The 54,485-nt window shown below is 64.5% G+C and carries 64 protein-coding genes (1 of these 64 running past the window's edge); 44 read left to right on the forward strand and 20 right to left on the reverse strand.

Annotated elements, in window-relative coordinates:
* Together TX83_RS02620 and TX83_RS02625 are read right to left on the reverse strand one after the other, a co-directional pair.
* On the reverse strand, window positions 1–727 hold a 727-nt coding region (locus TX83_RS02620; RefSeq protein WP_186442499.1), incomplete at its 3' end, for a recombinase family protein.
* Window positions 720–1,199 carry a DUF2924 domain-containing protein gene (locus TX83_RS02625; RefSeq protein ID WP_075574954.1) on the reverse strand — a complete coding sequence of 160 codons (480 nt, stop codon included), beginning with the start codon at window positions 1,197–1,199 and terminating at the stop codon, window positions 720–722. The genes TX83_RS02620 and TX83_RS02625, both read right to left, overlap by 8 nt.
* 1,016 nt (window positions 1,200–2,215) lie before the next feature.
* On the opposite strand from TX83_RS02625, the gene TX83_RS23150 reads away from it, so the two are divergent.
* A complete protein-coding gene (locus TX83_RS23150; RefSeq protein WP_064746369.1) occupies window positions 2,216–2,761 on the forward strand; it encodes a YfbU family protein in 546 nt (181 codons plus the stop codon).
* 43 nt (window positions 2,762–2,804) lie between these two features.
* Here TX83_RS23150 and TX83_RS02640 read toward each other — a convergent pair whose 3' ends face one another.
* Together TX83_RS02640 and TX83_RS23155 are read right to left on the reverse strand one after the other, a co-directional pair.
* Window positions 2,805–3,233, reverse strand: a complete 429-nt coding sequence (locus TX83_RS02640) for a helix-turn-helix domain-containing protein (protein WP_064746370.1) — start codon at window positions 3,231–3,233, stop codon at window positions 2,805–2,807.
* A 76-nt stretch (window positions 3,234–3,309) separates the two neighbouring features.
* The gene (locus tag TX83_RS23155) at window positions 3,310–4,242 is read right to left on the reverse strand and encodes a hypothetical protein (protein WP_186442500.1); all 933 of its coding nucleotides are present in this window, start codon (window positions 4,240–4,242) and stop codon (window positions 3,310–3,312) included.
* A 560-nt stretch (window positions 4,243–4,802) separates the two neighbouring features.
* Here TX83_RS23155 and TX83_RS02650 point away from each other — a divergent pair.
* The 12 genes from TX83_RS02650 to TX83_RS02700 all read left to right on the forward strand — a co-directional run bounded on the left by TX83_RS02650 (window position 4,803) and on the right by TX83_RS02700 (window position 13,566).
* The gene (locus TX83_RS02650) at window positions 4,803–5,009 is read left to right on the forward strand and encodes a helix-turn-helix domain-containing protein (RefSeq protein WP_064746372.1); all 207 of its coding nucleotides are present in this window, start codon (window positions 4,803–4,805) and stop codon (window positions 5,007–5,009) included.
* Window positions 5,006–5,476, forward strand: a complete 471-nt coding sequence (locus tag TX83_RS02655; protein WP_064746373.1) for a hypothetical protein — start codon at window positions 5,006–5,008, stop codon at window positions 5,474–5,476. The genes TX83_RS02650 and TX83_RS02655 overlap by 4 nt, the downstream gene beginning before the upstream one ends.
* A gap of 79 nt (window positions 5,477–5,555) precedes the next feature.
* Window positions 5,556–6,383 carry an ATP-binding protein gene (locus TX83_RS02660; RefSeq protein WP_064746374.1) on the forward strand — a complete coding sequence of 276 codons (828 nt, stop codon included), beginning with the start codon at window positions 5,556–5,558 and terminating at the stop codon, window positions 6,381–6,383.
* A 15-nt stretch (window positions 6,384–6,398) separates the two neighbouring features.
* Complete coding sequence (locus TX83_RS02665; protein WP_064746375.1) at window positions 6,399–7,010, forward strand: hypothetical protein; 612 nt, start codon at window positions 6,399–6,401, stop codon at window positions 7,008–7,010.
* Between the two features lie 15 nt (window positions 7,011–7,025).
* Window positions 7,026–7,223 carry a hypothetical protein gene (locus tag TX83_RS22475; protein ID WP_141233312.1) on the forward strand — a complete coding sequence of 66 codons (198 nt, stop codon included), beginning with the start codon at window positions 7,026–7,028 and terminating at the stop codon, window positions 7,221–7,223.
* A gap of 188 nt (window positions 7,224–7,411) precedes the next feature.
* Window positions 7,412–7,651: a DUF6511 domain-containing protein gene (locus TX83_RS02670; RefSeq protein WP_141233313.1), complete on the forward strand. Its 240-nt coding sequence runs from the start codon at window positions 7,412–7,414 to the stop codon at window positions 7,649–7,651.
* Between the two features lie 6 nt (window positions 7,652–7,657).
* The gene (locus tag TX83_RS02675; protein ID WP_064746377.1) at window positions 7,658–8,407 is read left to right on the forward strand and encodes a PD-(D/E)XK nuclease family protein; all 750 of its coding nucleotides are present in this window, start codon (window positions 7,658–7,660) and stop codon (window positions 8,405–8,407) included.
* A gap of 11 nt (window positions 8,408–8,418) precedes the next feature.
* A complete protein-coding gene (locus TX83_RS02680; protein ID WP_064746378.1) occupies window positions 8,419–9,306 on the forward strand; it encodes a hypothetical protein in 888 nt (295 codons plus the stop codon).
* Window positions 9,303–10,151: a ParB/RepB/Spo0J family partition protein gene (locus TX83_RS02685; protein WP_064746379.1), complete on the forward strand. Its 849-nt coding sequence runs from the start codon at window positions 9,303–9,305 to the stop codon at window positions 10,149–10,151. Before TX83_RS02680 ends, TX83_RS02685 begins: the two co-directional genes overlap by 4 nt.
* Complete coding sequence (locus TX83_RS02690) at window positions 10,151–12,442, forward strand: phage/plasmid primase, P4 family (protein ID WP_261369985.1); 2,292 nt, start codon at window positions 10,151–10,153, stop codon at window positions 12,440–12,442. Before TX83_RS02685 ends, TX83_RS02690 begins: the two co-directional genes overlap by 1 nt.
* A 123-nt stretch (window positions 12,443–12,565) precedes the next feature.
* A complete protein-coding gene (locus TX83_RS02695; protein ID WP_261369986.1) occupies window positions 12,566–13,120 on the forward strand; it encodes a hypothetical protein in 555 nt (184 codons plus the stop codon).
* Window positions 13,117–13,566: a DUF6362 family protein gene (locus tag TX83_RS02700; protein ID WP_064746381.1), complete on the forward strand. Its 450-nt coding sequence runs from the start codon at window positions 13,117–13,119 to the stop codon at window positions 13,564–13,566. The genes TX83_RS02695 and TX83_RS02700 overlap by 4 nt, the downstream gene beginning before the upstream one ends.
* Before the next feature lie 359 nt (window positions 13,567–13,925).
* Here TX83_RS02700 and TX83_RS24140 read toward each other — a convergent pair whose 3' ends face one another.
* Together TX83_RS24140 and TX83_RS22480 are read right to left on the reverse strand one after the other, a co-directional pair.
* The gene (locus TX83_RS24140) at window positions 13,926–14,255 is read right to left on the reverse strand and encodes a transposase (protein WP_075574956.1); all 330 of its coding nucleotides are present in this window, start codon (window positions 14,253–14,255) and stop codon (window positions 13,926–13,928) included.
* A gap of 10 nt (window positions 14,256–14,265) precedes the next feature.
* Entirely contained in the window at window positions 14,266–14,514 is a 249-nt protein-coding gene (locus TX83_RS22480; RefSeq protein ID WP_141233314.1) for a hypothetical protein, read from the reverse strand.
* Between the two features lie 656 nt (window positions 14,515–15,170).
* Here TX83_RS22480 and TX83_RS02710 point away from each other — a divergent pair.
* On the forward strand, window positions 15,171–16,421 hold the full coding sequence (locus tag TX83_RS02710) for a site-specific DNA-methyltransferase (protein WP_064746382.1): 1,251 nt from the start codon (window positions 15,171–15,173) through the stop codon (window positions 16,419–16,421).
* Window positions 16,418–17,458 (forward strand): DNA cytosine methyltransferase, encoded by a 1,041-nt coding sequence (locus TX83_RS24145; RefSeq protein WP_075574957.1) that lies wholly within the window; start codon window positions 16,418–16,420, stop codon window positions 17,456–17,458. The genes TX83_RS02710 and TX83_RS24145 overlap by 4 nt, the downstream gene beginning before the upstream one ends.
* 31 nt (window positions 17,459–17,489) lie before the next feature.
* Here the strand turns inward: TX83_RS24145 and TX83_RS02720 are convergent, their stop codons facing one another.
* The 3 genes from TX83_RS02720 to TX83_RS02730 form a co-directional block, all read right to left on the reverse strand.
* Window positions 17,490–17,771 (reverse strand): hypothetical protein, encoded by a 282-nt coding sequence (locus TX83_RS02720; RefSeq protein ID WP_064746384.1) that lies wholly within the window; start codon window positions 17,769–17,771, stop codon window positions 17,490–17,492.
* A gap of 141 nt (window positions 17,772–17,912) precedes the next feature.
* Window positions 17,913–18,518, reverse strand: a complete 606-nt coding sequence (locus tag TX83_RS02725) for a DUF3489 domain-containing protein (protein ID WP_064746385.1) — start codon at window positions 18,516–18,518, stop codon at window positions 17,913–17,915.
* 177 nt (window positions 18,519–18,695) lie between these two features.
* Complete coding sequence (locus TX83_RS02730; RefSeq protein ID WP_064746386.1) at window positions 18,696–18,932, reverse strand: hypothetical protein; 237 nt, start codon at window positions 18,930–18,932, stop codon at window positions 18,696–18,698.
* 235 nt (window positions 18,933–19,167) lie between these two features.
* Here TX83_RS02730 and TX83_RS02735 point away from each other — a divergent pair, with 235 nt between their 5' ends.
* The 19 genes from TX83_RS02735 (at window position 19,168) to TX83_RS02820 (ending at window position 31,463) form a co-directional block, all read left to right on the forward strand.
* Window positions 19,168–19,425, forward strand: coding sequence for a hypothetical protein (locus TX83_RS02735; RefSeq protein ID WP_064746387.1), 258 nt, complete (start codon window positions 19,168–19,170; stop codon window positions 19,423–19,425).
* A gap of 141 nt (window positions 19,426–19,566) precedes the next feature.
* Complete coding sequence (locus TX83_RS02740) at window positions 19,567–19,857, forward strand: hypothetical protein (protein ID WP_064746388.1); 291 nt, start codon at window positions 19,567–19,569, stop codon at window positions 19,855–19,857.
* Window positions 19,858–20,040: 183 nt separating this feature from the next.
* Complete coding sequence (locus TX83_RS02745) at window positions 20,041–20,547, forward strand: hypothetical protein (protein ID WP_064746389.1); 507 nt, start codon at window positions 20,041–20,043, stop codon at window positions 20,545–20,547.
* Between the two features lie 131 nt (window positions 20,548–20,678).
* The gene (locus TX83_RS02750) at window positions 20,679–21,209 is read left to right on the forward strand and encodes a hypothetical protein (protein WP_064746390.1); all 531 of its coding nucleotides are present in this window, start codon (window positions 20,679–20,681) and stop codon (window positions 21,207–21,209) included.
* 119 nt (window positions 21,210–21,328) lie between these two features.
* Complete coding sequence (locus TX83_RS02755) at window positions 21,329–21,874, forward strand: hypothetical protein (RefSeq protein WP_064746391.1); 546 nt, start codon at window positions 21,329–21,331, stop codon at window positions 21,872–21,874.
* A gap of 3 nt (window positions 21,875–21,877) precedes the next feature.
* Window positions 21,878–23,815: a phage terminase large subunit family protein gene (locus TX83_RS02760; protein ID WP_064746392.1), complete on the forward strand. Its 1,938-nt coding sequence runs from the start codon at window positions 21,878–21,880 to the stop codon at window positions 23,813–23,815.
* Window positions 23,812–24,030 carry a phage head-tail joining protein gene (locus tag TX83_RS02765; RefSeq protein ID WP_064746393.1) on the forward strand — a complete coding sequence of 73 codons (219 nt, stop codon included), beginning with the start codon at window positions 23,812–23,814 and terminating at the stop codon, window positions 24,028–24,030. The genes TX83_RS02760 and TX83_RS02765 overlap by 4 nt, the downstream gene beginning before the upstream one ends.
* Before the next feature lie 2 nt (window positions 24,031–24,032).
* Window positions 24,033–25,526 (forward strand): phage portal protein, encoded by a 1,494-nt coding sequence (locus TX83_RS02770; protein ID WP_064746394.1) that lies wholly within the window; start codon window positions 24,033–24,035, stop codon window positions 25,524–25,526.
* A complete protein-coding gene (locus TX83_RS02775; protein WP_064746395.1) occupies window positions 25,523–26,686 on the forward strand; it encodes a S49 family peptidase in 1,164 nt (387 codons plus the stop codon). Before TX83_RS02770 ends, TX83_RS02775 begins: the two co-directional genes overlap by 4 nt.
* Window positions 26,683–27,078, forward strand: coding sequence for a head decoration protein (locus TX83_RS02780; RefSeq protein WP_261369988.1), 396 nt, complete (start codon window positions 26,683–26,685; stop codon window positions 27,076–27,078). Before TX83_RS02775 ends, TX83_RS02780 begins: the two co-directional genes overlap by 4 nt.
* A gap of 3 nt (window positions 27,079–27,081) precedes the next feature.
* Window positions 27,082–28,095, forward strand: coding sequence for a major capsid protein (locus TX83_RS02785; RefSeq protein ID WP_261369989.1), 1,014 nt, complete (start codon window positions 27,082–27,084; stop codon window positions 28,093–28,095).
* Window positions 28,092–28,382, forward strand: coding sequence for a head-tail joining protein (locus TX83_RS02790; protein WP_064746396.1), 291 nt, complete (start codon window positions 28,092–28,094; stop codon window positions 28,380–28,382). The genes TX83_RS02785 and TX83_RS02790 overlap by 4 nt, the downstream gene beginning before the upstream one ends.
* A gap of 1 nt (window position 28,383) precedes the next feature.
* Window positions 28,384–28,803 (forward strand): hypothetical protein, encoded by a 420-nt coding sequence (locus TX83_RS02795; RefSeq protein ID WP_064746397.1) that lies wholly within the window; start codon window positions 28,384–28,386, stop codon window positions 28,801–28,803.
* Complete coding sequence (locus TX83_RS02800; RefSeq protein ID WP_064746398.1) at window positions 28,803–29,360, forward strand: hypothetical protein; 558 nt, start codon at window positions 28,803–28,805, stop codon at window positions 29,358–29,360. The genes TX83_RS02795 and TX83_RS02800 overlap by 1 nt, the downstream gene beginning before the upstream one ends.
* Window positions 29,361–29,413: 53 nt before the next feature.
* Complete coding sequence (locus tag TX83_RS02805; protein WP_064746399.1) at window positions 29,414–30,172, forward strand: hypothetical protein; 759 nt, start codon at window positions 29,414–29,416, stop codon at window positions 30,170–30,172.
* Window positions 30,172–30,603 carry a DUF6631 family protein gene (locus TX83_RS02810; RefSeq protein WP_064746400.1) on the forward strand — a complete coding sequence of 144 codons (432 nt, stop codon included), beginning with the start codon at window positions 30,172–30,174 and terminating at the stop codon, window positions 30,601–30,603. The genes TX83_RS02805 and TX83_RS02810 overlap by 1 nt, the downstream gene beginning before the upstream one ends.
* A 56-nt stretch (window positions 30,604–30,659) precedes the next feature.
* On the forward strand, window positions 30,660–30,788 hold the full coding sequence (locus tag TX83_RS23750) for a hypothetical protein (RefSeq protein ID WP_261369990.1): 129 nt from the start codon (window positions 30,660–30,662) through the stop codon (window positions 30,786–30,788).
* Entirely contained in the window at window positions 30,785–31,006 is a 222-nt protein-coding gene (locus tag TX83_RS02815; RefSeq protein WP_064746401.1) for a hypothetical protein, read from the forward strand. The genes TX83_RS23750 and TX83_RS02815 overlap by 4 nt, the downstream gene beginning before the upstream one ends.
* Entirely contained in the window at window positions 30,987–31,463 is a 477-nt protein-coding gene (locus tag TX83_RS02820) for a glycoside hydrolase family 24 protein (protein WP_064746402.1), read from the forward strand. The genes TX83_RS02815 and TX83_RS02820 overlap by 20 nt, the downstream gene beginning before the upstream one ends.
* Here the strand turns inward: TX83_RS02820 and TX83_RS02825 are convergent.
* Window positions 31,436–31,672: a hypothetical protein gene (locus TX83_RS02825; RefSeq protein WP_064746403.1), complete on the reverse strand. Its 237-nt coding sequence runs from the start codon at window positions 31,670–31,672 to the stop codon at window positions 31,436–31,438. The genes TX83_RS02820 and TX83_RS02825 overlap by 28 nt on opposite strands.
* Between TX83_RS02825 and TX83_RS22485 the strand changes: the two genes are divergently transcribed.
* Window positions 31,662–31,916 (forward strand): hypothetical protein, encoded by a 255-nt coding sequence (locus TX83_RS22485; RefSeq protein WP_141233315.1) that lies wholly within the window; start codon window positions 31,662–31,664, stop codon window positions 31,914–31,916. The genes TX83_RS02825 and TX83_RS22485 overlap by 11 nt on opposite strands.
* Window positions 31,917–31,919: 3 nt before the next feature.
* On the forward strand, window positions 31,920–35,174 hold the full coding sequence (locus tag TX83_RS02830; RefSeq protein ID WP_064746404.1) for a tape measure protein: 3,255 nt from the start codon (window positions 31,920–31,922) through the stop codon (window positions 35,172–35,174).
* Window positions 35,175–35,400: 226 nt separating this feature from the next.
* Here TX83_RS02830 and TX83_RS22490 read toward each other — a convergent pair whose 3' ends face one another.
* Window positions 35,401–35,691, reverse strand: a complete 291-nt coding sequence (locus TX83_RS22490) for a hypothetical protein (protein WP_141233316.1) — start codon at window positions 35,689–35,691, stop codon at window positions 35,401–35,403.
* A 403-nt stretch (window positions 35,692–36,094) separates the two neighbouring features.
* On the opposite strand from TX83_RS22490, the gene TX83_RS02835 reads away from it, so the two are divergent.
* Genes TX83_RS02835 through TX83_RS02845 form a run of 3 tightly spaced genes read left to right on the forward strand, consistent with a single transcriptional unit; the run spans window position 36,095 to window position 40,032 of the window.
* The gene (locus TX83_RS02835) at window positions 36,095–37,351 is read left to right on the forward strand and encodes a hypothetical protein (RefSeq protein ID WP_141233317.1); all 1,257 of its coding nucleotides are present in this window, start codon (window positions 36,095–36,097) and stop codon (window positions 37,349–37,351) included.
* Window positions 37,351–38,286 carry a hypothetical protein gene (locus TX83_RS02840; RefSeq protein WP_064746406.1) on the forward strand — a complete coding sequence of 312 codons (936 nt, stop codon included), beginning with the start codon at window positions 37,351–37,353 and terminating at the stop codon, window positions 38,284–38,286. The genes TX83_RS02835 and TX83_RS02840 overlap by 1 nt, the downstream gene beginning before the upstream one ends.
* 12 nt (window positions 38,287–38,298) lie before the next feature.
* A complete protein-coding gene (locus tag TX83_RS02845) occupies window positions 38,299–40,032 on the forward strand; it encodes a hypothetical protein (protein ID WP_141233318.1) in 1,734 nt (577 codons plus the stop codon).
* Here TX83_RS02845 and TX83_RS22495 read toward each other — a convergent pair.
* Window positions 39,972–40,316 carry a hypothetical protein gene (locus tag TX83_RS22495; protein ID WP_141233319.1) on the reverse strand — a complete coding sequence of 115 codons (345 nt, stop codon included), beginning with the start codon at window positions 40,314–40,316 and terminating at the stop codon, window positions 39,972–39,974. The two genes, TX83_RS02845 and TX83_RS22495, sit on opposite strands and share 61 nt — an antisense overlap.
* A 47-nt stretch (window positions 40,317–40,363) precedes the next feature.
* Between TX83_RS22495 and TX83_RS02850 the strand changes: the two genes are divergently transcribed.
* Genes TX83_RS02850 through TX83_RS02870 form a run of 5 tightly spaced genes read left to right on the forward strand, consistent with a single transcriptional unit; the run spans window position 40,364 to window position 44,307 of the window.
* Window positions 40,364–41,179, forward strand: coding sequence for a phage BR0599 family protein (locus tag TX83_RS02850; RefSeq protein ID WP_064746408.1), 816 nt, complete (start codon window positions 40,364–40,366; stop codon window positions 41,177–41,179).
* A gap of 31 nt (window positions 41,180–41,210) precedes the next feature.
* The gene (locus TX83_RS02855; RefSeq protein WP_064746409.1) at window positions 41,211–41,447 is read left to right on the forward strand and encodes a hypothetical protein; all 237 of its coding nucleotides are present in this window, start codon (window positions 41,211–41,213) and stop codon (window positions 41,445–41,447) included.
* A gap of 8 nt (window positions 41,448–41,455) precedes the next feature.
* Window positions 41,456–41,659: a hypothetical protein gene (locus TX83_RS02860; RefSeq protein WP_261369992.1), complete on the forward strand. Its 204-nt coding sequence runs from the start codon at window positions 41,456–41,458 to the stop codon at window positions 41,657–41,659.
* Window positions 41,660–41,705: 46 nt separating this feature from the next.
* Window positions 41,706–43,865: a phage tail protein gene (locus tag TX83_RS02865; RefSeq protein WP_064746411.1), complete on the forward strand. Its 2,160-nt coding sequence runs from the start codon at window positions 41,706–41,708 to the stop codon at window positions 43,863–43,865.
* 1 nt (window position 43,866) lies between these two features.
* Entirely contained in the window at window positions 43,867–44,307 is a 441-nt protein-coding gene (locus TX83_RS02870; RefSeq protein ID WP_064746412.1) for a hypothetical protein, read from the forward strand.
* A 64-nt stretch (window positions 44,308–44,371) separates the two neighbouring features.
* On the opposite strand, the gene TX83_RS22500 is transcribed toward TX83_RS02870, so the two are convergent.
* The 8 genes from TX83_RS22500 to TX83_RS02905 form a co-directional block, all read right to left on the reverse strand.
* On the reverse strand, window positions 44,372–44,848 hold the full coding sequence (locus tag TX83_RS22500; RefSeq protein WP_141233320.1) for a hypothetical protein: 477 nt from the start codon (window positions 44,846–44,848) through the stop codon (window positions 44,372–44,374).
* On the reverse strand, window positions 44,845–49,494 hold the full coding sequence (locus TX83_RS02875) for an RHS repeat-associated core domain-containing protein (protein WP_079248006.1): 4,650 nt from the start codon (window positions 49,492–49,494) through the stop codon (window positions 44,845–44,847). The genes TX83_RS22500 and TX83_RS02875 overlap by 4 nt, the downstream gene beginning before the upstream one ends.
* A 547-nt stretch (window positions 49,495–50,041) precedes the next feature.
* On the reverse strand, window positions 50,042–50,575 hold the full coding sequence (locus TX83_RS02880; RefSeq protein WP_064746413.1) for a hypothetical protein: 534 nt from the start codon (window positions 50,573–50,575) through the stop codon (window positions 50,042–50,044).
* 177 nt (window positions 50,576–50,752) lie between these two features.
* Window positions 50,753–52,105: an XVIPCD domain-containing protein gene (locus TX83_RS02885; protein ID WP_064746414.1), complete on the reverse strand. Its 1,353-nt coding sequence runs from the start codon at window positions 52,103–52,105 to the stop codon at window positions 50,753–50,755.
* Window positions 52,102–52,644, reverse strand: coding sequence for a hypothetical protein (locus TX83_RS02890; protein WP_075574960.1), 543 nt, complete (start codon window positions 52,642–52,644; stop codon window positions 52,102–52,104). The genes TX83_RS02885 and TX83_RS02890 overlap by 4 nt, the downstream gene beginning before the upstream one ends.
* A 111-nt stretch (window positions 52,645–52,755) precedes the next feature.
* Window positions 52,756–53,244, reverse strand: coding sequence for a hypothetical protein (locus TX83_RS02895; RefSeq protein WP_141233321.1), 489 nt, complete (start codon window positions 53,242–53,244; stop codon window positions 52,756–52,758).
* A 19-nt stretch (window positions 53,245–53,263) separates the two neighbouring features.
* The gene (locus tag TX83_RS24150; RefSeq protein ID WP_079248007.1) at window positions 53,264–53,764 is read right to left on the reverse strand and encodes a DUF4189 domain-containing protein; all 501 of its coding nucleotides are present in this window, start codon (window positions 53,762–53,764) and stop codon (window positions 53,264–53,266) included.
* Window positions 53,765–53,786: 22 nt separating this feature from the next.
* Window positions 53,787–54,485, reverse strand: the 3' portion of a protein-coding gene (locus TX83_RS02905; RefSeq protein WP_064746417.1) for a type IV secretion system protein. Its footprint extends 405 nt past the window's final position; 699 of the gene's 1,104 nt are visible here — the last part of the coding sequence; its start codon lies beyond the right edge, outside the window — the gene reads right to left on this strand; its stop codon occupies window positions 53,787–53,789.

The following is a 54,485-nucleotide window of genomic DNA, read 5'->3' on the forward strand; positions in this document are numbered from 1 at the left end:
TCTTGTACAGCAACGACTTGTCGATGGGCTTCCCGACGATCTCTCGCCCGTTCCTAGTGGTCCAGAACTTCGAGGTCGCGCCGCGAGAACGCAGCTTGGCCACCAACTGCGCGGTGGGGACGCCCTCTGCGACTTGTTCGAAAATCCAGCGAACCAACGGCGCCTCCTTTGGGTCGGGTACAAGACGACGATTCCGTAGGTCATAGCCTAGTGGCGGGACGCCGTGCATCCACAGACCCTTCTTCTTGCTCGCGATCATCTTGTCGCGGGCGCGGTCCACATCGAGATCTCGGTCGAACTCAGCGAACGACATCATGATGTTCATCATGAGTTTTCCGATTGCATCTGCGGTGTTGAAATGCTGCGTGATGGATACGAATGCTACGTTGTTCTCCTGCATCACCTCCCAGTACAGGTGGACGAAGTCCCGGAGGCTTCTGGACAAGCGGTCCAGCTTGTAGACGAGGACGACATCAATCTTTCCTGAACGGATATCAGACAGAAGTCGCTGTAGCGCCGGTCTAAGCATTGTCGCCGCCGAGAAGCCAGCATCGTCGTAGTCATCGCTTGCCGGAATCCAGCCTTCGCATCGCCGACTGGCGATGTATGCATGCCCCGCATCGCGCTGGGCTTCAATAGAGTTGTATTCCCGCTCCAGTCCCTCCTGAGTCGACTTACGAGTGTAGACGGCGCACCGGAGCCGCTTTTGGTCCGTTCGCTCACTCATCGCCCTTCCCCTTTGCTTTCGCGGCGCGAAGCCCGAAGAACACCGGGCCAGACCAGGGCGTTCCAGTGATGTACTTCGCTATCGCAGACAGGCTGGTGAAGCATTGGCCGCGATAGTCGAAGCGACCGTCGGGCATGACCGTCACAACGTGGTCCTCGCCGCCGAAGTGCCGGACCATAACGGAGCCCGGCATCGGCTTACCGTTCCGCACGCGCGGGCCAATCGTTCCCTTCTCTACGAAGGCATCGATGCGCACGCGGTTGTCCTCTAGCTTGGCGGCATGGGTCCTGGCCCACTCCAGTTCCTGTAGGCGGTAAGCGATGCGGCGCTCTAGGAAGCGGCGCTGGTCGACGATCGGTTCCTGTTCGAACAGCTGGCGCCACTGCACTTTGAGTTCGGCCATGGTCATCTTCGGTAATGCCATGACGCGTGCGACGGTGTTCGAACTGATACGAGGAGCGTCTAGTTTCATCGGCGGGTTGGACGTGGTTGGTCGGGGTGCGTATGCACGCTTCCCGCGCGGGATAGTGCAACCCCCTTCTGGGTCCAACCAACAGGCGCTGAGCCAGTGCGGAAACGAACGAGAGCAAGCGCGAGCAGTTTCGCTACGGCCTGCCGGCGTTGATCTGGAGGCAGTGCGGCGGCATTGATGGGCGTCGTGTTCAAGCTCGGACCTCGTGGTGCAGTCCGGTGGCGAACTCGTACGCAACGATGTCGTCGGGTCGATACCGTACCGTTCCAGCGCTGAGCAGGACGAACGCTGGGCCGCGTCCCTGACTGCGCCATTTGCGAATGGTGCATTCGTTGATCTGCCAGCGCTCGGCCAGGGCGCGAGTACGCAGCAGGGAGATGGGGGCAGACGAGGAGGGGGCAGGGGCGGGCACGCATCGTTTCGATGGGGAACATGCGTGGAAGGCTAGGACGGCCGGACGCCAATCCGAGAAACGCGATTCCGCTAAACAGAGCTGGACTCAGCTAGCCCAAGCTAATCCAGACTTATCGCAGGTAGGCCGAGGCGCTGGGAGAAGCGGTCCCCGAGCTCGGCTTGTATCAAATGCCCCTGCCGATCCAACCATCGCGCGACCCAGCCCGCCGCCGCTGCGGACGTTCGGAACGGTCGGTCGATTTGCATGGTGCGCGCCTTGTGCCGGCGGATGGTTGCGGTACAGGTCGCACCGTTCTGGCCGATGGTCGCTAGCCAAACCTCTGGTGCGGCGTCAGGCACGGCGATGCAGCGGCGGCTGGCCCCCAGCCCGGCCACCTCCCAATGAAAACCGCTGGGTAGCTCGGCGAGAATCGCGGTCGTCCTGTCCATTGGGTGAACGCTACCCCTGTCCCGTCGCAAACGCCGAGACCCATTGGTCGGGAGAGCATGGGTTCTGCGTCGTACACTTTGGTGGGCCATGGCAACCGGAATCCAACTTTTGGCAGTGGATCGCCGGCAGTTCTGTGGCCGCAATGGATGTCACATCACCAACAGGGGCTGCAATGAAGTTGTCGAACGAGGAGAGGCTGATCGTGGCCATGCTGGCGAGCGTCCAGCGTAGGCTTGGCATCATGGAGGAGCACGATGAAGTTGATCCGGACTTCGTCATGGGAGCGATCTATGCGGAGCAGCAGTGGGCAATCGCCGCCCGCTATCCGGGACTGTTCTCCCCGGAAGCGCTGCCCCCGGTGGTTAGCACGGTCCAGGAGCACCTTTCCATGTGGACTGCATTGGAACGTTGCTACGCGGAGCTGCCCCCCGTCGAACAGGAGCGCGTCGCGGCCGCGGTCGGACCGAGCCGGACGCCGGTGCGATTTCCGGGCTACGACGCTCAGCACGAACGAGACTACTTGGCCGTGACGCGCTTTACGGTCGAGTACATGCAGATGCACATGGAGCTGGCCGACCGAGCCGACTACATCGCCGGCCAGCAGATGCTGCCGCGCTACGAGGCGATGATCGCGCGTTACCGACAAGAGAAGGCATCCGCGGACGCGGACTCCCTGGCCCCCGAGCAGTTGATTCGGGTGTTGCAGGCTGCCGAGTGACCAGGCCCCCGGCTGGCCGGGGGTGCCCGGCCAGCTTTGGCGTTCACTGCGCCGCTGTCGCCTCCAGTAGCTGTCGGGCGCGCCGCTTCCCGAGCTTCCGCAGCGACGCCAGCTTCACTACGAAGTTGTCGCTGGGCGTCTTGCCCGATTCCCAGAGGTAGATCGAGCCGACCGACGAACCGGCCAACCGACCGAGCTGAGCGGCGCTGAGGTCCAGACGAGTTCGCAGCTCGACCAGCGCATGGGCCGAGAACCAGTCGCGTGCTTCCTGGAGGGAGACCTGCGAGGGGCGGCGCGGCTTGCGCGCCCCCTGTCTGGCCGGGGAGGAGGAAAAAGTCCGACCGCGCTTTAGCTCGATCAACTCCTTCTTTTGTGCGGCGATCCGCTCAAGCAGAGGCGCGATCAGCAGCCGAGCTTCTTTCCGAGCGATACGAACCATGTCGTTCTTGAGCTTTGCTTCCTTGGCGATCATGTTGAGTCCTGGGGTTGGGGGAAGTGGGCATTGCGTTGGGCGAGATGAACGGTCCCGTGGCGGGGTACGGACCGCCTCAGTCCACATCGTCGCGAATCCAGACGAAACCGTCGGCGACGCCGATGAAGTCGCGAAACTCGCGGCGGGTGCAGATCTGCTGCAAGCTGCGGATGTCGCGGTCGTAGTTGGCATCGGTGACCGCATCGGACAGACGGTGGTGCGCCCGCCCACGCTCGTGCGCGCGGGTGATCGAGGCGACAAAAGCGCGTTGCTTTCCGCGCAGGCTTAGCTGGCGATGCCGGACCCTGAGCCAGGCATTATCCGGCCCCATTTCGAACCACAGCGGCTTCTCGCTACCAGCGCTCGAATGCGGCCGCGGGTTTCGCGACGACGGATCTGCACGGATCTGACGCTCGATCAACGCCTCGCGCTCCAGCCACAGGCCGTTGGTCTCGAGCTTGGCCACCCCAATGAGCGGCACGACGGACCAACCTGGCTTGCCAAGCGCGTCATGATGCATCCGCGACGTGGTCAGGATGATCAATCGCGACGCGAGGATCTTGCGCAGGGCATTGACCACCTCCGTGTAGTCGACCTGCCATCCGCAGCGCAATAGCACGACTGAGACGTCGCCGCGTGGCGTATCGATGCTCGCCAAGTTCCACAAGCGTTGTGCCAACAGCACGGTCGGCTTGGCTCGCTCGCCGGCCATTTGACGGCTCAGGGTCTCGGGCAACCATTCGCGTTGCAGCTGCACCGACTCGAAAGGTGGCCCTTGCGATTCGACTTGGCCACCGCACTCCATGCACGGCAGCAAGCGGTGCTCGCCGGCTTCGTAGACATGTCGGGCCTGCTGTCGTCCGCAGTCCCTGCACTGGACGCGGCGTGTTCGCCGAGGCGCGTGGAATGCGCCCAGCGCAGCGAGATCGGTCATGACGTCTGCGCCCTTCGCGGGCAGCAGGGCGTCGACCGGTTCGCTTTCGAACCAGCGCAAATAGAGATTGAGCACGCAAGATACTTCCTTGAGGTTTTTCTGGACGCAACCCGTCGATCAGGCCTTTTCCGGCCCGATGCAGTACGGCTCGTCGGAGTAGGTGCAGCTGCGGGTTACGGCGAAATCGAGCGATGTCGCCGCGATCCGATCTGGGCCGGATTCGGTAGGTGCGGTAGCTCGCATCGGCCTACAGAGGAGGCGACGCGGGTGGAGGCGCGGAATCGATCAGCGCAACGTTGGCGATGGCAGGAACGAGTAGTACGAGTGAGGTGCAACAGTCCTTTGTTCATGGGGAAGTCCGGGGGGATGACCACTTCGAGTGGTGGTATGTGACCTTGATCGCAGCCTATCGCGCACATGAACAGGCCGCAATACGACTCGTGCGACTCGGACGTCATGAGACGGTTCTGGATCGGTTCGATTCATGCTTCGTTACGCTTTCGCCGCTTCGCGGTGCGAATTTCGAGCTGATCTCTAGCAACTTATATCAAACACGGCTTCAACCTATAGCGGCTTTCGGAAGACCCTCGCGTCCTCGGCACACCGTGCCGTTGATCGAACCGAGGAGTGATGGAGTGAGCAGCAACAACCTTTCCCCTGAGCAGCTCGCCGCGCGCTGGGAAGTCACGCTCGATACCTTGCAGCGCTGGCGTCGCGAGAAGGTCGGCCCGCGCTTTTTCAAAGTCGAGCGCCGCATCCGATATCGCCTTGAGGACGTCGAGGCCTACGAGAGCGCGTCGCTGCGCTCATGCGGCATCGGCGCCGCGGGAGCCGCGGCATGACGCTGTTGGAGCGTTGCATCGGTCGCCCCGCATCGGAGCTGGCCGAGTACCCACCGGAGATGCTGCTGGATCTGAAACTGCAGGCCGCAAACGCAGTCGCCAGTGCGAAAGCACATTACGACGTCATCGATCGAGCGCTTGATCTTCGATACCACCGGATCGCGGAACAACAGCGAATGGCTGAGGGGAAAGACACCGGGACGGTGACGTTCCGCGACGGCGTCGTTCGCGTCAGCGTCGAGCTACCCAAGCGCGTCGAGTGGGATCAAGCGCAGTTGGGCCGAATCGTCGAACGCATCCGCGCAGCCGGTCAGGACCCTGGCGAGTTCGTGGAGATCAGTTATCGCATCAGCGAGGCCAAATACGGCGCATGGCCAGCGTCGATGCGCGCCTCATTCGATGCGGCACGCACGCTCAAAAGCGGCAAGCCCACGTTCCGTCTGTCGTTGACAGAAGGTACACCGTGATGTTCGTCTCAATTTTGAGTGGCGTAAGCCAGGCGCCGAGCCAGCCCATTGCAGGCGAGCACTTGCCGGGAGGGGACTGATGACTCTGCCGATTATCACCGCCACCCAGCGGTTGGCTGAGACGCGCGGCGTCAAAGGCGTGTTGGTAGGACGCTGGGGTCTGGGTAAGACCTACCAGCTGTGGTCGCTGGACCCGGCCACCACCCTGTTCGTGGACATCGAGGCCGGCGACCTGGCGGTCAAACACTGGCCCGGCGACAGCCTGCGCCCGCGCACCTGGGATGACTGCCGAGACCTGGCCGTGTTCCTGGGCGGCCCGAATCCGGCGCTGCGCGACGGCCAGCACTTCAGCCAATGGAACTACGAACAGGCCTGTCTGCGCTACGGCGATCCGCACGTCTTGGATCGCTACCGCACACTTTTCATCGACTCGATCACCGTCGCCGGTCGCCTGTGCTTCCAATGGTGCAAGGGTCAGCCGCAGGCGTTCTCGGACCGGAACAACAAGCCCGATCTGCGCGGGGCGTATGGCCTGCTCGGTCAGGAGATGGTGGCGTGGTTGACCCATCTCCAGCACGCGCGGGACAAGCACGTCTGGTTCGTCGGCATCCTCGATGAACGGACCGACGAGTTCAATCGCCGCTACCACGAACTGCAGATCGACGGCTCCAAGACCGGCCTGGAACTGCCGGGCATCGTGGACGAGGTGATCACGCTGGCCGAGATCAAGCCCGCCGAGGGTGAGCCCTATCGCGCCTTCGTCTGCCAAACCGCCAATCCCTGGGGCTATCCGGCCAAAGACCGATCCGGCCGCCTCGACCTGGTCGAGCCCCCGGACCTGGGCCGGCTGATGCGCAAGCTCGGCGCGCCCGAGGCCGCCGCGGCCGACGCTCCTCCCCTTCACTAATTCGCAGGAGACGCGATGTCTAGCTGGAACGACTTCAACAGCGCCGAGAATCCGGCGTTCTCTCTCATCCCCAAAGGCACGCTGGTCAAGGTCCGTATGACGATTCGACCGGGTGGCTACAGCGACGAGGCCAACGGTTGGCGGCACGGCTGGGCGACCCGCAAGCCCGAAACCGGCGCCATCTATCTCAATGCCGAGTTCGTTGTACTCGAAGGAAAGTACGCCAGGCGCAAGCTGTGGTCGTTGATCGGCCTGCACAGCCCCAAGGGGCCGACCTGGGGCCAGATGGGACGCAGCTTTATCAAGGGCGTACTCAACTCCGCGTTCGGGCTTCATCCGGACGATCAGAGCGCGGCGGCGCAGGCAGGTCGCTGCATCGAGAGCTTCGCGGACCTGGACGGCATCGTGTTCGCCGGTAAGGTCGACTGGGAGAAGGGTAACGATGACGACGACAAGGCAGTGGTCAAGGTTCCGATCATGCCCGACCACCCGCAATACAAAGAGGTCATGGGAGCGGCGCCGCCCTCGCGGACCAGCCCGACGGCGGCGCCGGCCCGCCTCGCTACCGGATCGCCGTCGCCGGCCGCGAGCTCGCCCGTTCCCAGTCGCCCCGTGTGGGCAGAGTAGCGCGGGCAACGGCCGATGACGCGAACCTCACCCCTGCAGGACCGGCATCCGAACCAGCACGGCATCTACATTGAACTGCGCAAGCTCTCCGGCGCCGACCTGGACGCCCTGGTTCAGCACTACCAGCACCAAGCTGAGCTGCACCGGGCGCACGCCCAAGCGTTGATCGCCTACCGCGAACGCGTGGTCGACATGTCCCGCCATGGCCGATGACGCCGTGCTGGGCCTGTGGCAGGCCGGCGCGTGGGTTCGGTCATCTGGACCTGCGCCGCCGAATCGGTGATCCGCGGCGGACACCGTACCGCTGGGCGTTCTGCTCGATGAGCTGCCAGAACGCCTTCCATCAACTCTACGACACCCGACGCCGGAGCGATCCGGCGTCGATAGAGGAGCTTTTGCCCGTGACCCACCCGCTGACCCCTGACGCGCAGCGCGCCTGCTTGCGCGCGCTGGCTTCCGCCGCCGCTCGCGTCGGCTTCGATGTGCCGCTGGCGAAGTACACCCAAGTGCAAGCCACCGAGGTGATCGTGGCCGTGACGATGGCCTACGAGAAATCGCTGCATGTGCAGTCCGAGCCGAGCAACAAACCGAACAAGACGCTCACCGACGACGCGCCCTTCGACGACCCCATCCCCTTCTAGGCCGCCATGCTCGACTTCAACACCCACGATGTCTCCGAGCATCTAGGCGGACTGGTGGATGCCGCGATGGAGCGCGAGGCGGCGACCCTGCCGCCGCGTGCCTATCTGGGCGCATCCAGCCTCGGCGAGGACTGCAGCCGGCGGCTGCAATTCCAGTACTTCGACGCTCCCAAGGACGTCGGCCGCCACTTTCCCGGTCGACTGCTCCGGGTGTTCGCACGCGGCCACCGCGTCGAGGATTGGATGGCCGACTGGCTGCGGCTCGCCGGGTTCGACCTTCGCACACGTAATGACCAAGGAGCGCAGTTCGGCTTCGCCACGGCCGATGGCCGAGTGCGCGGTCACGCCGATGGCGTAATCGTCGGAGGTCCCGACAGCTTCCACTACCCGATGCTCTGGGAGAACAAGGCGGTCGGCGCCAAGACCTTCCGCGAGTTGCAGAAGAAGCGACTCGCCGCCAGCCGGCCGGTCTACGCCACCCAGATCGCGCTGTACCAGGCGTATCTCGACCTGCACGAACACCCGGCGCTGTTCACCGCGATCTGCACCGACGACATGGCGATCTATGCCGAGCGCGTGGCGTTCGACCGTGGCCTGGCGCAGCGTGCGTCCGATCGCGCCGTCGAGATCCTGCGCGCCTGCGATGCCGCTGAGCTTCTGCCCCGGATCAGTACCACCCCGGTCCACCAGACCTGCCGTCAATGTCCCTGGCAGGACCGTTGCTGGTCCGTCCCCCTCTCCCCCACGCTCCATTAATCGAGATCCTCATGAACGCTGACTACCGCTCCGCGCCCGTCTGCGCCAGCTCCACCTTCGCCACTGCGGTCATTGACCTCCCCGATACGACCCAATACGAGATTCACCAGGTGCTGATCACGCCCGCGGTCGCGACCGCGTGGTTGCGCCGGAACGAAGCCAATCGACGACTTCGCCAGCGCGCGGTGACGCAGTACGTTCACGACATACAGCGCGGCGCTTGGAAGCCGACGGGCGAGACCATCAAGTTCAGCACGACCGGACGCCTGCTCGACGGCCAACACCGATTGGCGGCAGTGGTCGAGTCCGGGGGGAACGTGCGGATGTGCGTGGCCACGGGCCTGGACAACAGCGCATTCGACGTCATCGACACCGGCCGCTCACGAACCGGCGCGGATGTGTTGGTGATCGAAGGCGTCGGCCTGCGGGAGTCATCGACCGTCGCCGCGGCGATGCCGCTGATCCTGAACTACCAGCGCGGCTTGATCCCGCACAGCCGTGCGCGCTACCCCAACCAGGAATTGATCGAGGCCTGGAACACGCAGGCGGCCATCCGACGCAGTAGCCAGTTCGTCGCCAAGCTGCCGCGCAAGGTCATGCCGGTGGGTCATTCCAAGGCGCTGTTCCTGCACTGGGCGTTCTGCCAGCGCAACATCGACGCGGCCGACGAGTTCATCGAGCGGCTGTTCACCGGCGAGCACCTGGGCAAATCCGAACCGCTCTACCACCTGCGGCAGCGGCTGCTGCAACTGCGCATGACCGGCCAGTCCATCCCAGACACGGTGATGCTGCATGCCGCCATCAAGGCTTGGAACGCGACCCGCTCGGGCCGGACGTACTCGACGTGGCGCCCGGTGTTCCCGCGCTCCGATGAAACCTTCCCGGAGATCGCACGATGAGTCTTTCGTTTCACCCGCTTTGCCTGAGCCTGCCCGACATGACGCCGGACGCCTTCAAGGCCCTGGTGGACGATGTTCGCCGCAACGGACAACTTCGGGACATTGTGTTGTACGAGGGGATGATTCTCGACGGCCGTCACCGCTACCGCGCCTGTTTGGACAGCGGTATCGATCCGCGCATGGTCGAGTTCAGCGGCAATGATCCCGTTGCGTTTGTGATCAGCGAGAACGTGGCGCGACGGCACCTCAGTGAGTCTCAGCGCGCGATGGTGGCTGCTCAACTTGCAGTCTGGGGAAAGGGGAAGCCACGTAAATCGGAAAATTTTCCGATTAATGCCCCAAAGCAGCCACAAGTAGCTGAAATGCTTTCTGTTTCTGATCGAACGATTCGAAAAGCCTCCGAGGTCCGCAAGCACGGCGCCGCTCAGCTCGTGGCAAGAGTTGAGGCCGGGGAGATGACCGTCAGCGAGGCCGCCAAGATCGCGCAGCTCGGTAAGCAATCGCAGGAGCGAATTTTGGGTATCGAGGATCGCCAAGAGCGCAAGAAGGAGGTCGCAAAAGCCTTGTCGATCAGTCAGGGTCGGAAGAATTCGGGGCCGCGCACAGATTTCATCGAGTCGGTGGAGCAGGCGCCTTGGCTGGTGACGTTCATGGCAAGGCTGGAGGGCTTGATCCAGTGTGCGACGAACGCCGGCATTGATCCTGCCTCGTTGCGGGATCGTCTGGTGAATGAAACAAACTGGAACGACTCGCGCTTTGCGGAACGGTATGGCCGAGCGATGCCTTGGCTGGAGGCGATCGGACGGCTGCCGAAAGCACCGGATCGGGCGAGGCGGACGGTATGATGAACTTCAACGATGCCGATGCGCCGGAGAGCGCGCGCCGGCCGGAACGCGCCGAACGCGAAGAGGTGCGAGCGCTGCTTTTGCAGCGCTTGGAGGGCGTACTCAAATCGCTGTATCCGCAAGGCCGCACGCGCCGCGGATCGTTCAGCGTGGGCGACATCCACGGTTCCGCCGGCGACAGCCTGGAGATCGCTCTGGGCGGCGACAAGGCGGGACTGTGGACCGATCACGCCACCGGCGAGGGCGGTGACATCTTCGACCTGATCGCCGCACACGCCAACCTAGACGCGCGAGACGACTTCGCCATCGTCGTGGCCATGGCTGCCGAACTGGCCGGCCATGTGCCGCCATCGGTACCAGCGGAGCCGGGTAAGCGGCGCCGCTCCGAACCGGCGATGGACGAGCTCGGCCCGCACACCGCGCGCTGGGACTACCTGAGCGCGCAGGGCGAGCTGATCGCCTGCATGTACCGATACGACCCGCCTGAAGGCAAGCAGTACCGCCCCTGGGATGCCAAGCGCGGCAAGCACCAGGCGCCGACGCCGCGGCCGCTCTATAACCAGCCGGGTATGGTCGCGGCGCTGGAGGTGATCCTCGTGGAAGGGGAGAAGTCGGCCGATGCGCTGATCGCCCGCGGCTTCTGCGCCACGACCGCGATGAACGGCGCCAACGCCCCGATCGAGAAGACCGATTGGTCGCCACTGGCCGGCAAGCACGTCCTGCTCTGGCCGGACAAGGACAAGCCCGGCTGGGAGTACGCGATGCAGGCGGCGCAAGCGGCCCTCAAGGCCGGCGCCGAGTCCTGCGCCATGCTGCACGTGCCCGAGGACAAGCCCGAGGCCTGGGACGCGGCCGATGCCGCCGAAGACGGCTTCGACATCGACGGCTTCCTGCGCGCGGGCGAGCGCACGTACCTCGCGCCCGGCAGCGACGGTGCGCCGCCGCCGATTGACTTCGCCGGCCTGGACTGGAGCAGCGACGACGGCCTGGGCCTGGCGTTCACCCGCCACTACGCGGAGGACTGGCGCTACTGTGCGGCCTGGGGCCAATGGCTGAGCTGGACCGGCACCCGCTGGAACCCGGACCGGACCCTGGTCTTGCAGCACCTGGTCCGCGGAGTCTGTCGCGCGGCGCAGGTCTTCGCCGAGCGGCCGACGCAACGTGCGAAGCTGGCCTCGGCGTCGACCGTGGGTGGGGTGGAGCGGCTCGCACGCAGCGATCCGCGCCACGCCTCGTTTGCCGAAAGCTGGGACCGCGACCTGTGGGCACTGAATACCCCCAACGGCATCGTGGATCTGCGTGGTGGCGCACTGCGCCGACATGCCCGCGGCGAACACATGACCAAGCTGACCACGGCCAGCCCGGCGGGCGATTGCCCGACGTGGCGGCGCTTCCTGGGTGATGTGACTGGCGGCGACGGCGACCTGGCCGCCTATCTGCAACGGGTAGTCGGCTACTGCCTGACCGGCGTTACCACCGAGCATGCGCTGTTTTTCCTCTACGGCACCGGCGCCAACGGCAAGTCCGTGTTCGTCAATACCCTGGCCACGATCCTCGGAGACTACGCCACCAACGCGCCGATGGAGACCTTCATGGAGACTCGTGGCGACCGGCATCCGACCGACCTGGCCGGCCTGCGCGGCGCGCGCTTCGTCGCCGCCAGCGAGACCGAGCAGGGGCGGCGCTGGAACGAGGCCAAGCTCAAGGCGATCACCGGCGGCGACAAGATCAGCGCGCGGTTCATGCGCCAGGACTTCTTCGAATACATCCCGCAGTTCAAGCTGGTGATCGCCGGCAACCACAAGCCGGCCATGCGCAACGTGGATGAAGCGATGAAGCGGCGCCTGCACATGGTGCCGTTCACCGTCACCGTTCCGCCGGAGCGGCGCGACCGTCGCCTGACCGAGAAGCTTCTGGCCGAGCGCGACGGGATCATGGCCTGGGCGGTCCAGGGCTGTCTGGACTGGCAGCTGACTGGCCTGCGCGCGCCGCAGTGCGTGATCGACGCCACCGAGGAGTACTTCGAGGAAGAGGACCGCGTCGGCGAGTTCGTCGCCGAGGACTGCTACGTGCACGGCGATGCGCGGGTGTCGATCGAGGACGTCTTCCACCGCTGGCGCGAACGCGGCGAGCAGCGCGGCGAGTACATCGGTACGTCCCGCTGGCTGGTGCAGCAGTTGCTGTCCCGTGGATTCTCCCGCAAGCGCCTAAGTGGCGGCGTCAAAGGGCTCATCGGGCTGTCGCTCAAGCCGCGCTCGCAGAACAGCCGCCTTCCCTACGCCGATAACTGACCGAGTGACCCATTGAGGCCGTAGAATCGTAAGTTCCTTACGTGTGCGCGCGCACACACGCGTATAGACTTACGTTCTGACGGTCTTGTTTGGTCACTGCGGCATCGACCAAGAGACAAAACAATGACTTACGAAGCACGCGAGCAGGGTGAAGAGCCCGGCATCGCCAAAGCTGATCAGCTCTACCCATCGGCGCACTCCGGACACGACGACCAGGCGCCCACCATCCTCGCACTCGATCTGGGCACGAGCTTGGGTTGGGCACTGCGGTTCACCGGTTTGGTCATCAGCGGCACCGAGCACTTCAAGCTGGGTCGCTTCGAAGGCGGCGGCATGCGCTACCTGCGCTTCGCCCGCTGGCTGGATGAGGCCCGTGCCTTTGCCGGCCCATTCGAGGCGGTCTACTTCGAGGAGGTGCGTCGGCACCGCGGTGTAGATGCCGCGCACGCATACGGCGGCTTCCTGGCGCAGCTCACCGCTTGGTGCGAGCAATACGGGATTCCCTATCAGGGGGTGCCCGTCGGTACGATCAAGAAGTTCGCCACCGGCAAAGGCAATGCGGACAAGGCCGCCATGGTCGCGGCGGCGCAGCAACGGGGGCATCACCCGAAGGACGACAACGAAGCCGACGCGCTTGCCCTGCTGTACTGGGCGGTGGTTCAAGGAACGGCAGCATGAGCACGGTCTGGACGATCGACCGGGTCGCCGACCGCTTCCAAGAAGCGGCGATTACCGCGCGGCGTTTGCCGCCCGCACGGGTGCAGGGATACGCCTCGTTCTGGCCCGATATCCACCGCCAGTCGTGGGAGGGGTACGCCGACGAGCGCATCATTCTGCGCTTCGCTGCGTCTCCCGCCGCCATCGACCGTTTCGGCGAGACCGTGCGCTGGCTGCATTGGCTGGACGAAGAGCAGCGCAGGTTGATCTGGCTGCGAGCGCAGTACGTTCCCTGGCGCGAGGTCTGCAACCGCACGGGCTTGATCCGGAAGACCGCATGGCGCCGCTGGCAGCATGCGCTCAGTCTGGTCACGGTGCATCTCAACGGGACGTTGCCGCGATTTGCCGACGTCGAGATAGGTTTGGCGGCCGAGAGGATTCCGGCTAACGCAGGTCAACGCGGCTAATCGCAGTTCGGGGAACGCAATCCGCTGTCCCAAAACTCCAAGAATTGCCCTAGTCTGATCCCCATGCTGAGCGCGCTGTGCCATGAACGCGGCGCGGTCGCTAGGGCCAGCCCGGAGTGCCTCCGCCGCCTCCTTCCGCTCCGGGTTGGTCCGCCTTTCCTAATGGACGATTGCTCCAAAAACAAAACAGCCCGCGCCGGACTCGTAGGCGCGACCTGTCCGCGGGTCGCTTGCCGAAGCAGACTTGGGGAAGTCACGACCCACGGCTCGAACGTAGCACGGGAAATTGTGACTTTCAGCCGAGAGATCAGTGCTCCCGACGAACGGTCCCAGCCGTGTTATGGACATTCATTGCCGGCCTAAACAGCCCCGGGCTTGATCCACCGGCCTTCTGCAACCAAGCGGGCCAGAGCTGCACCTTCTTCGGTGTTCGGCCCCAGCGCAGCAATGACGTACTGCCACGTTCCCGCCTGGCGCCAACGGTGGTACCTCACGTAGATTGCGTGCGTCCCGCTCCATCCTTGCGACGCCAGCCTTGACCATCTTTGCCGATGCCGTGCGACCCAGAGTACTGCCGAGATGAAGCTCCGATACTCGGCTTCTGCATTGAGTAGGCGGGCTTCCAAGCCGCGTGGAATTTCAGAGACGATGGCCATCCATTGGTCGTCCGAAATGTATTGCGGACTCATTCCTGCTATATCAGCCCATCCAATCGCTTCGATCCTGTTTCACCAGCGCCAGCCCTGCTGCTTCCAAAGCGGCCTTAAGCCCAATGACGCCTGTGGAATTGATGGTGTCGAACACCACCACGGCGCGTTCGCCATCGTCGGCAACCAATCTGACATTCCAAGTCGCAGATATATGCGTAAGGCACTGGACGGCAAGTTGCCCCGCAGTGAAGGCTCTGCTATCGCAGATCCGAACCACCTTGAGTGTATGCGTGACCATTGCGTGGTCCTTTCTGCGTGATCGAACTAAGAACCGATTCACCGCCAGAGCATTGATCAGATCACGAGCGCCGGGTGAATCTCCACCGAAGACCAAAAGCCTCTAGCTGGGTCTCAAGATTGATTGGCGCACTCTCGCTTCGCGTTTCGAACGAAAGGTCCGCCTCATCGCCTTCTATTCGTACCACTTCGACATTACGAACCCCCGGTAACCGGTTGAGAACCACCATTGCGCGGATTGCCGCGAGATTATGCTCGACTAGGCTTGTGACGCCGACAGTAAACCTGGTCATGTAGCTCCTTGTTCAGTTGAAGCAGCATTGCAACGGAGCTGGTGCGGTCTGAAGTCAAAGAGAGAGTGGAGGGTCTGCTTGGTGAAGGCGTCGGGATATCGAGCTAGATCTCGAGGCTAACCTACGTCAGGCCGTAATGGTTCAGATTCGGATCGATCGATGAGGTGAGCGACTCGTTGGCCTGCTCGCTGGGCCACCGTGCCCAGCGCCGACCGATTCCTGGTGCGATCAGGTTTCGATTATATCACTAGGGTCCTTCCTTCAGCTTAGGTACATCGGGGGGCATGGCCGCAAAACCCCGCTAGCGTCAACTTTCTTAATCGGGTTCGCAGTCGCTGCGACCCGGTTCGCACTCGGACTTCCCTTGAGCCCTCAGATCGAACTGCGCCCGATCGAGGCGCTGATCCCGTTTGCCCGCAACGCACGTACGCACTCCGATGCGCAAGTCGCGCAGATCGCCGCCAGCATCGTCGAGTTCGGGTGGACGAATCCGATCCTGGTCGATGGCAACAACGGCATCATCGCCGGCCACGGCCGGCTGCTCGCCGCGCGCCAGTTGAAGCTCGCTCAGGTGCCGGTGATCGAGCTGGCGCATCTGACCCCGGCGCAGAAGCGCGCTTACGTCATCGCCGACAATCGCCTGGCCGAGAACGCGGGCTGGGACGAGGACCTGCTCCGGCTGGAGCTGGCCGAGCTGCGCGATGTCGAGTTCGACCTAGATCTGCTCGGCTTCACCGATGCCGAGCTGGACGACCTGCTCACCGACGACGACCAGACCGGGCTGACCGAGGACGATGCGGTTCCCGAGGTACAGGAACAGCCGATCTCCCGGCGCGGCGATGTCTGGATCTGCGGCAGCCACAAAGTGTTGTGCGGTGACGCCACCGACGCGGCGGACTACGGCGCGCTACTCGGCGACGAGCTGGTGGACATGACCTTCACCGATCCGCCGTACAACGTCGACTACGCCAACAACCCCAAGGACAAGCTGCGCGGCAAGCACCGCCCGATTCTCAACGACAATCTCGGCGGGGACTTCGGCGCGTTCTTGGAAGCCTTCTGCACCCAGATCGTCGCGCTGACCAAGGGCGCGATCTACATCGCCATGTCGTCGTCGGAACTGGATCGGCTCCAGACCGCGTTCCGCGCAGCCGGCGGCCGCTGGTCCACCTTCATCATTTGGGCCAAGAACAAGTTCACGATGGGCCATGCCGACTACCAACGGCAGTACGAGCCCATCCTGTACGGGTGGCGCGACGGCACGGAGCGCTACTGGTGCGGCGCGCGCGACCAGGGCGACGTCTGGTTCATCGACCGCACCAGCAAGAACGACCTGCACCCGACCATGAAACCGGTTGCGCTGGTCGAGCGTGCAATCCGCAACAGCAGCAAGAGCCGCGACCTGGTGCTTGACCCCTTCGGCGGGTCGGGCACGACGATGATCGCCTGCGAGAAGACTGGGCGCCGCGCGCGGCTGATCGAACTGGACCCGAAGTACGCCGACGTGATCGTCCGGCGCTGGCAGGACCACACCGGCCAGGCGGCGATCCGGCAAGGGGACGGGGCCCGCTTCGAAGATGCTGCCAGCGAACCTGAGCCGGTGGAGGCCGAATGACCCGCCCGGCCTACTACAACGAGAACGATCCCTACCTATGCGACTGGCTGCGCAACCTGATCCGGGCCAGGCAGATCCCGGCCGGCGACGTCGATGACCGGGACATCCGATCTGTTTCCGCCGCCGATGTCCGCGGCTACGCCCAATGCCACTTCTTCGCGGGCATCGGCGGATTCGCCTACGCCGCCCGGCTCGCCGGCTGGCCGGAGGACGAGCCCCTCTGGACCGGCGGCTTCCCCTGCCAGCCGTTCAGCGTCGCTGGGCGCCAACGCGCGCAGGCGGATGACCGTCACCTCTGGCCGGAACTGCATCGCCTTATTGCACAAGCGCGACCCGCTCTATTCCTGGGCGAGAACGTTGCTGGCCTCATCCCGTTGGGGCTCGACGGAGTTCTCGCTGACCTGGAAGGCGAAGGCTACGCCGGCCGGGCGATGGTTGTTCCAGCTTGCGCCGTCAACGCCCCCCATCGACGGGACCGGGTTTGGATCGTCGGCAAGCGTCTGGCCGACGGCCGTGGGGAACGACGACAACAAGTCGCCTGCGGCGCGCTTGGCGATGAAATCCCGGATGCCGGGCGGGCCGCGCAAGGCGATCACCAGCTTGCAGGTGGCGGCCAAGGCGGTTTGGCCGACGGCCACGGCGAACGATGCCGAGAAGCGCGGCGACTTTGCGGCCGAGCGACGCAATGGCCTGCCGGGGGTGGCGAAGGCGGTGTGGAGCACCCCGCGCGCGAGCGACGGGGAGAAGGGCGGGCCGAACCAGGCCTTCGGCAGCGGCAGCACGCAGCCGCTCCCGGCGCAGGCAGTATGGGCAACACCGACGACGCGGGACCACAAGGATGCATCGAGCGTTGGCAGCGCGCCGGAGAATGGGATGCTTGGGCGACAGGTCGCACCCTCGCCGGCCGGCGGATACCTGAACCCAGAATTCGTCTTCTGGCTCATGGGATACCCGGAAGAATTCCTCGGCTGCGCGCCGCCGGCAACGCGATCGTCCCGCAAGTCGCCGCCGAGATCCTGAGAGCACTGCGCCCCTGACGCTGCGCGGCGCGGGGCGACGGCCCAAGCATCAGGCGAGTTCGAACTGGCCGACGGTCCCGTTGTAGCGCAGTTGGACACCGCCGCGAATCGGCGTGCAGCCAACTACCCAGAAATTCAAGCGGTACAGATCCCGGTAGGCCAGCGCGTCTCGGGCTTGCGTGTCGGACAGGCCGACTTCGGTCAGGTACTGTGCCAGTTCGGCGTCGCTGCTGCTTTCATCGTTGGACAAGATCTCTTCGACCAGCTGAAGGAGCGTGGCCGGCAAGGCGGCGAGATCGTATTCTGACTGGGTTGGCACTGCGTCTTGCATGGTGGTTCTCCGTGGCTGGGAGGCCATGAACGCTTCATCGCGACGGAACATCAAGCGGATTCTCGTGTGATCTGCTGCTGGAATCGCGGCAGACAAGAACGAGACAGCGAGCCGGACAGGCGTCCGGCTCGCTGGGTGGGCTTACTCTTCTTCGTCGGCCTGCGGGCCGGTGTTGCCGGCGTCCGCTTGCGGCGCCTTGGTCGCGATGCGGTACACCCGATCGCCCTGGCCTTCCTTGGTGTTGGTCACGGTGTAGCCCTTCTTCTTAACCGCGCCGGCGAGGAAGCCGCGCACTGAGTGCTGCTGCCAGGCGGTCTTGGTCATGATCTCGGCGATGGTGGCGCCCTCCGGCCGCATCAGCATGCCGACCACCGTGGCCAACTTCGTGTCGCCGCGCTCGGCACGCTTCGGCCTAGCCGGTGCGGGTGCGGGCTCGGGCGCGGGAAGTGCATGGTCCGAACTCGGCTCCGTGCCTTCGCCCGCATCGGCCTCCGGCTCGGCACCTGCATTCTGGCTGGCGGTGTCCTCGCCAGCCGGCTCATTGGCGCCGATTGCCGCGTAGCCGGCGGCGGTGAGGCGGTAGCCGGCATCGTGCGCTTCGACCAGTTCGTTTCGCAGCAGGCCGCGCACGACGCTGGTGCGCGCGCCCCCCTGCAAGCTGGCGGGGTAGCGCTCGATGCGGCCTTCGGTGTCGAGGGCCAGTTCGAGAACGCTGCGCTGGTTGGGGGACAGTTCGATGGTGCTCATGGTTGTGCTCCTTGGATAGGGTGATGCAATTCGTATGCGCGGCGGGGACCAACCCATTCGCCGCTGGGGTCCAGCCCGCGACGAATCAGTTCGTCGCGAGCCAGTTGATTGAGGTCGAGGGCTCCGCTGGCGGCGACGACTAGCACCGAGCTGTGCACCGCCTTGAGGAACCTGAGTTCAGGGCTGCTCGGCAAGAACATCGGCGATGGCCTCGCGCATCTGGATCTCGCCGGAGACCAGCCCCAACAAGATGTCCCCGGGCAAGGTTTCCAAAAGCTGCTCGGCTCGGCGCTCGAGTTCGCGGGCGGCGGCGCCGTACCAGTCCGCGTAGGCGGTCAGCTGCGCCAGCTTCGCGCGGTCAGCCCGCTTCATGCCGCGCAGGAAATTCTTGAGCTGTTCGGTTTGCACTTTCATCGCTGGCCTCCGTGGCCGTCGTTGGTGTGGCGACATGAACGCTTCACCCTGCGGAGAAGCCAAGCGGTCTTCGCGACAAAGAACGCGCGTTCTCCAGCGTGTACAGGTGTCTGACAGGTTCACTCAGAAGCTGTCGGCTTCCTGTCTGCGCCGCTACGGATTCGCTTGGCTTTGCCGCCGAATGAAGCGTTCATGTCGACGCCGCAACGGAGCGGCGAGTGCCAGGAACCTCACCATGAAGATTGAAATTGCACAGACCCACCTGTTTCGCACCGCTCATGCGCTGCAAGAAGCATGCGCCAACCGCCTCGCGGACATGGCGGTGCAGATGGCCCCGCGCCTTAGCCCCGAGGAGCTGGAGGCGGCCAAAGCGTTAGCCACCGAGTCCCTGCGCCTTATCCAGGCGTTGTTCGAAGCCAACGATAGGGAGTTCGAACTCAACATCGATGTGAACATGACGGTCGAATACCTCAACGGCCTGGCCGACGCCTGAGCCAGACGAAGAGCGAAGTCCCCAGCGCCTGCCGGGCGCTGGGGCGTTCCCTCTTCGGTTCTAGGCCGACGCTGTCCCTGTGCTGTCTGCCCGACCATGGACCGCGATATTCACTTGCGATTCCGCTCGAAGGAAGCGCTCATGCCCACGCCGCACCATCGCGGCCAACTTGAGAGCGAAACCATGTCGAACATGTCTTACTGCCGATTCCAGAACACGGCCATTGCTTTGAGAGATTGCGAACACGCGTTGGAAGAAATGACCGACGGTGACCCCGAGAAGCTTAGCGGGGACGAGCTGAGCGCGGCGAAGCAACTGGTCGCCAGTTGCGTCAACATCGTCCAGCGACTGGCTGAGCGTGGCGAATTGGAATTTGAGCCGGACATGGACCTTGCACCGGTACTTAAGGAGCTGAACGACGCCGCTGGCTGATTGCGGAGAGCGTCAACCCCAGCGCCCGATCGGGCGCTGGGGTTTTCCCTCTTCTGCCGCGCGCCGCAAGCTGTCCGTCGCCTGTCTGCCGGAACCTACTACCTCGCTTTCACGCTTTGAATCGCAGGGGATTGAAGCGTTCATGCGATCGCCGCGCTGGGCGGCGATCGAGGAACAGCAACAATGGATTTCGAACGAGATCTCTTCACTCTGCGTGCGTTGGGGAGCCAGATTCGATGGCTGCTGACCGCGCCGACGGATTTGGAGCCGGTCTGGGAGTACGGCACGTGCTCGGTGGACGGATGTGCCGCCTTGACCCGGTTCTTGGAGCCCTGGACGCGGATCGACCGGGCACGGCGTATCGACGGCATCGAACTGCACGCGCGGGTGGCCGTGGTGAACGAGGAAATGGGGCGGTGGAGTTTGCGCGTCCTCAGCGGCGCCAATCGCCTCAAGCAACGCCCCAAGCGCCGAAACGAAGCGGTCGCCGCCCTCCTTGCGGCCACGGCGCAGCAGATCGAGGACTACCTGGAGTGCCGGTCGCCGCTGACGCCGCGCCAGTGGGTCGAGAAGGCACTCGTCTCGGTCGAGCGGCTGCACGTGCTGCGATCCCGCGACGCCGACTTCCAGCATGCGATCAGCTTAGCGGCCGGCGGATTGGAAGAGGCGTTGGGCCAGTTTCCCGAGTAGGTAATGGGCGCCCGGCGAAGCTGTCGGGCACCTGTCCGTCGTCATCGTGTGCCGCAAGTTCTGCTTGGCTTCCGCCGCAAATGAAGCGTTCATGCCGCTGCCGCAACGACGCGGTGTGAGAGAAACGAACCATGAACCAGGACGTATTCATCTCGGACGCTGAGCTTCGAAGCCTCAGCGACTATTTGGAACGGATACTGCGGTCCGGACACACCTTTTCACAACCCGGATCAAAGTTGACGTTGTTCGCCTGCTATGGCTTGGCCAGCATCTTCGCCGAGCGTACGGATGCGGTTCTAACGCGCCGCCTCGACCCGAAGGACATTGGGCAGCTGGTGGCCGAGTGCCGTAGGGAGCTGGCGCCAGTGGAGCGCACCATAGATCAGACCGGCAGTTGGTCCGCGAAGCGCTGGGTTCCCAGCGAGCTCTGCGCGGACGAGATGACGTTGCGCTGGTTGCACGATGAGATCGCGCGCTACATCGAAGGGCTGGAGCCGGAATTCGTAGGATTGCCGGTGCATCAACTCAATCGAGCGGTACAACAGGCCCGGTTGATGCAGGTGTGGGACGTGGCGGACGCCAAGTACCAGCCCAGCCTCCGCTCGGCCATTCGATATCTGGAGCAAGCCATCACGGCCGCGATGTGCGCGCCACGCAACTGATCCCCTGAGAGCGCGCACCCCAGCCCCTTGGTGGGGGCTGGGGTGTTCCCTCTTCCCTTCACCCTGATCTGCGCCGATGGCCGGCGGTCGCGGAGGCCCGAACCTGCGATTGACCGCCTGTGGGAATCAGCATCCGCGCCTACGGGCGCCATCGCGGCGTCTCCGACACCGCCGTCCGCAAAGCCATCGCCACCGGGCGCATCTCGGCGTTGCCGGACGGCACCATCGATGCGGCCCGCGCCGACGCCGAGTGGGACGCCAACACGGCCAAGGCCGAGCTGGCTGAAGCACGGGCCGCGCCCCGCCCCGCGCGGGCGCGCGCGGCGGCGGCCTTTGGCGAGGACTCCCTAGCCGCGCCGGCCGGTGCCCCCGCCAGCAACAGCTACGCACAGGCGCGGACCGCCAACGAAGTTCTCAAGGCTCAGCACCACAAGCTACGTATCGCGCAGCTGCGCGGCGAACTGATCGATCGCCAGCAGGCCATTGGCCAAGTCTTCGCCCTGGCGCGCGCCGAGCGCGACGCCTGGTTGAACTGGCCGGCACGCATCAGTTCGATGCTGGCCGCCGAGCTCGGCATCGATCCTCATGCGATGCACGTGTCGCTGGAGCGCGAGGTGCGCCAGCACTTGGCCGAACTCGGCGACTTCGTCGCCCGCCTGGAGTGATCGTTGTACGACGGCTTCGATGAGGTCGCCCGCGCCTGGCGCGACGGGCTAACGCCCGATCCGTTCTTGGACGTGTCGGACTGGGCGGACCGGGACCGGGTGCTGTCGAGCACCTCGTCGTCGGAGCCCGGGCGATGGCGCACCGCGCGCACGCCGTACCTGCGCGACATCATGAACGACCTGTCGCCGGCCTCGGCGATCGAGCGCGTCGTATTCATGAAGGGCGCGCAGGTCGGCGGCACCGAGTGCGGGAACAACTGGATCGGCTATGTGATCGCGTGCGCGCCGGGGCCGATGATGGCCGTGGCGCCCACGGTCGAGATGGCCAAGCGCAACTCCAAGCAGCGGGTCGATCCGCTGATTGAGGAATCGCCGTCGCTGCGCGAGCGCATCGCGCCCTCGCGCGCACGCGATTCGGGCAACACCATCCTCGCCAAGGAGTTCCGCGGCGGGGTTCTGGTCCTGACCGGCGCCAACAGCGCGGTCGGCCTGCGCTCGATGCCGGTCCGCTACCTGTTTCTGGACGAGGTGGACGGCTACCCGCGCGACGTGGAGGGCGAAGGCGACGCGGTGGCGCTGGCCGAAGCCCGCACCCGCACCTTCACCCGCCGCAAGATCCTGCTGGTGTCGACGCCGACGATTGCCGGCGCCTCGACCATCGAGCGCGAGTACCTGGCGTCCGACCAGCGCCGGTATTTCGTGCCGTGCCCGCATTGCGCCCACGAACAATGGCTGCGGTTCGAACAGCTGCGCTGGACGTGGGACGATCCGCGCTCGGCCCGCTACATCTGCGAGGCCTGCGAGCGGCCGATCGGCGAGCATCACAAGACGGCGATGCTGGCGGCGGGTCGCTGGATCGCCATGGCGCCGCAGAACCGCGGCAAGACCGCGGGCTATCACCTGTCGTCGCTGTACTCGCCGGTCGGCTGGCGCAGCTGGGCCGACATCGCCGCCGCCTGGCAGGCGGCGCAGGACTCAGCGACCGCGCTCAAGGCGTTCAAGAACACCGAGCTCGGCGAGACCTGGGAAGAGGAAGGCGAAGCCCCGGATTGGGAGCGCCTGCTGGAGCGCCGCGAGGACTACCGGATCGGCACCGTGCCCATTGGGGGCTTGCTGCTGGCCGGCGGCGCCGACGTGCAGAAGGACCGGATCGAGGTCTCGGTCTGGGCCTTCGGCCGGGAGCGTGAGACCTGGCTGGTCGAACACCGGGTGCTGATGGGCGACACGGCGCGCGCCGCGGTCTGGGCCGAACTGGCGGGACTGGTACGCGAGCAATGGACCCACGCCTCCGGCGCGCTGCTGCCGCTGACCCGGCTCGGCTTGGACACCGGCTACGCGACGCAGGAGGCGTACGCCTTCGCCCGGGACGTCGCCGACCCGCGCCTGCTGCCGATGAAGGGCGTCGGCAGCGGCGCCGCGTTGATCGGCATCCCGACCGCGGTCGATGTCAGCGTGCCGGGCAAGCGACTGCGCCGCGGCCTGAAGCTGTTCGCCGTCGCCGGCGGAATCGCCAAGCTCGAGCTGTACAACGCCCTTCGGCTATCGATCGACATCGGCCCGGAGGGGCAACCGGTGTTTCCTGCGGGCTATGTTCATCTGCCGAAGGTCGACGGCGAGTTTCTCCAGCAGCTGACCGCCGAGCACCTGATCACCCGACGCGACCGGCATGGCTATCCGCAGCGGGTCTGGGAGAAGCGCCGCGACCGCAACGAAGCCCTCGACTGCTACGTCATGGCGCGCGCCGCGGCGATGCAGGCCGGCGTCGACCGCTTCGAAGAACGCCACTGGCGGGAGATGGAGCGGACGTTGGGTCTGGCCCCACCGACCGCACCGCCCGTTCCAACTGCGCTACCCCTTCCCACGGCCGCCCCTTCGGGCGGCCTTTCTGTTTCTGGCCCGCGCCCCCGGCGTCGGGTGATTTCGAGCCGTTTCATGCAATGAGCGATCTTCCGTACACCCACGAACAGTTGCAGGCGCTGCGCAACGCGCTCGCGCGCGGCGAGCGCCGCGTCAGTTTCGGCGACCGCCTGGTCGAGTACCGCTCCGTGGACGAGCTGCTGGCCGCGATCCGCGAAATCGAGGCCGCGCTCGCCGGCACCGAGGGCCGCCCCCGTCGCGTCCGCCGCCTGCTGACCACCACCGCCAAGGGCTTCTAACCATGGCCTGGTGGGGCAAGCTGCGCGCCGCGATGTTCGGCGGCGCGCCGGTCCATGAGGTAGCGGGCCACGGCCGGCGCTCGACTGCCTGGCAACCCGGCAATCCCGGCGCCGTCGCCGCGCTGGTCGCCACCGGCGATGCGCTGCGGGTGCGCTCGCGCGACCTGGTGCGGCGCAACGCCTGGGCCAATGCCGCGGTGGAGGCGTTCGTCGCCAACGCGGTCGGCACCGGCATCAAGCCGCAGTCGCTGATCGCCGACACCGCCCAGCGCGAGGCGCTGCACGCCCTGTGGCGGGACTTCGTGGACGAAGCCGACGCCGCGGGGCTGACCGACCTCTATGGACTGCAAGCCCTGGCCTGCCGGGCGCTTCTGGAGGGTGGCGAGTGTCTGGTCCGGCTGCGCCCGCGTCGCCCGGACGATGGTCTGGCGGTTCCCTTGCAGATCCAGCTCCTGGAACCGGAGCACCTGCCGCTGCACCTCAACCGCGAGCAGCCCAACGCCAACGTGATCCGCGCCGGGATCGAGTTCGACCGACTCGGGCGCCGGGTCGCCTACCACCTCTACCTCTCGCACCCTCAAGACGGGGCGATGGCGCCGATGAGTCGGCAGGGCGGGCTGGACACCTACCGCGTGCCCGCCAGCGAAGTGTTCCATCTCTTCCGGCCGCTACGACCGGGCCAGATCCGTGGCGAGCCGTGGCTGGCGCGCGCGCTGGTCAAGCTGAACGAGCTGGACCAGTACGACGACGCCGAGCTGGTACGCAAGAAGACGGCGGCGATGTTCGCCGGGTTCATCACCCGCGACGGTCCCGACGATCCGCTGCCGGGCGATGCCCCGCCCGACGAACACGGCAACGCGCCGCTGGGCCTGGAACCGGGCAGCCTGCAGATTCTGGAGGCGGGCGAGAGCGTCACCTTCGCTCAGCCGGCCGACGTCGGCGCCAGCTACGAAGCGTTCCTGCGCTCGCAGTTCCGCGCCGTCGCCGCGGCGATGGGCATCACCTACGAGCAGCTGACCGGCGATCTGACCGGGGTCAACTACTCGTCGATCCGCGCCGGCCTGCTGGAGTTTCGGCGCCGCTGCGAGATGGTCCAGCACTCGGTGCTGGTCTACCAGCTGTGCCGGCCGATCTGGAACGCCTTCGTGGATGCTGCGGTGTTGTCCGGCGCGATCGAACTGCCCGGCTACCGCCGCCGCAAGCGTGCGTACCGTGCCTGCAAGTGGGTACCGCAGGGCTGGAACTGGGTCGATCCGGAAAAGGAATTCAACGCGATGATCCTGGCGATCCGCGCCGGTCTGTTGTCGCGGTCGGAAGCCATCGCCAGCTCCGGCTACGACGCGGAGACCATCGATCTCGAAATCGCGGCCGACGCCATCCGCGCCGATGAACTCGGCCTGGTGTTCGACACCGACCCGCGCCAGGTCGCCCGCAGCGGTGCCCGGCATCCCCCGCCGCCTTCACGGGCGACGTCCTCGACCGAACCCACCGAATGACCGGACTGCCCCATGTAGCGGCGCGCGTGTTCAACACGCCGCTGCTGATCCAGCGCGCCAAGCTGGACGTGATCCTGAGCGTGTTGGCGCCGAAATTCGAACTGCAGACGGTGCCGCCGCCGCTGTTGGGCCCGCCCACATCGCAACCACCGCGTCTGGCCGACGAACGCGGCATCTACGTGCTGCCGATCCACGGCACGTTGGTGCAGCGAACCGCCGGACTGGACGCGCTGTCGGGGCTGACGAGTTACCAAACGATCGCGCGCCGGCTCGATACGGCGCTGGCCGACGAGGCCGTACGCGGCATCGTGCTCGACATCGACAGCCCCGGCGGCGAAGCCGCGGGGGTGTTCGATCTGGCCGATCAGATCGTGGCGGCGCGTGCTCGTAAGCCGATCTGGGCGGTGGCCAACGACGCCGCGTTCTCGGCGGCCTATGCCCTGGCGAGCGCGGCGTCGCGCGTGTTCCTGACCCGCACCGCCGGGGTCGGCTCGATTGGCGTCATCGCCCTCCACGTCGATCAATCGCAGCGCGATACCCAAGCCGGTCTGACCTACACCCCGATCCACGCGGGCGCGCGCAAGAACGACGGCAGCCCGCATGCGCCGCTTAGCGACGAAGCGCGCGGCTCGATCCAGACCGAGGTCAATCGACTCTACGAGCTGTTCGTCCTGACCGTCGCCGACCAACGCGGGCTGACCGCCGATGCCGTGCGTCAAACCGAAGCCGCGTTGTACTTCGGCCAGGACGCGCTCGATGCCGGCCTGGCCGACCGGATCGGAACGCTCGGCGATGCCGTGCGGCAACTGCATACCGAACTGGACGCAAGCCGTCCGCTATTCCCGGAGAACCCCACCATGTCCACCCCTGAATCGACGGCGCCTGCCGTCGATGCGGCGCGCGCGCAAGCGCACGCCGAGGCCGTCGCCATCGCCGAACTGTGCGAGCTGGCCGGCCAGCCGGCCCTGACCGCGAGCTACCTCGCCGAAGGCATTACCGCCGCCACCGCGCGCCAGCGCCTGCTCGGATTGCGCGCGCAGTCGCCGGAGATCGCCAGCCACCTGACGCCGACCGACCCGGCGCCGCAGGCCCATGCGGCCAGCAATCCCTTGATCGCCGCCGCAAAGGCGCGCGCCGACGCGATCCGGAGGGCGCTGTGAGCCGACTGACCACGTATCCCCCGGTCTTTGAGGGGCCGAACCTGGGCGATCTGCTCAAGCTCGAAGCCGATCACCTCTACTCGCGCGATCAGGTCGCCGTCGCGCCCAACCAGGTGCTCGTCCTGGGCCAGATGGTCGGTCGCATCACCGCGACGGGCCAGTACGCCGCTTTCGATCCTGTCGCTACCGATGGCCGCGAGCAGGCGGCCGGGGTGGTGATCGTGCCGATCACCACCAGTGTCGACCCCAGCCCGGACGGCATCGTCGTCGTGCGCCACGCCACGGTCTCGGATCGCTACCTCGTCTGGCCCCGCACCGCTACCCCCGAACACCGCGCCGCGGCGGTCCAGCAGCTGCGTGCCCTCGGCGTGCTCGTCCGTCAGGGAGTCTGATCCATGTCGATGAACAACCCCTTCAACAACCCCGCCTTCTCGGTCAGCTCGCTGACCGCCGCAATCAACCTGCTGCCGAACACCTACGGCCGGCTGGACGAGCTAAATCTGTTCCCGATCAAGCCGGTGCGCACGCGCCAAGTCTCGATCGAGATGCGCAACGGCGTGCTGAACCTGCTGCCGACCAAGCCGGTCGGCGCGCCGGGCACGGTCGGCACGCGCGGCAGTCGCAACCTGCGTGCGCTGACCATCCCGCACATCCCGCACGACGATGTCGTCCTGCCCGAGGAAGTGATCGGCGTGCGCGCGTTTGGGTCGGAGACCGAACTGGCGACGCTGGCCGGCGTCATGGCCGACAAGCTCCAGACGATGCGCAACAAGCACGCGATCACCCTGGAGCATCTGCGCATGGGCGCGCTTAAGGGCATCGTCCTGGATGCCGACGGCACCGAGCTGATCGACTTCTACAAGGTCTTCGACATCACGCCGAAGGTGTTCTCGTTCGAACTGGCCAATCCCGATACCAGCATCCGCGACAAGTGCATCGAGCTCAAGCACTGGATGGAGGACAACTTGCTGGGCGAGCGCATGACCGGTGTGCGCGTGCTGGTTGGCGAAGACTTCATGACTAAGCTGACAAACCACGAGAACATCAAGGAAGCGTGGAAGGATTGGCAGAACGGCGAGTTTTTCCGCAGCGATCAACGCGCGGGATTCGCGATGGCGGGGGTGGTGTTCGAGGAGTACCGAGCCACGGTCAGCACCGGCATCGAGGGGCAGGAACCGGTCCGGTTCATCGCCAAGAGCGAAGGTCATGCGTTCCCGGTTGGCACGCTGGACACGTTCGCAACCTACGTCGCCCCGGCTGACTTTAACGAGACCGTGAACACGCCGGGCCAGCTGCTGTACGCCAAGCAGGAGCCGCGCAAGTTCGACCGTGGTACCGATCTGCATACGCAGTCTAACCCGCTGCCGGTCTGCCAGCGCCCCGGCCTGTTGGTCAAGGTCACCCTATGAACGCGTTCGTGACAATGGACGCCGTAGTCTTCGAAGCGCTCGGCGCCGTCACGCAGGTTCAACGCCCACCTAACCCCTCGGCGTCGATCCGGCTGATTGTGCGCGATGGCGTCGAGCGCCTGGGGGAGTTCCAGCAGGTCGTCGGTCGGGCTCGGCATGTCGTCGCGCGAAACACCGACTGGGCGTTCCGTCGCGGCGACGTGGTCACGATCGCCGGCCGTGCGTATCCGGTTGAAGCGATCGTACGCGACGACGGTCTGGTCAATGAGGCCGTCCTGCATGGCTGATATGACGCCGACCTGGGCGCTGCTGGAGCGGATCGCTGCGCGCCTGGCCGATATCCGCACCGATGGCGGCTATCGGACCGACATCGGCAGTGCTGTGGCGCTGGAGCCGGTCCAGCACGCCGGACCCGACGTGCCGGGGCTGACGCTGGCCGCACTGGGCGTGCAGCGCGACACCCAGAAGCCGCATGGCCAGCATCGGCTGCTTCAGGCCATGGTCGAAGCGACTCTGCCGGCGCATCTCCATGACGCCCATGCCCGCGCCCACGCCATCGCCGCCGATGTCGAGGACGCGCTCGACGCCTGGATTCCGCTGCCCCAGGCCCTGCCGTTGCAGGTCGAGGACATCGTGTTTCTCGACCGGCCCGAGGGGCTGGCGGTGGTGGCGGTGCAGGTCACGCTGACCGTGCGATACCGGCGCTGATGCAGGTTTCGATCAACGCCGATGGCGCCCTGGAGACCGCCCAGCGCCTCAGCGATCTGCCGGGCAAGGTGCTGGTCGCGCAGCGCCGCGCGCTCGGCACGCTCCGACGCCGCTGGCCGGTCCTGGCGCGCCGCGACATCCAGACCGAATACGCGCTGTCGGCGACCCGGATACGCGATGGGTTGAGCGTGCGCATCACCCGGGACGGCATTGCGCTGGTGGGCCGGGTGCGCGGCATCGGCCTGCTGAACTTCGCCGGGCGCGGGACACCGTCCGGTCTTCGGTACCGAATCTTCCGCAACCGGCCAGGCCACGAACCCCACGGCTTCGTCCGTGCGCGGCGCGGCCAGGGCATCGACAAGGCTTGGGAGCGCGAGCCCCTGATCGGCAGCGGCGGCCACCGCCGCGTGCCGCGCTACCCCATCGAGCCGCTGTTCGGCCCGTCGCTGGCCCAGATGCTGCGCAAAGGCGACCGCCCGGCGCGCATGGCGCAGGCCGGCCTGGACGTGATCACCGCCGATCTGGATCGGCAACTGCTGCGCTCGTTGCGCCGCTGAGTCTCGGCCGCCCATCGGCGGCCCCACACCCATATATAGGAGCACGCGACCCGATGGCCGCGCCGAACCTCTTTTCGTTCCAGGGCAAGGTCTACCTCGCCCAGCGCCAGTCCACCGGCAAGCCCGGTCCGCTGCGCTGGGTCGGCAACGCGCCCCAGCTCGAACTCGCGCTGGAAGTCCAAAACTCGGACAAGTTCGAATCGTTCAGTGGCAATCGCCTGCTATACGGCCGCTTGGTCCAGTCGAAGACCGCCAACGTCAATCTGACCCTGGACGAGGCGACCCCGGAAAACCTGGCCGAGGGCCTGTACTCGATTCCAGCGACCCTGCCGGCGGGATCGGTCAACAACGAACTGCTGCCGCCAGGCCTGAAGGCCAACGACTTGATCGCGCTCGATCGCGGCTGGGTCAGCGACGTCGCGATTACTGACAGCGCCAATCCGCCGGTCACGGTGCCGGCGGCGAATTGGTGGACGGAGTCGGCGTCCGGCGGTGTGATCGGCTTGCGCAAGGTCGACGGCCTGACCCAGCCGTTCAAGGCCAGCTACAAGCACGGCGAGACGGTCAACATCGCCCTGTTCAACACCCCGCCGCCGGAGCGGATGCTGATTCTGGACGGGATCAACACCGTCACCGGTCAGCGCGCCAAGGTGACGCTGTACCGCCTGACTTTCAATCCCATCGAGCAGCTGGCGCTGATCTCGGAGGAGTGGGGCAGCCTGCAACTGTCGGGTGCGGCCCTATTCGATGAGTCGCGCGCGCTGGACCCGGACCTGGGCGGCTTCGGCCGCATCGAACTGGCGAGGGTGTAATGGCGCGCAAAGTTCGACGCCCCCAGCCCGCTGCCGATGAACTGGTCGTGTTGCAACCGAATCGGACGCTGCCGCTCGGCGATCGCACCGTCACCGTGCGCGAGATCGGCTTCTTCGAAAGCCTGAAGCTGCACGACGCCATCGCGGCCCTGGTCGCCGACCTGGTCGAGCAGACCGATGACGGCAACATCGATCTGGGTCGCCTGCACCGGGTCTGCGCCCAACACCCCGCAGCCACCATCGCACTGCTCGCTCAGGCCTGCGACCAGCCGGCCGACTGGGTCCAAGCCCTCTCCGGCGCCCACGGCGACCTGCTGTTGCTGACGTTCTGGGCGGTCAACGCCGATTTTTTTCTGCAGCGCGTGCTGGCGGCACTGGAGCTGCGTCGTGCGGTTCCGACAGCGACTGGCCCAGCGTCCTCGCCACCCTGATCGCCCACGGCCACGACTGGCCGTGGATCGAGCGCGCCACCGCCCGCCAGCTTGCCTTGTTCTACCGCGTCGCAGTCCAGCGCGAGCGCGCGCTGCGCGCCGATCGCATCGAAGACGTCAACGCCGGCTTTGCCGGCGGCAAGGACGTCACCGCCTTCGTTACCTCCCTTCGGAAGCCCCCATGAAACTAATCGACAACTGGCGCCAGGCTTGGCGCTTCGTCAGCGTGCAGGCGATGACCTTCGCCATCGCCCTGCAAGGTGTCTGGCTGAACCTCCCCGAGGATCTGCGCACGCACGTGCCCGACCGGCTCGCGGCCACGGTAACGGCGGGCATCCTCCTGCTCGGTCTGATCGGTCGCCTGTTCCAGCAGCGAGGGGCCGATGGCACGACTCTCCGCTGAGCAGGCTGGCGGCCAGAACGTCGTCGCCTTTCTGGACATGATCGCCCATGCCGAAGGCGTGGAGCGATTCAGCGATCACCACGGCTATGACGTCATGGTCGGCGGCGAGCGCTCCACGTCCTATAGCGACCACCCGCGGAAGATGGTGTGGCTGCCGAAGTATCGGATCAACTCGACCGCCGCGGGGCGCTATCAGTTCCTGTGGAAGACCTGGAACAGCCTGCGTCTCCGGCTCAAGCTGCCAGACTTCGGCCCGGCGTCGCAGGACCGCGCCGCGATTGAACTGCTGCGCGAGACCGGGGCGCTGGCCGACATCAAGAAGGGCTGGATCAGCTCGGCCATCCGCAAGTCGCGCAAGACCTGGGCGTCGTTGCCGGACGCCGGCTACGGCCAGCGCGAGCTGCCGCTGGAGACGTTGCTGGCGGTCTATCAGAAGGCCGGAGGCCAGCTCGCGTGATCGCCCGACTCCAAGCGTGGGGTGCCGCGGTGCTGGCCGCCTTCGTCGCCGTCCTGGCAGCGTTCGGCTGGGGGCGCATCCAGGGCGCGCGTCGGGCGCGCGAACACACCGAGCGGCGGGTGGTCGACGCCGAACGCCGTGCGATGACCGCAGAACGCGAGCGTCGCGACAGCGAAGTACGCACCGAGGTAGAGACCGATGTTCTTCAACTGCCATCCGGCAGCCCGTCGCCGTTGGCGGTGGCTGTGCCTGATTCCGCTGCTGACCGCCTGTACGACGACTGGTCGCGTGACGGAGGCGACGACCGGCTGCGCCTGGACGCGGCCGATTCGGGTGTCCCGTCAGGATCAACTGACGGATCTGACCGCTCGACAGATCCTGGCGCATAACGAAGCCGGCCGCCGCCTGTGCGGCTGGCAGCCGAACCCACCGGCGAACCCGCCGCATCCCTGAGCCATGGCCAATCGCGACACGACGATCACGCTGCTGCTCAAGGGCAACGCTGCGGCGCTGAATGCTGCGCTCCAGCAGTCCAGCCGGCAGGTACGCAGCTTCGCCACCGAGGCCGAGCAAGCCGGAAGCCGTAGCCGCAGACCGTTCAATCAGGTCCGCGCCAGCGTCGCGTCGATCAGCAAGCAACTGGCGCAGGCCAAGACCCAGCTCATCGCATTTGTCGGCCTCCAGGGCGTGGGCGACGCGGTCAGCCGTCTGGTCCGAGCGGCCGACAGCTATGCGAATCTGGCGGCCAAGATCAAGCTGGCGACGACCTCGCAGGCCGGCTTTAATCAAGCCGAAGCGACGGTCTTTGCGATCGCGCAGCGTACGTCGACCCAACTGGATTCGACCGCCACGCTGTTCGGGCGCTTGACCAGCGCATTGCAGGATCAGGGCGGCTCGCAGAGGGAAGTCCTGGGACTGACCGAAACGATCAACAAAGCTCTGGCCGTCTCCGGCGCTACGGCTGCGGAAACGGCATCGGTCATCGTCCAGTTGAGTCAGGCCTTCGCTGCCGGCCGGCTCAGCGGCGACGAGTTCAACTCGATCAATGACGCGGGTCCACGCCTGATGCAGGCACTGGCCAAGAGCATGGGCGTGACAGTCGGTGAACTGAAGGCCCTGGCCGAGGCCGGAAAGCTCACCAGCGACCAGCTACGCAAGGCGTTCTCGGGCGAGCAGGCTCGCAAGATCGCCACCGAGTTCGGCCAGCTTCCGCTGACCATCGAGCGTAGCCTCACCCAGCTCGATAGCGCCTTCACCCGATTTGTCGGTCAGCAGGATCGAGCCAGTGGGACGTCGGCGGCGATCGCGCAGTCGATCCAAGGACTGTCGCAGAACTTCGACGGCTTGGCGAACGTGGTCGGTGTGGTCATCGTTGCGGCGCTCGGGCGATTCATCGCGAACCTGGCCACGGCCGGCGCCGCGAAGCTTCAGAGCCTGCGCCAAACCCGGCAGTTGGCGCTGGAAGAACTGGCCCAGGCCCGTGCGGCGGAATCGGCGGCGCAGGCCGAACTGGCGCGCGCCCGAGCGCTCGCGCTGGCCGGCGCCGGCACCGCGGGGGCGACGACGGCCGAAGCCGCGCTCGCCGCGGCGCAGGCTCGGACTACGGCGGCCACTCACGCGGCGACCGCGGCGGTGGGCGCGAAGGCCCTCGCCGTTCGCGGGCTGTCCACCGTGCTGACGCTGATGGGCGGTCCACTGGGCCTAGCCATCACCGGCGTGACCCTGCTGGCGAGCGCCTTCGCCAGCGCCAGCGCGAGCGCTAGGGCGGCCAAGCTCGAGTTCGAGGGCACGATCCAGGCCGCACAGCGGTTTCGCCAGCAGCAGGACATCGACGCAGGCGTCGATGTCGGCAAGCGCTTGATCGCCCAGCGCGACCAACTACGAAAGGAGTTGGAGGACCTGGAGGGTATCCGCCGAGGCTGGGGCGGTGGTCACTTCAATGAGGGGCAGAGCGCCGGGCGGCTGCTGTTTGGCGAGGAACTGGACGGCGAAATCGCCCGCGTCCAAACCCAGCTCAAGCGGACCAACGCCGAATTCGAGACGGTCCGCAAGTCGCTAACCGACCTCCGCGCGGCGCAGGCGACCGGCGGACGAACCCGACAGCAAGCCAGCAAGGATGCGGCCGATTTCGCCAGAAATCTGATGGACCAGAACGAGAAGCTCAAGATCGAGCGGATCGAGCGCGAGAAGGGGCTACGCGCGGCGCTGGAGTACCGGGCAGTCAAAGCCGCCGGGGTCAAAGATGTCGCACAGCTGACGGAAGCGACACGCAAGCTCATCGATGAGCAGGTCCGTGAGCGCGAGGCCGCCAAGGCGTCGTCTGCGGAGGACCGCGCGCAGATCAAGGCACGGCGAGAGGCCGACCAGGCGCAGAGGGCCGCCCAGCGCCTCGCCAAGCAACAGAAGAGGGCGCAGGACCGCGAGGACAAGAAGGAAAAGAAGACCGACGAAGAACTGGATCGGACGGTGGCCGAAGCGGAAGCCGGCCTGCTGCGCAACCGAGGCGACACGGCCGTTGCCCGCCAGCGCGAGTTGCTGCTGGAACACCGGGAATCCTTGGCCGAACTGCTCAAGCGTGGGCGCACGGCGGATTGGCTCAAGCTCAACCTGAGCATCGACACCGAGGTCGCGCGCGCCCAACTGGATGACTTGCAGGCACAGGTTGATCGCGTGTTCGGCGATCAATCGCGCCAGGAACAGTCGATCCAGACCCGGCAGCAGGCCGGTGCGTTGACCGAGATCGGCGTGCGCCGCGAGTTGCTGGAGTTGCACGGCCGCACCGCGGCTGAGGTCGATCAGCTCCTGCCGAAGATGGATGCGTTGGCGGCCAAGACCGGTTCGCCGGAGGCCATCGAGCGGGTCAAGGATTTGACGGCGCAGGTCGCCGCCCTGAAGGTCCAATCGAACGAGTTGCTGGTCACCTTGAGCAACGGGTTCGAGTCGGGCCTCAGCACCGCATTGGAAGGGCTGGCGACGGGCACATTGACTCTGCGACAAGCCCTCACCGGGTTGGTGCAGGATATGGCCCGGTCGCTGGCGCAACTGGCCTCGCAGCAACTGGCGGCGCTGGCCACAGCCAAGCTGATGTCGGTGGTGGGCAAGCTGGTGGGCGGCGGAAAAGCCCCGGACGTCGCCCAGCCGGACCCGGTTCAAGCGGCCGCGGCGGGCGCCGCGTACGCCACCCCGATCACTGGCGCCTCGTTGGCGTTGGGAGTGGCCGGCGGCGTGGTCCTGAAGTCCGCCGCGGCAATGCAGACGGCGGCGATGACCTTGCTGGCCGCCAACGCGACCAAGAAGGCGAGCGGACTTTTCGCCGCAGGCGGCTTCACCGGCATCGGCCCAAAGTACGCCCCGGCCGGCATCGTGCATCGCGGCGAGTTCGTGCATCGCCGCGAGGTGGTTCGCCAGCCCGGCGCGCGGTCGTTTCTGGAGCGGTTCAATCGCGTTGGCATGGCCGCGCTGGATGGCCTGCGCGGATACGCCACCGGCGGATTCGTGGCACCCTCCCCCGTGCCGCCAGTGCCGCGACCTCGCTCCATGGCCGAACGACCCGGTTCGAATTCTGCTGAGCAGCGTGCTTCGCAAATTACGAACGTCCTCTACCTGGACCCGCGCGAGATCGTCAACGTGATGGGTACCCAGGCGGGTCGGCAAGTTATCCTTTCCACCATTCGGGCCAATGCCCCAACCGTTCGTCAGGATCTTGCGTAGCGGCCTCACGACGCCGCACTACTGGCGTACCGTGAACGGGCGCGCCGAGCTTCCCCTAAGAGCTGCTTCTACCGGCCGCAGGCGACTCACGTGTCGAGTCCCACGTGAGTCGCCTTTCCCTCCTTCCAAGACAACGATCTGACAGCCAGCCAACGGCCGCGTCGGACGGAACGTTCATCTCGTCAGATCATCTTGGCTAACATGCAAACCAATGGACGACCGCTGATCAGAGAGCCGACGATGGTTCGTTCTCTATCGCGAAAACTAGGTTGTACCCGCCATCGCCGTGGTCATGATCAGAATGGAATTTGGTTCGATCAGATAGCACGCCATTGTTGACGAGTTTCTTCAGCAGACGAACTAGCCGCTGGAAGTCCGAATGTCCCTTGTCGCCAGACAAAGAACTGAACGTGTACCCATGCTCATTCGGCTCAACTGAGTATTCAGAAGAGCCTCCCTTTATCAGGCTCCAAGCATCGATTGAGTTGAGATTGTCCATGGTTTCGAAGACTGACATATCAGAATCTCCATTTTAGGAGATCCAGGGTTAATTTACCGCCAGGCGGAATGCAAGCAAACGGCGACCTCACGAATCAAAAATGACAATACGAACAGGTGTGGCAAGTAGCTATTACGACCTACTTGATCGACTGGAATCTGCTCTTTGCAGCGAAGGTCATGCTTGGGGCGTTCAGCGCTTCGGGGTTGGCGATGGATCGCTGACAGCATCAGATGGAAGCGTTGGTGGGTATCGCGGTGGCTCTTCCAGCGTAGCGGAGGCAGGAACGCTCACCGCGCTGGACTCTGATCGTTTCCAGGTGACTGGATCTGCGTCTGGCGTTCTGGGGGTTGCGCATGTAGGCCAACCGTTCGAAACCGATCGCATCCAATTTCGCATCAACGCGGGAACGACACCATTCGTGCGTGGCGATCGCTTCACTTTGAACACGTCGCCACCTTGGCGACTGCTACGGCGATTTGGCTGTCGTAATCCGGGGGCCCGCACGACGAACCTCGCCAGTCCGGATGCCGTCTTCGACAATCGCACCGATACCTGGTCGTCTCGGCCGAACGCTGAGCTCCCGGCGCAGGCCACGATTGAAATGATCGGCCCGGCAGCGGTGAAGGCCGTGACCCTGGGCATCGGCGACACCAGCACGCGCGGCCCAGCCGCCTTCGAACTGCAGCGATCCGACGACGGCGTGGTCTGGTCGCGCGTTCAGGCCTGGGCCGGCCAGACCTGGCCGACCGCTCGGCTGCGACGCACCTACACGGTTACGGCCACCGGTGCTGCGACCCGCTTCTGGCGAGTGCTGGTCACCGCCAGTGCCGGCGGCGATTCCCTGGAACTGGCCGACGTCAGCTTCCACACCGACCTCAACGCCGACTTCGAACTCGAGGACCGGGCGCAGTGGATCGTCCAAGCGCCGGGGCTCGACGGCCAAAAGGCCATCTACCTGGGCGCCGAACTGTATGAGGACCCAGCGCGGGCGGCCTACAACCTCAATTGGTACGGCTTCCGGTCTTACAACCCGCTTCGTAGCGTTCGAACCCAGACCAACCACAGCGGCCTGCGCTGCCTGCCATTGCGCAATGGCCCGTTCGCCTACTGGCTGGCGATCAACGGGCAGCGGCTGGTAATCGTGGCCCGAGTGGGCACCGTCTACCTGAGCGCCTACCTGGGGTTCGCCCACGCCTATGAGCCGCCTTCGATCCATGAGTATCCCCTGGTCGTCGGGGCCTGCGGCTCGCTAGAGACCCTGACCCCCGATGCGACGGATTCGAACTTCCGCTGCTTCTTCGACCCGGGCCGATACGGGGTGGCGGCCAATTACCCGGATAACGTCTGGCGGCCGCACAGCAATCGCTTCGCGGTTGGCAATACGGAGTACGGGGATCAGGAAACGCCCGGCAAGGTCTACCCCAGCGCCATGTCGGTGGACGGTCACCGAAGCTATCTGCGCGCAAACCTGGACGACTCCTCGCCTGTGTTGCCGTTGGTGCTGGGAAACACGACGCCGCGCCACGCCTTTGGCGAGTTCGACGGCTGCGGCTGGACGACGGGCTTTGGCACGGCCTCCGAGTCGCGTATCGACCATGACGGCGCCTCCTGGCTGGCGTTTCAGAACGCCTTTCGCACCTCGCCCGACAACTATTTCGCACTGAAACTGGACTGATGGCCTACGCGACTTCGGCGGCAAACGACCCCGGCGAATTGCTCGACAAGCTGCGGCTGTTCGCCCAAGAGGCCGGGTGGTCGATCGACGGGCTCCGAGACCGGACCGCAAAGCCCGGCAAGGCGCTCAGCCTCCATGCAGCGGGACTGTACGCGACCTTCTTTTCTGAGCTGACGGGCGGCGACGGAAGTCGGCCGCCGCCGTACATCGGCGTCTTTGGCCACACCGGCTTTGCCACGACTGCCAATCCCGATGTCCAATCCGAGGCCAGTGCCCCGGCGTGGTCCAACTACCTGCAAGGTCCCTACAGTGCGGTGCACTTCTTCGGCCGAAACGCGCCTCGACCCTACCTGCATGTGGTGCTGGAGACCCAAGCCGGTACGTTCAAGCACTTCGGCACGGGCCGTCTAGTGGCCGCCGGCTCGGTAAACACCGGGCAGTACGTGTACGGAAGCCAGTGGTTCTACGATTCGCGTTACATCAATAGTCCCGATGACTACCATCATGCGATCGCATTCGACGATCACTGGGCCAACTTCATGCCGCCAGTGACCCGAGTCCGCGCAGATTTTGATGGGGTGGCGCCGCGCTGGCATTCGGTTTCGGATTCGCCCAGCGACAGCCTTCGTTTGCTGTGCGGTTGGCGGGGCAAAGCCTCGCCGATCAACCTGTTGAAGGACATCGGACACAGCGCATTGACAGGCCGTTCGCCGACGTACCCGCTGTGGTGCGCGGTGCCGCGAGGTGCCGATCTGTACTCCGACATCGGCCATCCGCCGGATCTGCGTTTCATTCGCCTCGACAGCTATGCGCCCGGCGAGGAGCTGGTGCTGGGCGACGATCGCTGGAAGGTGTTCCCGGTGCACCGCAAGAACGGACCGGCCGGAACGCCCAACAGCGGCGTGTACGGCTACGCGTACCGCATCATCGAGTAGCGATTCGACCCCATGTGGCATGGTCTTTGGCCGCTGACCTTCAGCGGTCAGGGCGACTATTTCCCCTCGCGCACCGGGCTCGATCGGCCCGGCAGTGCGCTCGGCGCCGAGCCCCAATTTGGTCGCCGTACGGTCGTCGTTCCGCAGCATGTCGCGGATGCCCGTCGGGGAGCCGTGCAGCCACTCTTCGGCGACGACTTCTTCGACCGCGTCTACGTCGAGCCGCGGACGCTAAACCTCGGCAACGTCAGCAGCGTGCAACGCCGTGCGGTGCGCGTCTGGAACGCCTTCCGCAGCCGCGCGCTGACCCTGACCGGAGCGACGCTGACCGGCGGCGAAGGCATCGTCTTGACCGCGCCCGGCGTGCCGCCGCTGCCGTTCGCGCCGCTGTCGGAGCGGACCTGGCAGGTCGCGGTCGGAACGGACGGGCCGCCGGTCATCGGCGCCAGCCTGGCGTTTCACTTCGACGGCTTCGCCCCGATCCCGGTCCTGATCACCGGCCAGCGCATCGTTGCCTTCGGCTTTGTCCCGGATTGGTCGAGTGGCGTGTTGGAGCGGCTGGCCTGGCGCACGGACATCCTGACCAGCCCCCTGCAGATCGAGCAACGGCGCGGGCTACGCTCGACGCCGCGGCGGTCGTTCGAAGCGACCCTGATCGTGGACGGCCGCGAGCGGGTGCTGCTCGACCTGGCCGTGTTTGGTTGGGGTGGTCGAACCTGGGCGCTGCCGGTCTGGCCGGACGGTCAGTGGTTGGGCGCCGATCACGCGCTCGGCACCCGTCTCCTGACCTGCGACCCGACGTATCGGGACTTCCGGCTTGGCGGCCTGGTGCTGCTGCGTGGCCCGACCGCGTTTGACACCGAGGTCGCTGAGGTCGAGTCCATTGGCGCCGACCGCCTGACGCTGCGGCATCCGACCACCCGCGCCTGGCCGCGGGGTACCCGGCTCTACCCGGTTCGTACCGCCCGATTGGCCGAAGCGCCCAAGGTAACCCGCCTGACCGACCAGGCCGCGTCGATCGCAGTGCGGTTCGATGTGGTCGAGCCCTGCGATTGGCCGCCGCTGCTGGATGCGCCGATCTACCGGGGACACCCCGTCCTGGCCGATCGCCCCGACGAATCCGAATCGTTGTCGGCCGGATGGCAGCGGGCGCTGCTCACCTTGGATAATGAGTTCGGGACACCGTTCGTGCTGGACCCGACCGACTGGGCGGCGGTGACCAAATCGCATCGCTGGCGGATGCACGGTCGCGCCGAGCGCGCGCGGGTCCGGTCCTGGCTGTACGCCCTGCGGGGCCGCCAGGCTGTCGTTTGGCGGCCGACCCACGCCAACGACTTGTCCCTGGTGGCCCCGGTGGCCGGCACCGCCACGGCGGCGGACGTGGCCAACGTCGGCCTGGCGCGGTTCGGCGGCCTACGGCCGGGACGCCGCGACCTGCGGATCGAGCTTCGCGACGGTCGGACCTTCCATCGCCGGATCACCGCCGCGGCCAGCCTGGACGAGGTGACGGATCGCATCACCCTCGACGCCACGCTGGGCGTGGACGTGCGCCGGCGCGACGTGAAGCGGATCAGCTTCCTGGTCCTGTCCCGCGCCGATAGCGACGAGACCGAAATCGAACACCACACCGACAGCGACGGCGCCGCTGATGCAGCGACCGTGCTCAGGGCGGTGCGAGATATCGATCAATCGTCCTCGTCGTCGGATTTACGGAGAGCAATGAGCTTCTCAAGGAATTCAGTGTAATGGCTTAGGGCCGCCTTAAATGCCTCTTGTCGTGCGTCATGCCAAATAGCGGCATCCCCCTCCGGCGGAGTGTCTACCAGGCTATCGACAAGTTCGGGGCGAGCCATTTCCAACACGCCAAGAATGCCCTTGGGGTTCGGATGTGCACTGATTACCGCGTCCAAGATGATCTGAAGAGCGGAAATTCGACTGCTGGCTTGAGCGGCGCCTTTGTGAAGGGCCTCGATGTGGTCCGCGCAGTACTGCGCGAACTCTTGGGGCGACATGGTTGCTTCTTTAGGCATGGCAAGTCCGTCCTTGATCTATCAAGTTCAGTCTAGCAAGGGTTACGTTGTCCTTCGATCAATTTGAGCTTTCCACAGCCGCCGGAAATCCGCGGCGACTGTACGAGTTTGTACGCGGAGCCCAGCGCTGGCGCTACACGGGTGGCGATCGCGACTTCGAACTCGACACGCAGGCGTATCGCGCCATTGCTATCAGCGACGACGGCATCCGCCAGTCCGGCCACGTCGCCAGCGATGTGCTGACGATCACCGCGCCGGGCGATTTCGAGATCGCCCGGTGGTACCGCGGCCTGCCGCCTTCGACCGAAGTCTCGGTGTTCATCCGCGACGTCCATGAGGGCGACGCCGAGGCGCGGGTGGCCTGGGTCGGGCGCGTGGCCGGGGTCAACCGGCCCCGCCTGGAAGCGAGCGAGATTCGCTGCCAGTCGCTGGACGCCGCGCTCGGACAGCCCGGCCTACGCCTGGCCTGGACGCGCGGCTGCCCGCACACGCTCTACGACCGCAACTGCCGGGTCAATCCCGAAGCGCATCGGGTGCCGGCATCCTTGACGACGGTCGCCGGCAACATCGTCACGGCCGGCGAGTTCGGCCTGCTGCCGAACGGGTGGTTGGCTGGCGGCTTCTTGGCCTGGGATCTGGGCGAGGCCGGCATCGAGCGACGCGGCATTCGCTTCCACGAAGGCGAACGGCTGATCTTGCTCGGGGCCGGCGACGGCCTGCGCGTCGGCCAGGCCGTCGTCGCCTATCCCGGTTGCGGCCGAACCATCGCGATCTGCCACAGCAAGTTCGCCAATGCGCCGAACTACGGCGGCGTGCCGGGGCTGCCCGGAAAATCCCCCTTCGACGGCACGCCGATCTTCTAGCGGCGTCGCCGCTCCTTTTCGAGTCCCACTTATGAACATCTGGGTCCAGCTCGCGATTTGGCTGGTCAGTTATTTCGTCTCGGCGGCCGCACGGCCGAAACCGCCGCAGCCCAAGCCGGCGGCGTTCGGCGACTTCCAGTTCCCCCAGGCCACCGAGGGCACGCCGCAGGCGGTGATATTCGGCGACGTGTGGATCTCGGATTGGATGGTGCTCGGCGTCGGCCAGTACCGCACGCAAGCGATCAAACAAAAGGGGGGCAAGAAGTGATCGTAACCTTGGACCACCTTCGCCGCGCGCCGGGCTTCGGTGCGCGGCCGGGATTCTGCGCCCAAGGCGGGCGCGAATGGTTCGCCTACTACGGCTTGGACTGGAGCGCTTTCGTGCGCGAGGGCATCGACGCCCAAGCCATCGAGGCCACCGGCGACGCGCTGGGTGTCCATTTGGTCGCGTTCGCGCGCGCGGAGGCGGCGCGTGGGTAGTCGTAGGAAGCAGACGGTCGGTCACCGCTACCTGTTCGGATTGCACATGGGCCTCGCACGAGGACCGCTGGACGAGATCGTCGAGATCCAGGGCGGCGACCGGGAGGCCTGGAAGGGCTCGGTCACCAAGAGCGGCCGGATCGTCATCAACAAGCCCGACCTGTTCGGCGGGGACAAGGGCGAGGGCGGGATCAAGGGCACGCTCGACGTGCTCATGGGGGATGCCGATCAAGCCGTATTGCCGGCGCTGGCGGCCCTGCACGGCACCCCCACGCCCGCGTTCCGCGGTGGCGCAACGATGTATTTCGACGGCCAGATCACGGCGAACAACCCGTACCCGAAGCCGTGGAAGACCCGCGCGCGCCGCGCGTTGGCCGGTTGGGACGGGGCGCCGTGGTATCCCGAGAAGGCGGTGATCTGGCTGGCGAACGGCGCCATCCGCGCCATGAACCCGGCGCACATCCTGGTCGAGTGCTTGACGAACCGGGACTGGGGCCGAGGGCTGGACCGCGGCCTGCTGGACGACGCCAGCTATCGCCGCGCCGCCGACACGCTGCACGCCGAAGGCTTCGGCCTGTGCCTGCGCTGGGCGCGGCAGACCGCGATCAGTGACTTCATGCAGGTCGTGATCGACCACATCGGCGCCGCGCAGTACACCGACCGCAGCACCGGCCGGTCCACGCTGCGGCTGCTGCGCGACGACTACCGCGTCGACGATCTGCCGCTGTTCGACTACGAATCCGGGCTGCTGGCGATCGAGGAGGACGAAGGCGGCGCCCAGGATGCGGCGGTCAATCAGGTCATCGTGACCTGGTACGACCCGATCAAAGACGAGGAGCGGCAGGTCCGGGTGCAGGACCTGGCCGGCATCCAAGCCACCGGTGGCGTCGCCTCCACCACCACCGAGTACCGTGGCCTGCCGACCGCCGAGCTCGCGGCGCGGGTCGGCACGCGCGACCTGTCGATCGCCTGTTCGGCCTTGAAGCGGTTCAAGATCAAGCTCGACCGGCGCGGCGGCGTGCTGGCTCCCGGCAGCGTGTTCTGCATCCGCGATCCGTTCCGCGAGATCGGCACCCTGGTTCTGCGTGCCGGCACCTTCGACGACGGGCGGATCGCCGAAGGCGCCATCACCGTTCAGGCCGTGCAGGACGTGTTCGGCCTGCCGGCCACCAGCTACCTCCAGCCGCAGCCCCCGATCTGGCTACCGCCGGACCGCACGCCGCAGCCGGCACCGACGCACCGGCTGTTCGAGGCCGGCTACCGCGACCTGGCGACCACACTGGACTCGGTCGCGCTGGCGACGCTGCCAACGGACGCAGGGGCGGTTCTGGCCGTAGGCGAACAGCCGGGCGGCCTGGCGTTGAACTACATCCTGGCCACGCGGACCGGTGGCGGCGCCTTCGCCGAGGCCGGCACGGGCGATTGGTGCCCCACCGCGATCCTGGCCGGTGCCCTCACGGCAACAACGACCGCTGTCCAGCTCGCGGCCGGACGCGCGCTGGATCAAGTGGCGGCCGGTACCGCGGCCTGGATCGAGGACGAGCTGGTCCGCGTCGTGGCGATCGATCCGCAGTCCCAGACCACGACGCTGGCGCGCGGCTGCGCCGATACCGTTCCGGTGCCGCACGCCGAGGGCGCCCGGATTTGGTTCTACGACGATTTCGCCGCGGCCGACCCCATGGACTACAGCGCCGGCGAGACCGTTGAGGCCAAGCTGCTGACCCGCACGTCGAGCGCGCAGTTGGACCCCGCGCTGGCGCCGATCGACAACGTGCGCTTGGCGCAGCGCCAGGCGCGGCCGTACCCGCCGGGCGACCTGAAACTGGCCGGCGCCCGCTACCCGGATGCCGTCGACGGCGATCTCGTGGTGGACTGGGCGCATCGCGATCGCCGCTTGCAGGCAGACCAGTTGATCGACCACGGACAAGGATCGATCGGGCCGGAGGCGGGAACGGCGTATGTCGTCCGGCTCCTTGATGCCATCGCCGGCAGCGTCCTCGACGGCCCGGCGCCGATCAGCGGCGCCAGCTACGCCTCGCCACTCAAGGGCGCGCACCGAGTGCGCGCCGAGACCGGTTCGATGCGCGATGGGCTGGCGAGCTGGCAGAAGGCCACGCACACCTTCGACTTCAAGAACGGCCTGCTTCGAACGGAGACCAGCGACGAGCTGGTCAGCGAAGCCGGCGACTACCTGCTAATGGAGTGATATGGCGAATCTCAAGCTCTCCCAACTGCCGGCAGCGGCCCAACTGGTCGGGGCCGAACTGGTGCCCCTGGTCCAGGGCGGACAAACCAAGGCCGCGACCCTGACTGCCATCGCGAACATGCGGAGGGGGGCATGGCAACTGGCCCAGTTGGAAGCGCCGTGGATCGCTTTCGGCGATCCGTTCGCAGCACCCGCCTACCGTAACGACGGGAGCCGTGTGTATCTGCGGGGGCTGATCAAGGACGGCGCCGGCGGGTCGACAGCATTTCGCCTACCCGCAGGCCTACGGCCACCGATGCGCCATCTGTTCGCATGCATCAGCGATCGGAACGAGCCGACCCGCATCGATATCACAGCGACTGGCGACGTAATCGTGGTTCAACCGTTGAGCGGAACCGTTCAATGGCTGTCGCTCGACGGCATCGCGTTCTGCATCGACTAGGAAAAGTCAAAGAAATCGAGGGCGCCAGCGGCGCCCTCGATTTCGCTACGGGCCGATTGCAACCCTAGGGCTGAACACTGCGCGCAGGAAAATGGAATGGCTCAGAGGTAACCCAGCACTTCTTTGTCGTCCTCAATCGAATTCGATACAAAGGCTCCGGATCGGGTCGGCTACTTGCTAGAAACTCCTTCTCCTCCCCCGGCTCGACTCTGAAAACCAGATTGGGCGGTTCAAAGTGCTCTATCACCGTCGAGTCGTTTGCCCAACGGCCGCTGTCACCTTTTGCTTCCACGAAGGCACTCAATGGATAAAGAAGAACTGGCTGCTCCTCGCTCTTGTAAGCAGAAATTTCCACTGGCTTCTTCGAATCATTTCGCACCACATAGCGGCCATATACAACATTCCAATCCCTTGCTCGATCTGCGTCGTTCGCAACAAACTTGACCGTCACATCACGACTGCACTCGCCAGCGATTGAAGCCGCTGGGGCTACCAACAGTACTCCTAGCGAAAACAACAGCGAGCAGCTTAAATTGCTCATAGGTCCGCCTCGTTCGATTCAATAGCATGGGCTGGGCTTCTTCCCTCATCATACCTCTTCTTCGATCTCAACACCGCCGGCTTGACCGAGCCTTGTAAGAACTTCTGCAGGCCATTTTTACTCTGCGTCAAGCAATCCGCCTCGGACATGTAAACGCTTCGGCGAAGTTCTTGCTCCTTCTTCTCTGCCTTGCGTCGAGCCCGCGACATCCACGATCTTAGATCTCTGACGTGATCGTACTCGGCCGTGACCGTCTGTCGTGCAAAGGTTTGAGTGCTATAGGAGGTTCGAAGAAGAATTTGAACGCCGACATCAACTATGAATTCATCAAGGCGGAACTGTCCTTCAGAACACTTGCACTGCGGCTTGATAGCCCAATCGATCGTCGTTCGAGCCAAACTTCCCGGCTCAAATTGGGCCAATCCGTCGCCAGGAAATGTACGCGACGTCGCTCCGCGCGTCACCCGCCCCCAAAGCTCCTGAGTCGGCAACTCGTTCCATTGCAGTAACCCGAGGGGGTCACCCCAGATCAGCGGCGAATTGGAAACATAATTATACGTATTCATTCCGCCAAGAATGCCAAGCGGATCGCTTTGAAGGTATGTGCCCGTTGACGGATCATAGTCGCGATGAATGTTGTAGTGCGTACCACTTACTGAATCAAACTGCTGACCCGGGAATCGCAGGTCAAAGACAAAAGGCGTACCGTCCTGATCCGGGTCTTGATTGGGAGCGTCGCCACCAAACGGGCTCCCCGCTGCATCCCACTTCCATACTGCCTTCTGGCGAGCAGGGTCAATCACTACTCTGGGTGTACCAAGGTGATCGGCCTCGACGTAGTAGAGCTTTCCCCCGGCATCGACACTAACGGGCGTATCAGCAAGCCAAATAACCTCTTGAACCGCCTTGCCGGTGCTGTCGTAGCGGCCAAGGAATCGGCCCGACAAATCATAGGTCGAGTAATCGAGTCCGAAAGCCCCCTGCCTCTGAACACGCTCACCCTTTGCGTTGTACTTATACGACATCGCCGTTGCGCCGTTGACCTTTACAGCGCTGACCCTGCCTGCCGAGTTATATACGAACTCCAGCGCGGACCCGCCATTACTTATCGTGTTGCCGGACGCATCGTACGCTCTCGCCTTTCCATTCCACTGGATTAGACGGCCCGTGGCCGAGTCGTAAGTTGCCGTCGTACTGGTCGCTCCGTTTGTGACCTCAGTGGTCCTACTTAGCGAATACGGGTTGTAGATGTAGTCCTTGAGCTGCGCATCCGAACCGCTTTTCATTGCGGTCAGCTGCCCGAAGGAATCGTGTTGGTACCTTCTTACTGGTGGGTTGCTCAGATTGCCTTGACGAAGCGCAGCAATGTCACCCACTTCATTGAACGAGTATCCGAGGGAGAGTCCATCAGTACTAGCGTCTTGAATTGCGGTGGGGCTGTAGTTCAAGTCGTATGTTCGGGCTAAGATCCGGCCATTGCCAAAAGTGATCTTCTTGGCTGGCCCAAACGGATAGTGCTCAACGCCAAGGAGGACTTTCTGGCTTGTCTGCGCAGGCCGAGTAAGCGTGATGGCTCCAATGCCTCCGTTCGGTGAGACGCCATAGTCCACCCTTACTCCGCTCGGGTAGACTACTGAGGACACACGTCCAGCTTTGGAGTATCCATATAGCTGCACGAATGGCCTGCCGTTTAAAATCTGAATCTTTCGGGTCAACCGACCTTGCCAGTCATAGCAGTACTCTGTGCTGCCACTGGCATCCACTGTCTTTGATAGCCTTCCGACAGGAAATCGCTCGCTGGCGTTGCATGCAGTCGGCGCAACATCGTAGGTATTGGTAATGTTCAGCGATGAGTCGGCCGAGAAGGCGATTGAAATGGTTCGTCCGATAGCGTCGTATGTCGATACACGTTCTCGTCCATCGGCGTCCCGCTCCGTCCTGACATTGCCAGCCTTGTCATACGAGTACACTGTCGTGCCCGTTGCAGGACCGGCTAACGAAAGCGGTTCTCCAAAACGGTTACGTTCGTAGCTCGTAACACGGCTCATCCCGTCGTATGCTGAAATCAACTGGTCATTCGGGTCGTACTGATATAGCGCCCCGTTGGACGACGAGCCGTTGGCCCCAAGTATTACTCTCGACGGACGGTTCAATTCGTCCGTCTGCTCAATTGTCTGGGTGCCGAGCGCGTCGGTCGTGTAGTTTCGAGATCCGTTCTTGTGGTAGGAGATGGTCGTACTCCGACCGTAAGCATCCTTGATAGATTTTATCCACCCCAGCTGATTTCTCACGGTCGACATCGACTGGGCTAGTGAGCCAACGCTATCGAGTACCTCGGTCTTCTCGGGGCGTCCTTCATTGTCAAGGGTATAACGGATTCGGTTGCCCGAGGCGTCCAAGACGTCAGTTAGCCTACCTGCAGCGTCGTACTCAAGCACCGTTGCAAAGCCATCGGCATCAGTCGCCTTCTTCAGCGCCCCGGTCGCGTCGTACTCTATAGTGGTAATCGAATCGTCGGCTTCGCTGCCGGATATGCCACCCCGGACAAGCTGACGCTTCAATTGTCCGCGAAGGTCATACTCCACATCAGTCACTACGCCGTTCGCGTCCTTGACTGAAATCGGCCGGCCTGCGCGGTCGTAGGCAAGGTACTCAGTAACGTGACCTGCAGCGTTAACCTCCCGGAAGACGTCTCCCCTGCGGTGGGAACAGAGGCCCGAAGGCGTACTGCAGCCTGAGTCATCCTGGGCGTAGTAGCTGAACGTGGTGACGTCGTTGACATCGGTCCTAGGACCGTCGACACGGATCGTCAAGCCGACAATTGGGCATGTTCCCGCTTGGACGTCTGCTGCTTCGCAATAGGTCGTAGTCGTTGTCCGCACCTCGCCCGAAGCGGGGTCTATGGCCGATGAGGTTAGCTGCTGACCACGTGCATTGTAGGTCCACTGCTCCTTGGTCCACAGGTTTCCGTTGGGGTCGTATACACGCCTCTCCAACGGCACGTCGAACGACTGGTGCCAATCGAACTGAACCTTCCTCGCTACATTGGTGCCAGGCGCGTCAATGCGCTGAATGAGCTGTCCCTTGGAGTTGTAATCGTAATCCTTCACCCCGTCGAAGCCGGTCACGCGATCTAGATAGCCCGCAGCGTCGTAGGAGTACGATGCGGTGGCACTGCAATCGCTGGTCGTGCAGATGCGTTCGACATCGAGCGGCAGGGTTCTGCCATTGATGTTCGTGAATCGATATCGCATCTTGAGGCCGTTCGCATACACGACCTCCGTGGTTCCGCCGACACCCGGCTGGATTGTGTAGCGTTCGGCGCCGCCGGTGTGTTCGGTCGATATTGGGTTGCCAGATGCGTCGTACGAGAACGAAGCTTTGACCGCGCCAGTTTCGTCCAAAATCTGCGTCAGCAGCCCATTTCGATAGGGTTCGGAGCCGGTGTCGTATCGGTACTCGCGAGCGTAGCCAGAGGTGGCGGTCACCTTGTCCAAGCGGTAGTCCGACAGCTCGGGCCAGGCCGGAAGCGTCGGGGAGCCGTACTTGTACGTGTAGACCACTCCAGCAGGGTCGGTCACCGTGGAGATGAGGCCGTCGGATCTGCGTGCGATCGAAAGCACGCGCCCCTGAGCATCCGTCACTTGGCTTAGGCGCCCGCCGGAGTAGGCGATGTCCAGTCGGTAGCCGTCGTCGTAGTCGATGGCGACGAGGCGGCCGGATGCGTCGTACGTCTCGGTTGATCCGTCGGCCGGATTCGAAAGCTCCCAGATCTGCGGGACGCCTGCTTCGATCACTGGCTTGATTTTCATCCGAACGTCCGCTGTCGGCAGCCAGAGGCCGTTGGACTCGCGGAAGAGGATCTGCATGCCGTCGTCCCGGTGGATGATTAGAGTCTTCTTGTCGGGCGAAAAGTCATGGAGCTCCAGATTCCGGCTGTACGTGTGCCGCCAGCCGACGCCAAGCGAAACAGACTGGGCCTCGGGAGCGCTGTTGTAGAAGCGTTCGAACTTCAGCCCCCGTCCGCCGGTACCGGCATAGTCGACCTCAAACTGGTATTTGTTTGCAGCGTTCACCACAATCGGGTTGCCGACACAGGTATTCGCGCAATCGCTCTTTCCCAAATTCTTCCCGTTGTCTTCTTCCCCGTCCTTCAGCGGCCAGAAGCCGTTGAAGCTTCCGTACCAGTAGGTGTAGCGGTCGATGGGAGGGTCGGGTGGGTTGTTATAGGGTGGCAGGTCGTAACGGTTTCCGACCTCAAGGTGCACCGACACCCGGCCACTCGTCACTTCGGGAAGAACCACCTCGCGTTTGCAGTCGAGGTTTACCCATTTGCGAGGGTTGGTGCCTTCGTCGGGTGGGGCAGCCGCCGCCGCCTCTTCCAGAGCCTTCTTCTTGTCTTGCTTACAAGAGCGGACAGCATGACGGAGCGTGTAGGTAGCGGGCCAAGCACCCTGCCAGACGGGCCCGGGCGCGGGGTGGAGTGACTGGCCCGTTTCGGGCGGAAATTCTGCTTGGGCGACGGCCGGGGACAAACCCAGCGCCAATGCGATGGCGAAACTCAATTTCGATTCGACTTTCAATGCTCCTCTCCCTGCTTCCTTAGCGCCGGCTGCTTGGGCTTGGCCACCATGGCCAATGTCCATGCCGACATCCTACGAATTGGCCGTATCAGCCAGCGGGACGCTAGCCACGGCCCGCCGGCCCCAATTGGCCGGCGGGTGCCGCGCTCCACCGACAGCCTCCGCAGTCCGACCAAGGTCCTGCGGAGAATTCTTGCAGCGTGCGCCGGACACCTTCTAGGTTCGGCGCCAACGATGCACGCTCTACGCTAGCTTGAGGCCCGGGCGCAGGCAGCTCAGCCTGGATGCTCGTCCTCGCTATGTTCAGGCTGCGCTCCATCGCTTGCGCAGCCGGCGATCCAATCTACGTTCCCGACGGAGCGAATGAGAAGGTCATCCAGCTCCGGCGGCGTCATATATCGGATCAGGCACTCCGGCTTGCTCCCGTAGCCCGGCGCCCAGACCTCCGTAGCGCAGCCCGTATCGACGTGTCGAAGTCTGGCTCGCGTGCTTGCTGCTGCTATGCAGCTTTCCCGATTCGCGAACGGAACGTGTTCGTCAACGCCATCGACGCAGACGCGCCAGTCGAGCGCACCACGGCGGACCGCCTCGTAGGTCACTACCGTCCGGCCTACCATCCCTCGTACTCCTTCAGGATTCCGATTCGGCGGACGAATCCATCTCCCACCCACTGCGGGTGATAGCTCCTCGCCGCCATCTGGCTTGGGTGCATGAACAGCCCTCGGTGAAACCGCTCCTGCTCAGATGCGAAGGCTGGAAATGCGGCCCAGAACGTCAGGTCGACAACCTCATGGCTGGGGAAGGTCAGCCACGCGTGCAGGCTAATGCGCGCCCCTGGGGCAATGCCGGTCAGCAGCATCTGCTCCAACCCCGCGATCGGCGTGTGGTAAAGGCGCTGGCCGCACTGGTACACGTAGCCGAGGGTGTACGTCAGCGGCGCGCGAAGCTCACGCTCCAGCAGATCTCGCATCAAAAGCACCAGACCGAACCGCTGCCGGACCACTAGGTCCTCGCTGAGATGGCCGAGCGCCCTCCTGAGCTCCCGGTGTACGAGTTGAGTGGCGGCGGGGGCGTAGCGGGCGTCTTCCGCAGTAAAGGGTGGCGGCTGGAGGCCAGCGAGGGCGGTACGGGCACGGGCGGCCATGAGCTTGGCTTCGTAGCCGGGCCGAACGTTTACGCTTGCGACGCCAGGACGAAGAATCCGGCTAATCCAATATGGCAGCTTCCAATGCATCGCCGGCTTCAAAATCGTGGACACAAAGCCCCCCTTGGCCGCCCCCCGGCAGGGAGCGGCGCGGCTTAGGTCGAGTTGAAAAGGGGTTCAGACCGTGCGGGCGGCTTGCGTCCGGGCCTGATCTTGGTTGTGTTGTTCCTGGGACGCAGCCAGTTGCTGATTGACCGTCGCCAACTGCTGGAACGAGGTCTCGACCGGGATCTGAGCGGCGACCTGCGTGTTGACCTGCGCTCGCTTGTGGGCCGGGTCGTGAACATCGCCCTGCACGGCAAATACGTCGAGGCCAGCCGCTGTCTGGCGGCCTGGAACGACTTGATCCACTTGGCTCAGACCGTTTTGTCTAGCATTAACCAACAACGCCGCCGACGTTCGATCGGAGCTCTCTCCGACTTGAAGGCCTTTGCTGGCGAACGCATGCTCCACGCCTGTGTGAATCGCCTGGTGCATGGCGCGGTTGGGGTGGCCGGCATCGCGCGGGTCGAGCGAATGCCGACCATGGGCAGGCAGCGCGCCGTGCGCGTCTCTAAACGGGCTCTCCGGAGAGCTTTCAGGCAGGTGGCGCCGGATCTCGTCCGCGATCGCCTGGCTGCCCCGATAGACAGCGGCGCCGAGGGTTGCGCCCGCGCGAATATCCTCGATATCACCTCTGTACTTCTCGAACAACGGCCGGTGCCGGTCGGCGAGTTCGCGCGCCTGCGGCTGCGACAGTATCGACCGGTCGGGCTGACCCTTGCCATCGACGTCGAGGAAATGGTGCATGCGATGTGAGTCGCCGCCGGTGACTGCCGCCTTGATCGGATTCCGGATATCGAGCTGGCTTCCGTTGTCCTCGTAACCGGATGCTTTCAATACGTTCAGCTCAACCGGCTCGGCGTACATGGTCACTTTGCCGAAGTGCTTGCTGGCTGCGCTGACCACATCACCAGCCATGACGTGGTTCATGACGCTACTGCCTCCTTCGGGAATGCGAAGCCCTAAGCTAACGGCGCCGTAGGGATTGAAGGTTTCGCCGTTGAGATTCAGTTTTGCGGCCGTGATCTGTGCGAGACAGCCACCGAGCGAATGCCCGGTGACAGTAACTTGCGGCTCCATTCCAGTTTCGTCGCGCCGCGCCTTCGCCATTTCAATCGCGGCTCTGGTGAACTCGATCGCATCCGCAGCCTGTGCATTGACTCGCTTCGCTACCATCCCGCCGTCAGCGAGTACGCCATCTTTGAACGGTTGCTCCTTGAATTCGCTGCCGCGATGGGCGACGACGATCTCCTTGGTATCTTCGCGTTGATAAATCGTTCCTTGATAGCCAGATTCCTTATCTACGTGCGCCAGGATGGTGTACCGAATGCCTCCGATGTTAACCCGTCGATTCTGATCGCTGCTCAGGTCCGGTGAGTCATACGAGTCCTGTGCCAGGTTCGCATACTGCTGCGTGGTCATGGTCATTGCTGCACCTTCCTGGCCGTGATGGAAACACTGAACAAATCGCCGCGGAGCGATTCTTTGTACTCTTCGGGACTGCCCGCCCCGACGTCTGGGTAGTCGCTGATCTTTTGATGCTTCGGATAGCTCGAGCGCAAGTAGTAAGTAGTCCCTTGCGGATCAAACTCAAAGTCCTCTGCCCAGCGGCTCGCGACGAACTTCGTCTCGCCGGATGCCCCAGTAGCTTTCAAGGAAAAGGAGGGCCCGATGGGTCTGAAGTGGCATACTCCGTGCCCGAAGTAGTCTTCATCGACTAGGCCATCGAGAGCGATTATCCCTTCGAAGGTCGTTTCGTTTACACGTTTGAGCGCAATGGGGATGAACGACGAAATCGGGGTGGTCTGCGCGACGGAGAGGCCCTCGGCAGGCGGCAGGCAGTCCCTATTCGAGATGTCGTACTGCATCGCACCCTGTACGGATGCAAAAGGCCCGGGAGCGTTGTCGACTACTATGGTCAGGTCATATTGATCTTGAGGGGACGGGTTCTGTTTGTACTTGGGCATTTTGGTTCCTGCTGGTTCAGAACATCCGCTGGCGACGAGCAGAGCGCTTAGGAATGCGATACCTGCGAAACGTTGGTGGAGTTTTTTGTAATGCATGCAGGACTCTCTTGCTTAGGCCAGTCGCGCCTTCTCGGTTGCCCGAAGAGCTTCGAACAGCGCGGCGAACGACATGCTGGACTTGGCTGCGAACAAGCCCGTAGAGAACACGGAGACGAACTGAGCGGCAATTACCGCAGCCGTCACTTCATCGGGGCCCCCAACGGTCAAGTATGGGATCGTGATTGAAACAACTGCCGTCGAAATGACGCAGGCCGCAGTTACTGCCGAAGCCAGCCATACAATCTTTGCGTCCAGAACACCCGACAACTTCTTACGGATCTGAAAATAGAGTTTCCAGATCTGGGCTGCTACGATCAGGACCGATGCCGCCGTAAACGCGGATAGATGCTGTGCGGCCGAGTACAGATTCAGGCCGAACACCGAGGCAGCAAGGGTTGCGGAAGATGCAAACGACAGGAGAACCTGCGTCCCAATGATCGCCAAAGCTACGGGGCGAACGAATTTCTCGCTTTCTGGGCTCGCATAGTAATTAGTTGCCATGAGTCTCTACCGTTAAAAGTCAACGCTCAAGCACTGGGCGCGAGCATTCTTTGTAAGCAATCTCGCACGCCACACCATTTTTTTCCCTGCAGTCATCGAGGGCGATCTTCGAACTCTTAAACTCGTTCTCCGCTGCAACGGTGGCCGACGAGCCGTTCGATTGACCCACTGGTAGTGCGATCGCGGCGCATTGATGCTCATATGCAAGAATCACTTTGCACTGCGAGTTTCCGCCGCGCCGGCAACGTTCCAGTGCTTCCTTCTTGGCGGCGCGTTCCGTCCTGCTACCCACCGTTACGCCAGTGGCTCCGTTGGTGCCGTCAACGGCGATCGCACCCCAAGTCTTGCGCCAGCGAGGGCCAGAGGGCATTTGCTCCGGGGTAGAAGGAATGGGAATGCAATCTCCCCGATGGCCTGGAGTGGAGTATCGGTAATATCCGGAAGGACAGTCTCCTTCAGCATGAGCTGCCAGAGGCACGAATAGAGCCAGTCCGAAGGCGAGCAGCTGGGGTCGTCGCATTTCTGTTCTCCAATCTGCCAGTTCAACTACGCCGGATGTTGTCGCGATCAATACGCTCGGCGTTCTCGGCCCTTGTAACCACTTGGTTAGGTGGTGGAGTCGGGATACCGCCGCTCGGGTTCGCAGACAGGGTAGGTTGACTCCGGCTACCACTCCCGCCGCCGCCAGGGCCACCCATTGCCGAGTATGGGTTGAAGTGTGCGAGCAATCCTCTGAACAGCATCGCAGCCGCAGGCGGCGCGCTGAGAACCAGCATGGTGAGGACTAGCCCGAGGATTCCCTGCATCTGCACGACGCTGTTGATGCCTTCCGAAGCGGTTCCCATGCCGAGTAGCCTCGAGAGCCCTTCAGTCGCCCAGAATGCGCCGGCGAGGGCAAGTGTGATGTCCATCGCAAGTGTCACCGCCACGCTTAGGAACGCCATGGACATGAGCGTACCAAGCAGCGCGTTGAACCAGCCTTTGAACAGCCCTTCGGTTTGCTTGAAGATGAGGCAGAGGATGAAGAAGGGGCCTGTCCCGAGAAGCAACGACATCACAAACTTGTTCAGAATGAGCAGGCATCCTGCCGTGATCGCTGGGCCGCCGACACCGAGTCCAGCCATCAGGCTTGCCTGATCACGCTTCTTTATCGCGACTTGGCTGTCGCCCACATCAAGCATGTCAATGCTGCTGATAGCTAGCTGCATCAGCGCCAAAGCCTGATCGATATCGTCGTAGAC

The sequence above is a fragment of the Lysobacter antibioticus HS124 genome (assembly GCF_000336385.2).
Taxonomy (GTDB): Bacteria; Pseudomonadota; Gammaproteobacteria; order Xanthomonadales; family Xanthomonadaceae; genus Lysobacter; species Lysobacter firmicutimachus.

Excerpts from the sequence above, each read along its gene's own strand:
- TX83_RS02625 (WP_075574954.1), bottom strand. The coding sequence starts at position 1,199 with ATGAAACTAGACGCTCCTCGTATCAGTTCGAACACCGTCGCACGCGTC.
- TX83_RS23150 (WP_064746369.1), top strand. The coding sequence starts at position 2,216 with ATGAAGTTGTCGAACGAGGAGAGGCTGATCGTGGCCATGCTGGCGAGC.
- TX83_RS02640 (WP_064746370.1), bottom strand. The coding sequence starts at position 3,233 with ATGATCGCCAAGGAAGCAAAGCTCAAGAACGACATGGTTCGTATCGCT.
- TX83_RS02655 (WP_064746373.1), top strand. The coding sequence starts at position 5,006 with ATGACGCTGTTGGAGCGTTGCATCGGTCGCCCCGCATCGGAGCTGGCC.
- TX83_RS02660 (WP_064746374.1), top strand. The coding sequence starts at position 5,556 with ATGACTCTGCCGATTATCACCGCCACCCAGCGGTTGGCTGAGACGCGC.
- TX83_RS02665 (WP_064746375.1), top strand. The coding sequence starts at position 6,399 with ATGTCTAGCTGGAACGACTTCAACAGCGCCGAGAATCCGGCGTTCTCT.
- TX83_RS22475 (WP_141233312.1), top strand. The coding sequence starts at position 7,026 with ATGACGCGAACCTCACCCCTGCAGGACCGGCATCCGAACCAGCACGGC.
- TX83_RS02675 (WP_064746377.1), top strand. The coding sequence starts at position 7,658 with ATGCTCGACTTCAACACCCACGATGTCTCCGAGCATCTAGGCGGACTG.
- TX83_RS02680 (WP_064746378.1), top strand. The coding sequence starts at position 8,419 with ATGAACGCTGACTACCGCTCCGCGCCCGTCTGCGCCAGCTCCACCTTC.
- TX83_RS02685 (WP_064746379.1), top strand. The coding sequence starts at position 9,303 with ATGAGTCTTTCGTTTCACCCGCTTTGCCTGAGCCTGCCCGACATGACG.
- TX83_RS02690 (WP_261369985.1), top strand. The coding sequence starts at position 10,151 with ATGAACTTCAACGATGCCGATGCGCCGGAGAGCGCGCGCCGGCCGGAA.
- TX83_RS02695 (WP_261369986.1), top strand. The coding sequence starts at position 12,566 with ATGACTTACGAAGCACGCGAGCAGGGTGAAGAGCCCGGCATCGCCAAA.
- TX83_RS02700 (WP_064746381.1), top strand. The coding sequence starts at position 13,117 with ATGAGCACGGTCTGGACGATCGACCGGGTCGCCGACCGCTTCCAAGAA.
- TX83_RS24140 (WP_075574956.1), bottom strand. The coding sequence starts at position 14,255 with ATGAGTCCGCAATACATTTCGGACGACCAATGGATGGCCATCGTCTCT.
- TX83_RS22480 (WP_141233314.1), bottom strand. The coding sequence starts at position 14,514 with ATGGTCACGCATACACTCAAGGTGGTTCGGATCTGCGATAGCAGAGCC.
- TX83_RS24145 (WP_075574957.1), top strand. The coding sequence starts at position 16,418 with ATGACCCGCCCGGCCTACTACAACGAGAACGATCCCTACCTATGCGAC.
- TX83_RS02720 (WP_064746384.1), bottom strand. The coding sequence starts at position 17,771 with ATGCAAGACGCAGTGCCAACCCAGTCAGAATACGATCTCGCCGCCTTG.
- TX83_RS02725 (WP_064746385.1), bottom strand. The coding sequence starts at position 18,518 with ATGAGCACCATCGAACTGTCCCCCAACCAGCGCAGCGTTCTCGAACTG.
- TX83_RS02730 (WP_064746386.1), bottom strand. The coding sequence starts at position 18,932 with ATGAAAGTGCAAACCGAACAGCTCAAGAATTTCCTGCGCGGCATGAAG.
- TX83_RS02735 (WP_064746387.1), top strand. The coding sequence starts at position 19,168 with ATGAAGATTGAAATTGCACAGACCCACCTGTTTCGCACCGCTCATGCG.
- TX83_RS02740 (WP_064746388.1), top strand. The coding sequence starts at position 19,567 with ATGCCCACGCCGCACCATCGCGGCCAACTTGAGAGCGAAACCATGTCG.
- TX83_RS02745 (WP_064746389.1), top strand. The coding sequence starts at position 20,041 with ATGGATTTCGAACGAGATCTCTTCACTCTGCGTGCGTTGGGGAGCCAG.
- TX83_RS02750 (WP_064746390.1), top strand. The coding sequence starts at position 20,679 with ATGAACCAGGACGTATTCATCTCGGACGCTGAGCTTCGAAGCCTCAGC.
- TX83_RS02765 (WP_064746393.1), top strand. The coding sequence starts at position 23,812 with ATGAGCGATCTTCCGTACACCCACGAACAGTTGCAGGCGCTGCGCAAC.
- TX83_RS02770 (WP_064746394.1), top strand. The coding sequence starts at position 24,033 with ATGGCCTGGTGGGGCAAGCTGCGCGCCGCGATGTTCGGCGGCGCGCCG.
- TX83_RS02775 (WP_064746395.1), top strand. The coding sequence starts at position 25,523 with ATGACCGGACTGCCCCATGTAGCGGCGCGCGTGTTCAACACGCCGCTG.
- TX83_RS02785 (WP_261369989.1), top strand. The coding sequence starts at position 27,082 with ATGTCGATGAACAACCCCTTCAACAACCCCGCCTTCTCGGTCAGCTCG.
- TX83_RS02790 (WP_064746396.1), top strand. The coding sequence starts at position 28,092 with ATGAACGCGTTCGTGACAATGGACGCCGTAGTCTTCGAAGCGCTCGGC.
- TX83_RS02795 (WP_064746397.1), top strand. The coding sequence starts at position 28,384 with ATGACGCCGACCTGGGCGCTGCTGGAGCGGATCGCTGCGCGCCTGGCC.
- TX83_RS02800 (WP_064746398.1), top strand. The coding sequence starts at position 28,803 with ATGCAGGTTTCGATCAACGCCGATGGCGCCCTGGAGACCGCCCAGCGC.
- TX83_RS02805 (WP_064746399.1), top strand. The coding sequence starts at position 29,414 with ATGGCCGCGCCGAACCTCTTTTCGTTCCAGGGCAAGGTCTACCTCGCC.
- TX83_RS02810 (WP_064746400.1), top strand. The coding sequence starts at position 30,172 with ATGGCGCGCAAAGTTCGACGCCCCCAGCCCGCTGCCGATGAACTGGTC.
- TX83_RS02815 (WP_064746401.1), top strand. The coding sequence starts at position 30,785 with ATGAAACTAATCGACAACTGGCGCCAGGCTTGGCGCTTCGTCAGCGTG.
- TX83_RS02820 (WP_064746402.1), top strand. The coding sequence starts at position 30,987 with ATGGCACGACTCTCCGCTGAGCAGGCTGGCGGCCAGAACGTCGTCGCC.
- TX83_RS22485 (WP_141233315.1), top strand. The coding sequence starts at position 31,662 with ATGTTCTTCAACTGCCATCCGGCAGCCCGTCGCCGTTGGCGGTGGCTG.
- TX83_RS02830 (WP_064746404.1), top strand. The coding sequence starts at position 31,920 with ATGGCCAATCGCGACACGACGATCACGCTGCTGCTCAAGGGCAACGCT.
- TX83_RS22490 (WP_141233316.1), bottom strand. The coding sequence starts at position 35,691 with ATGTCAGTCTTCGAAACCATGGACAATCTCAACTCAATCGATGCTTGG.
- TX83_RS02840 (WP_064746406.1), top strand. The coding sequence starts at position 37,351 with ATGGCCTACGCGACTTCGGCGGCAAACGACCCCGGCGAATTGCTCGAC.
- TX83_RS02845 (WP_141233318.1), top strand. The coding sequence starts at position 38,299 with ATGTGGCATGGTCTTTGGCCGCTGACCTTCAGCGGTCAGGGCGACTAT.
- TX83_RS22495 (WP_141233319.1), bottom strand. The coding sequence starts at position 40,316 with ATGCCTAAAGAAGCAACCATGTCGCCCCAAGAGTTCGCGCAGTACTGC.
- TX83_RS02855 (WP_064746409.1), top strand. The coding sequence starts at position 41,211 with ATGAACATCTGGGTCCAGCTCGCGATTTGGCTGGTCAGTTATTTCGTC.
- TX83_RS02865 (WP_064746411.1), top strand. The coding sequence starts at position 41,706 with ATGGGCCTCGCACGAGGACCGCTGGACGAGATCGTCGAGATCCAGGGC.
- TX83_RS02870 (WP_064746412.1), top strand. The coding sequence starts at position 43,867 with ATGGCGAATCTCAAGCTCTCCCAACTGCCGGCAGCGGCCCAACTGGTC.
- TX83_RS22500 (WP_141233320.1), bottom strand. The coding sequence starts at position 44,848 with ATGAGCAATTTAAGCTGCTCGCTGTTGTTTTCGCTAGGAGTACTGTTG.
- TX83_RS02875 (WP_079248006.1), bottom strand. The coding sequence starts at position 49,494 with ATGGACATTGGCCATGGTGGCCAAGCCCAAGCAGCCGGCGCTAAGGAA.
- TX83_RS02880 (WP_064746413.1), bottom strand. The coding sequence starts at position 50,575 with ATGGCCGCCCGTGCCCGTACCGCCCTCGCTGGCCTCCAGCCGCCACCC.
- TX83_RS02885 (WP_064746414.1), bottom strand. The coding sequence starts at position 52,105 with ATGACCATGACCACGCAGCAGTATGCGAACCTGGCACAGGACTCGTAT.
- TX83_RS02890 (WP_075574960.1), bottom strand. The coding sequence starts at position 52,644 with ATGCCCAAGTACAAACAGAACCCGTCCCCTCAAGATCAATATGACCTG.
- TX83_RS02895 (WP_141233321.1), bottom strand. The coding sequence starts at position 53,244 with ATGGCAACTAATTACTATGCGAGCCCAGAAAGCGAGAAATTCGTTCGC.
- TX83_RS24150 (WP_079248007.1), bottom strand. The coding sequence starts at position 53,764 with ATGCGACGACCCCAGCTGCTCGCCTTCGGACTGGCTCTATTCGTGCCT.